We start from the raw sequence: 54,542 nt of genomic DNA on the forward strand, positions 1-54,542 counted from the left end.
AGTACGTAGAGGGCGATCATCGCGACGATGCCGGTCATCAGCACGTAATACACCGTCGGCCAGAAGGTCTTGCGCAGGATCGCGCCTTCGCGCCCCAGCAGGCCGACGGTGGCCGATGCCGCCACGACGTTGTGGATCGCGACCATGTTGCCCGCTGCCGCGCCAATGGCCTGGACCGCCACGATCAGTGCGCCGGAGATGCCGAGTGTGCTCGCCACACCGAACTGGAACTGGCTCAGCATCATGTTGCTGACCGTGTTCGAGCCGGCAATGAAGGCACCCAACGCGCCGACCGAGGGCGCCAGCAGCGGATAGACGGTACCGACGCTGTCGGCCACCCACTGCGCCATCGCGATCGGCATGCTCGGCAGGCCGGCGGCATTGACGCCCGAGTTGATCAGGATGCGCACCATCGGCACGGTAAACAGCAGCACGAAGCCGGCCCCCAGCAGCACACGCGAGGACTCGCCCACCGCCTTGACCAGCGAGCGCGCGTGCATGCGGTGCAGGAACACGGTGATGAGCACCACCGCAACCAGGATGCCGCCCGGCAGGTAGAGCGGCTGGAAGTTCGCGCTCACCCCCTTCTCGCCCAGCATGTTCGGGAAGTTGACGACGACCGCCTTCAGCGCGTTGCCGACCTCGGGGAACACACGGCTCATCACCAGCAGCGCACCGACCAGCACGTAGGGCAACCATGCGCGCAGCACGCCGATCGGCTGGTGGTGCGGCAACTGGTCGAGCTTCATCTCGACGCTGCCCATCCATTCGCTCGGCCAGTCCTTCGGCTCGGCAAAGTCCCAGCGCTTCTTCGGCACCAGAAAGCCGACCCGCGCCGCCGAGGTGACGATCGCCAGGCCAACCAGGCCACCCAGCAGCGAAGGGAACTCGGGGCCGAGGAAGACCCCGGTGAAGGCATAAGGCACGGTGAAAGCCAGGCCGGCGAACAACGCGAAGGGCAGCACCTCCAGCCCCGCCTTCCAGCTCTTCTCACGACCGAAGAATCGGGTCAGCATCATCGCCATGATCAAGGGCATCACCGTGCCGACGAGCGCATGGATGATCGCGACGTTGCCGGTGATCTGCTGCAGGAAGAGCTCCCAGCTCGAACCACGCTCGACAAGCTGGGCGCCGATCGCGGCAGTATCCAGGCCGCTGTTGACGCCGATGATGATCGGCGTGCCCACCGCCCCGAAGGACACGGGCGTGCTCTGTACCAGCATGCCGAGCAGCACCGCGGCCAGCGCCGGAAAGCCGATCGCCACCAGGAGCGGCGCAGCAATCGCCGCCGGCGTGCCGAAGCCCGAGGCGCCCTCGATGAAGCAGCCGAACAGCCACGCGATGATGATGGCCTGGATGCGGCGGTCGGGGCTGATGGTGGCGAAGCCGGCGCGGATCGCCGTGATCCCGCCCGAGTATTTCAGCGTGTTCAGCAGCAGGATGGCGCCGAAGATGATCCACAGCACCCCGATCGTGATCACCAGACCCTGCAGGGTCGAGGCGAGTACGCGGTTGAAGCTCATCTCCCAGGCATAGAGGCCGATACCCGCCGTCAGCAGATAGACAACAGGCATCGCCCGCTTGGCCGGCCAGCGCAGGCCGACCAGCAGCACCGCGGCGAGCAGGATGGGAGAGAAGGCGAGCAGAGCGAGCGTTCCGGATTGCATCGAGTTTCGCCCTTTTCAGACACGCGTGGCGCGCGTAAAGAGATGCCCGCGCATCCCGTGAAGACCCAAGTTCATCGACCTACTCCCTCGAAGGTATCCGGTACAAATTTTCTGCAATTGGTCTTACCACTTGACCAGCAGTTGCGTTAGAGTAGGTGACGGAATTCAAGGAGTCAATCAAGGCAATCAGTAAATTGCATGCCAAGATAAGGTTGATTCCCGGCCAAGCCCCTTGGCACGGCCTTTTGCGGGAAGGCATTGCCGTGACAATGGTCCCGACGAACTACATGTCTGCCTCGCACACAGCCACCGAGAGCCGATCGCGCCGAACTGAAAGGAATACCCGAATGAACGCACCACCGGTGCAACAGCGCCGACTGTCGGACGACATCGTCGACCGCATCGAAACCCTGATCCTCGAAGGCGCGCTGAAGCCCGGCGAAAAACTGCCGGCCGAGCGCGCGCTGGCCGAGGAGTTCGGCGTGTCGCGCCCCTCGCTGCGGGAGGCCTTGCAGAAGCTGGCCGCGCGTGGACTGCTGGTGAGCCGTCAGGGCGGCGGCACTTTCATCAGCGCGGAGATAGGCTCATCCTTCCGTGACCCACTGCTCGCCCTGCTGGAGAACAATCCCGAAACCCAGCGCGACCTGCTGGAGTTCCGCCATACGCTGGAAGGCTCGTGCGCCTACTACGCCGCGCTGCGCGCGACCGCGCCCGATCGCGAGCGCCTCACAGCGGCCTTCGACCGCGTCGTGGACTGCCATGCACGTCCGCCGGGCAAGGTCACGCGCGCAGAGGAAGGCGCGGCCGACGCACACTTCCACCTCGCCATCGCCGAAGCCAGCCACAACGCCGTGCTGCTGCACACCATCCGCAGCCTGTTCCAGTTGCTCGAACGCAGCGTGGTGACAAACATCGGCGGCATGTATCCGCAAGGCAGCGACGTGCGCGACGCGCTGATGGACCAGCACCGGGAACTCTACCGGGCGATCATGGACGGCCGCGCCGACGATGCGCGCGCGCTGTCGAGCCGGCACCTGCTCTACGTGCAGGACGTGCTGGCCGAAGCACGGAACGCGGTTCGCCGGACGGAACGCGCCAGCCGCCGGCGGATGCAGGCCTGAACGCCAAGACGGCGGCAGTGCAGCGGAAACTCGACCCGCTTGCCTACCCGGGCCGAAACGCCCGGACAGAAGCAGGTACCAGCCCGGGGCAGTTCAGTCCCGGACTGCGGCGCGCAAGGCGGCGAGCGCCTTCTGCCCCGCGCGGCCATCTGGCTCGAGGCCTAGCTCGGCCTGCACGGCCTTGAGCGCCTCGCGCGTGCGGCTGCCGATCATGCCGTCCGCTTCGCCGATGTCGTGGCCGCGCGCAATCAGCAGCGTCTGCAGTTCGCGCCGCTCGGCGCGCGACAGGCCCGGGTCGTCCGTCGGCCAAGCGGTCGTGAAAGCCGCGCCGCCGCGCAGCCGGTCCGACAGATGGGCGATCGCCAGCGCGTAGCTTTCGGCCGCGTTGTAGGAATACAGCGCATCGAAGTTGCGCGTGACGAGGAAGGCCGGCCCATCCGCCCCCGCCGGCAGCAACAGGCCGGCCGGCGTCTGTCCCGGCGGCAGTGCGCCACCATCGATACGCTTCACGCCGCGCGCGGCCCACTGCTGCATCGGCTGCTTGTTGCGTCGGCCCGCCTCCGAAGTATCGAAACCCGCCGGCAAGGCGACCTCGAAGCCCCAGGGCAACGCGCTGTTCCAACCCGCGCGTTTCAGGAAATTCGCGGTGGAAGCCAGCGCGTCCGGCACGCTGTCGACCAGGTCGCGACGGCCATCGCCGTCGAAATCCACCGCCAGGCGCATGAAGGTCGAGGGCATGAACTGCGTATGGCCGAAGGCGCCGGCCCACGAGCCGGTGAGGCGCTCGGGGGCGACGTGACCTTCCTGGATGATCTTCAGCGTGGTGAAGAACTCGCCGCGGAAGAAGGGTTGGCGCCGCCCGAAGCAGGACAGCGTCGACAGCGAGGTCAGCAGCGGACGCGAGCCGAAGTTGCGCCCGAAGTTGCTCTCCACGCCCCACACCGCAACCACCGTCGCCGGGTCGACGTCGTATTCGGCTGCAACCTGCGCCAGCACGTCCTTCCATTGCGCCAGCATGGCCTGTCCGTCCGCGACACGCTCGGCGTCGACCAGGCCGGCCATGTAGTCCCAGATCGGGGTGACAAACTCGGGCTGGGCGTCGAGAAAACCGACGACCGCCATGTCGGGCGCCAGCGCGGTGGTGTGCTGATCGAAGGTCGCCATCGTAACGCCCTTCGACGCGGCTTCGGCGCGCAGGTCGCGCAGACAGCTGGCGAAAGCCACTTCGGAAGCCAGCGACGGCGAGGCGAAGACAGACAGGCCGGACAGCGCGCTTGCCAGCAGCACGGCCTGCGAGCGCTTGCGGATTGAGGTCGCCGCCACGGACGCGCGGACGGCGGCTTGCGAAGGGGAAGAATGTGGTGTCGTGTTCATGGGCTGAATTCTAATCGCGGCAGTCTCGGTGCTCGCGCTCCGGCACATTTCGAAACGACCTCCGCCGCGTGGCCACGCTGCCGCCGGCTGGCCGGCGTTATCGGAATCGCGCTTCAGTCGCGCAGAACCGGTACGGCCGTGCCCGGCGCATCCCACACGCCTCGTTCAACGACCCGCCCCGCTTCCGCCACCAGCCAGCTCTGCCCGCCGTAATGCGGTAGCGGGCGCTGGAGCGCAGCGAGTTCAGCGACGTCCCGCGCCGATACGACGGCCAGCGTCGTCCCCGCATCGGTACGCAACGTCCATACCTGCGCACCGCCGCGCAGACCAAGCGTCGGCGGACGCGGCGGCAGGCCGGCGCCGGCCAGCGTGGCATCGACGGCCGCATGCGTGCCGACGAGCAGCGTCCCGTCCGCGGGCGCCTTCAATGCGTCACGCCCGACGAGCCGCGCCGGACGCTCGAACAGTCGCGCGGCCAGCGTCTGGCCTGTATCGCGCACCGCCACGTCGGCGTCATTCGCAATCACCACCCGCGGCGTCGGCGCCAGCATCCACTGCCTGAGGATGGGCGGCAGCTGTGCCGCATCGGGCAGACGCCACACCCGCAGCTCGGGATCGAGCCGCAGCGCCTGCGGCACGCGCGCCACCGTCAGTTCGATGGTTTCCTGCGCACGGGATGAGCTGATCCAGCGCGTTTCGACGCCTTGCTCGGTCTCGAGCCGGACCGGCACGTTCAGCACGTGCTGCGGCCCGGACTGACGTACGCTGAGTTGCAGCTTTCCCTGTCCACCGTCCGCGACGAATCGCGCCTGCTCGATCGTCACCGCCGCGCCGCCGGGCACCGTCAGCCACTGGCGGAAGAAGTCGTCCAGCGCACGGCCCGAAGCCTTCTCGAACGCCGCCTGCAACTGCGCCCAGCCGGCGATGCGAAAGCGGTTCTGCGCCCAGAACAGGCGGATACCCTCGTCGAAGGCCTCGGCGCCGATCAGGTCGCGCAGCATCACGAACACCATCGACGCCTTGCCGTAACCCACGGCCGCGGCCGCGCCATGGGTGCGCGAGCGGAAGCTCGCCAGCGGCTGGTGCGCATCCGCCGGCAGCGCGGCAAAATCGCGCAGCCAGCCCAGCCGCATCTCGCGCGCCGCCGCGTCAGACTGCGCTTCCTTATAGGCGTAGTCGGCCATGAAGGTCGTCAGCCCCTCGGACCAGTTGCCGCGCGCGTAGTCGACCAGCACCCCGTTGCCCCACCAGTTGTGCAGCACCTCGTGGCCGAGCGAGGTGGCGCGGATGAAGGGCAGGCGTAGCACCTGCTCACCAAGGTAGGTCAGCGTGGGCATGCCGAAGCCCGTGGGCAGCGGGCTGGCGACCACCGAGAACTCGGTGAAGGGATAGGCGCCGATGCGCTCGCTGTAGTGCGCGATGTAGCGGGCACTGTCGCGCAGGTAGGCGTCCGCCAGGTCCGGCTCGGCGTCCAGCGCGGGCGGGAAATAGGTGCGCAGGCGCAGCGGCTCGGCGCCTTCGCGCGGCACGACCTGTTCCCGCACGACCCACGGCCCCGCCATCAGGTCGATACCGTCTGCGGCGTGGGCGAATTCGAAACGCGCGCGGTAGACGCCCTCGCCCTGTCCGTTCCCCGGCGGGAACGTCTCCTCGACCAAGCGGCCGGGCACGACAACGCGCTGTCCGCCGGGCACACGGACATCGATGCGGTAGGCGAAGGTCTCGGCCGGTCGCGGGTACCACGCGCCGCCCGCGGGCAGGTAGCTGCCCGCCTCCGCGGCCATCGGCGGCAGGCCCTGCAGCACCTCGCGATGGTCGAGCCGCGCATCCAGCGCCGGCAGGGTGCCGCCATAGCGCAGGCGCAGCGTGCCACCGGCCGGCAGCCGGATGCGCCACGCCTTCAGGGCATCGCGCGCACCAACGCCGGCCCGCTCGACGCGCATCGGCTTGCCGTCGACCTCGGCGGACACGATGCTCAGGCTCGAATGCAGCACGAAGTGGAAGTCGCGCTCGGTCGGGCGCAGTTCCGCATCGACCTGCAGGCTGCGCCGCGCCGGATCAAGGTCGACTTCGAGCGATATCGGCCATGTGTCGGCAAGCGCCGGGCGCAACACGCCCAGCAGAAGGACCGCGGCGATGAGGCCGCGGGAGAAGCCACGGAGGACGTCACGCACGACAGCGCCCTCTACTCACTTGCGCGCCGGAAAGCGCACGACGAAGTCCAGCGTCTCCTTTTCGCGCCTGAGCTTCAGCGGCAGCCAGGTACCCGGCGGTTGTTCCCGCACCAGCGCCGCGAGCGCACCCGAACGCTTGAGCGGCGCCCCGGCCGCGTCGACGATGATGTCGCCGGCACGCAGGCCGGTATGCGCGGCAAGGCTGCCGGCGGTGACCTCGACGATGCGCACGCCGTCGCGATGGTCCTCCATGCTGATGCCCAGCCTGGGCGGCGGGGCTGGCGAGCGCACCGGCTCCGGCACCGCGAACACCGCATCGGCCAGTCCGGCGACGACCTCCGCGCAAGGGGTCGATGCAGCCAGCGGCAGCAGCTGTCCGACCTCGGTCGTACCCAGCGCCTTGAGCTGATGCGCGACACCGTGGCCGAAGCGCACGTGACCGCTGCCCATGATGCCGACCGCCAGCGGCGCACGCCCCTCCCCGCCCGCTGCCTTGTCGCGTGCCGACACCAGCGCCTCCGCCATCGCACGGTCCCAGGCCAGTTGCGATTCGACGAAGTTGCGGAAGGCGGGCTCCTCGCGCGACGCCTCCTTGTCGCCACGGCCGCGCATGCGCGCATGCTCGCGGTGGATGCCGAACAGGAAATCGACGTAGGCCGGCGGCGGCTCGGCGGCCCGGCCCACGCCCTCGCGCTCGCCCTCTGGCACCGCGTCCCAGCCGCGGGTGGCGATGCTGCGTGTCAGGCCCTGCTCGACATTGAGCGCCACCATCGGCACGCGGTTGAGGCGCGCGAAGTGGAACAGCGGCAGGTACAGCTCGGCAGGCATGCTCCACACCTTGTCCCACTCGGCCTGTTCCAGGAACTGGCGCTCGGACAATTCGCCCGCCACCCAGCGGTCCAGCGCCGGCTGCACGCGGCGCGGGAACATCTCGAAGCCGATCACCATGTCAGGGCGTTGCGCGTGCAGCGCCGCAAGCATCTGCAACTGCCAGCGGTGATGGTCGGCGTCGTCGTGCTGTTCGCCGAGCAGCACGACCTCGCGCTGCGCCATCGACGCCACCAGCGGCGCAACTGCCGCACCGGCCCGCACGCCGTCGGCGTCGATCGCGGTCCAGGTGCCGGGCTGCAGGCAGGTCGCGCCGTCATCCGCCGCAAAGACCGTGGCCGCAGGCAGCGCCACGGCCACGAGCGCAGGAAACAGGAGGCGGGAAAGAAGCAAGCGGGCGGCGTTCATGACCAGCGTCTCGACGGGGCAATGAGTGCGTAGAGCACGGCCGCTGCGGCGAGTTCCGGCACGGGTCGCGCCGCAGCCGGCCGCGCGTCGCGTGCCAGCGCCGTCAGCGCGACGGATCGAAGTGGTCAACCCGGTCGGTGATCAGGCCTTGCACCCCGATCCCGAGCAGGCGCTCGGCCTCGGCATCGTCGTTGACCGTGTAGGTGAGGAGCGCAAGCCGCTCGGAGCGTAACCAAGCCTCGAAGCGCGTCGTAATGAGTCCGTGGTACGCGACGATGGCAACGCAGCCGAGTCCCAACGCAATGTCGACGCAATCGGGTTCGAGCCGCTCGATGAGCAGCGCCCGCGGCAGCGTTGGCGCGCCTTCACACGCTCCGCGCAAGGCTTCGGTGCGAAAGGAGCTCAACAGCGGTGGCAGTCGGCCCCGCCAGTCGCGCAGCAAGGTCCGGGCGACGACGCGGCCGGTCTCGAATTCGGTACCCGGCGTCGGCTTGAGTTCGACGTTCAGCGCGCAATCCTGCGTCTCGCAGAAAGACCGCACCGCTTCGAGGCTCGCCAGCGGCTCGCCGCGGAAAGCCGGCGAATGCCAGCTGCCGGCATCGAGCCGCGACAGCGTCGCCCAGTCCAGGCCGGTCACGAAGCCCTTGCCGTCCGTGGTCCGATCCAGCGCATCGTCGTGCAGCAGGAAGGGCACGCCATCGGCGCTCAGGCGGACATCGCATTCGAACATGCGATAGCCGTGGGCGTGACCGAGACGAAAAGCCGCCAGTGTATTCTCCGGCGCAAGCTGGCCCGCACCGCGGTGGGCGACCCAGCGCGGGTAAGGCCAATTGGCCGCGTCGATCGGCAATTGCGTCATTTCGGTTTCAAGACCGGAGGAAAGCCCTGCGCCCTCAATTGCCCTCGCCCGTTGCGTCCGCTGGCTTGCGGGTGCGCCGGCGGGCGGCAGGCTTGCGCGGTTTGGCCGCCTCCGCTTCGGCAGTCGGCGCCTCGGGGGCCGGGGCCGGCGGTTCGACCGGCACCGGCTCGACCGTAGCCTGGGCGGCAGCCTTGCCGCCACGCTGGCTGGCGCGCGCACGTCCGCTGGACGGCTTGCGCGCGCGGCTTGCCGGCTTGGCTTCGGTCGCCACCGGCTCGCTGACCGTCGGCTCCGACGCCTTCGACGCGACGGCCTCGATCTCGGCCGGCGCCGAAGCGGCACTGGGCTCCGGTGTCGTGGCCGGCTCGGTCACCGGCCGCAGTTCCTCAGCCACAGCCTCGGCCGCGCCCCTGCCCTTGCGCCCGCCTGCCGATCGTCCGCGCCCGGCCTTGCGCGCACCTGCGCCACGGCTCACGTCGGCCGGCTCGGCGGCCTGCCCCTCCGCCTCGGGCGCCACCGCTACCCTCGCTATGGCTTCGGCCGGCGCCTCGCTCAGCGCCAGCTCGGCCGAGGGCCGATAGACATAGGTGCCCGACTTCTCGTCGCGCCCCACGGTCAGCAGGCCGCGAGACTGCGCCTCGTCGAGCAGGTTGCCGAAGGCGCGGAAGCCGAAGTAGCTCTCGTTGAAATCCGGCTTGCGGCGCTTGATCGCCTCCTTGAGCATCGAGGCCCAGATCTTGCCGCTGTCGCCACGCTCGGCCATCAATGCATCGAAGGTCTCGACCGCAATCTCGATGGCCTTGCCGCGACGTGCCTCGAGCTCCTCCTTGCGTCGCTTCTCCTCTTCCGGCGAACGCTTCGTCGTGGGTTGCGCGTCACGCGTGTCGCGGCGGGCCGTGCGCTGGCTGTCGCGCACCAGGTCGTCATAGAAGATGAACTCGTCGCAGTTGGCGATGAGGAGGTCCGAGGTCGATTGCTTCACGCCGACGCCGATCACCTGCTTGGCGTTCTCGCGCAGCTTGGACACTAGCGGCGAGAAGTCGGAATCACCGCTGATGATGACGAAGGTGTCGACATGCGACTTCGTGTAGCAAAGGTCCAGCGCATCTACGACGAGGCGGATGTCGGCCGAATTCTTGCCCGACTGGCGCACGTGGGGAATCTCGATCAGCTCGAAGTTGGCCTCGTGCATGGACGCCTTGAAGCTCTTGTAGCGGTCCCAGTCGCAATACGCCTTCTTGACCACGATGCTGCCCTTGAGCAAGAGGCGCTCAAGCACGCGCTTGATGTCGAACTTCTCGTAGTTGGCGTCACGCACGCCGAGCGCCACGTTCTCGAAGTCGCAAAAGAGCGCCATGCTGATGCTGTCGGCGGAGGACGCCATGTTTTTCTCCCTGGATATTGGACGCGATGTTACGGCGTGTCGCCGACCCGCGCCACCCGCAGGCCGGGCACGCAACGCCGGCTTTACCTGCCCGGGATGCTGACTATCATCATATTTCCCCCCACAACAACGAGAGACCGACCATGAACCTGCCCCGCCTCCTTGCCACCTGTGCCCTGCTGACCCTGGCAACGGCCAGCCATGCGGCCGAACGCGCCACCGCCTCCATCATCGACCGCCAGGGCCAGACGGTTGGCACGGCGACCCTCGTCGAAGGCCCGCAGGGCGTGATGATCCACCTGACGGCGAAGGGCCTTCCGCCCGGGCCCAAGGCGATCCACATCCACAGCGTCGGCACCTGCGAGGACCCGGACAAGGGCTTCGTCGCCTCGAAGGGTCACCTCAACCCGGATGGCCGCAAGCACGGCCTGATGAACCCGGAAGGGCCGGATGCGGGCGATCTGCCCAACCTCTTCGTGCATGCGGACGGCAGCGTCGAGGCCGAGCTGTACACGCCGCTCGCCAGCCTCGACGGCCGCGGCGGACGCGCGAAGATTCTGGACGAGGATGGCGCGGCGCTGGTGATCCACGAGAACCGCGACGACCACGCCACGCAGCCGATCGGCGGCGCCGGCGCGCGCGTCTTCTGCGGCGTGATCAAGGGCGACTGAGGCGATGCTGGTCAGGCGCGTGTTGCTCTCACTGCTGCTGACGGCGCCGCTCACCGCGCTGCCGTCGGCGCAGCGCGCGCCGCTTCCGACCGGTCAGGGCCAGCCCGTGCAGCTAGCCCCCGACGGCATCGGTCCGGTGACGCTGGGGCGCGACGTGCATGAAGCGGCACGCATCGCGGCAACACTGGATCCTGCGGCGGCAGCCGTGGGGCCGGGCTGCGACGCGCGTATCCAGTTCGGCCTGCAGGTCGACCTGCCGCGCGACCTGGCCGGCGCACGGGTCGACGTGATGGCGATGGCCGGTGCCGATGGCCGCATCGAGGAGATCGTGCTCCAGCCCGTTCAGGGCAGGCTGCGCACGTCGAGCGGCGCAGCCTGCCGCGATGCCGCCGAAGCCTTCGCCGGGCAGTTGATCGGTACCCTCGCGGCGTTCAGCGCCGAACCGATGCGGGCGGGCCCGATGACCGACGAGCACTCACTGCGATTCGCGGGCGGCGCCCGCGTGTCCGCGCGCTGGTTCCGCGGCGGTGGCGACTGCGACGTCGCCCTGCATTTCGGCGCGCCGAACGGCTGAGGCGCGCTGCAGCAGACCGGTGTAGAGCTGCGCCATGCGTTGTGCCATCGCGGTGTCCGACCATTGCTGCGCGTATTTCCGCGCTTCGGCGCCCAGGGCGCGCAGGCGCGGCTCGTCCGCCACCAGGCTGGCCAGTTCGGCGCCGAACAGCCCAGGGTCGGCGGGCGGCGACACGCTACCGCGTCCGGGCTGGAGAATGTCGATGGTGCCCATCTCCGCCAGCGCCAGGACCGGCACGCCCGCCGCCATCGCCTCGAGCAGGACCAGCCCCTGGGTCTCGGTGCGGGACGCGAAGACGAAGACGTCGGCCGCCGCGTAGCACGACGGCAAGGCCTCACCACGGTCGAGATAGCCGATGAAACGCACCGCGGCGTCCAGCCCCTCGCGACGCACGCGGCGGCGCAGATCCTCCAGCGCCGGCCCCTCGCCCGCAATCAGCAACAGCAGATCGGGACGCGTGCACAAGGCGTGGCGCAGTGCATCGAGCAGGAAACCGATGTTCTTCTCGTGCGCGACGCGACCGACGAAGAGCGCCACCGGCTGATCCGCGGCGATGTCGTGCTCCATGCGAAAGCGCGCGCGATCGCCGCCGCCGAGCGCAGCCAGCGGAATCCCGGTGGGCAGCACGTGCATCGGGGCCTCGACGCCGTAGCCGGCGAGACGCTCGCGCATCGCCGTGGACGGCACCACCACCGCGTCGAGCGCATTGCACTGGCGCCGCGACCAGGCGCGTGCCTGGCCTCTGAGCCAGCCCGCAGGCAGGAACGGGGCGTAGTGCTGCAGGTATTCCTCGAACAGCGTGTGGTAGGTCGCCAGCACCGGGCGACCGAGCCTGCGCGCGGCCGCGAGCCCGGCGTAGTGGGCAACGAAGGGCGTCTGGACGTGGATGAGGTCGCAGTCGCGCGCTGCATCCAGCACCGCCGCATGCATCGCCCGCCAGCCTACCAGCCTGTCCTCGCGGTCGCCTGGCACCGGCCAGCCACGCACGCGGGTCACGCCGTCCTCCGCCGCGTCCTCGCCGTATCCCGGCACCACCAGACGCACTTCGACGCCGAACGCTGCCAGCGTGCGGCGAAAGGTTTCGATGGAAGTCGAGACCCCATTCACGCGGGGGAAATACACATCGGAAACCATCAGCACACGCATCGGCGCCACTCCTTGGTCGGTTGGGCGGCACGTCGTGCAAGGAAGACCGCTCGCCCGGCTGGCAGTCGCGGCCCACGCCGTGCCTGCCTGGACGGTACAGCCTAGGTGACGCACATGAAGCCCGCGTGACGACGTCCGGTGGCGCGCCACAACGCCTCCACCTGCGGTTTCACACAGCGATCACATTCGTGCAAACGAACGGCAACACGGGCCGTTCAGGATTCGAATGAAAACCGACTCCATTCGAATCCGCGATGACCCCACCCACCCTTGATGCCCGCGAACGTCAGATCCTCGAGCAGGTCCTGCGCTGCGGCTTCGCCGGCATCGACGATCTGGCGCAGCGCTTTGACGTCACCCCGCAGACGATCCGGCGCAGCGTCAACCGCCTGTGCGAACAGGGCCTGCTGCGGCGCGTCCATGGCGGCGTCGACTCGCCCCGCCATGGCAACCTGCCCTACCCGCGCCGCCAGATCCTCAACCTCGACGCCAAGCGCCGCATCGCTAATGCGGTGGCGGCCTTCATTCCCGATGGCGCCAGCGTATCGATCGGCATCGGTACCACGCCGGCCCAGGTCGCGGTGGCGCTGCGCGCCCACAGCCGGCTGCGGGTGATCACCAACAGCCTCAACGTCGCCACCGCGCTCGGTGGCAGCCCGGGCATCGAGGTGACGATCGCCGGCGGCCCCTTGCGCCCGACCGACCTCGACGTCGTCGGCAGCGGCGCGGTGAGCTGCTTCTCGGCCTTCAAGACCGACTTCGCGGTGTTCGGCGTCGGCGGCATCGACCGCGACGGCACACTGCTCGACTTCGATGTCGCCGAAGTCGCCACCCGCCAGGCCATGGCGGACAACTGCCGCACCAGCCTGCTAGTGGCCGACGCGAGCAAGTTCGGCCGCCCCGCGATTGCCCGCGGCGGCCGGCTCGGCGACGCCGACCACCTATTCATCGACGGACCGGTCCCGACCGACTACCTCGGCGCACTCGATGCCGACCGACCCCGCGTGCAGGTCGCAGCCAGTGCCGAAACACCCGCCCGTCAAACCGGAGAAACCTGCTCATGAGCGACGTTCATCTGAACGCGGTCGTCAAGAACTGGGGCACGACGCGCGCTGTCGATCGCGTCAGCCTGCACGTCAATTCGGGCGAACTCGTCGCCCTGCTCGGGCCTTCGGGCTGCGGCAAGTCGACGACGCTGCGCCTGATCGCCGGCCTCGAGGGCGCGGACGAAGGCGAGATCCACATCGGCGGACGCGACGTCACCCGCCTGCCGCCGGCCCAGCGCGGTGTCGCCATGGTGTTCCAGTCCTACGCGCTGTTCCCGCATCTCACGGTCGCCGAGAACATCGTGTTCGGGCTGCAGGTCCGGCGCGTGCCGGTGGCCGAGCGCAAGCGCCGGCTCGACGCCGCCGCCGAGCTGCTGGGCCTGGGCGCGCTGCTCGACCGCCGTCCGGCACAGCTGTCGGGCGGCCAGCGGCAGCGCGTGGCGCTCGGGCGCGCGATCGTCGCCGAGGCGGCGGTGTGCCTGATGGACGAGCCGCTGTCCAACCTCGACGCCCAGCTCCGCCAGCAGATGCGACAGGAGATCCGCGCGCTGCAGCAGCACCTGGGCATGACCCTGATCTACGTCACGCACGACCAGACCGAAGCCATGACCATGGCCGACAAGGTCGTGCTGATGCGCGCCGGCCGCATCGAGCAGCATGGCAGCCCGGCCGAACTCTACGAGCGCCCGGCCAGCACCTTCGTCGCCGGCTTCATCGGCTGCCCGGCGATGAACCTGCTGCCCGGCAGCGCCGCGCGCGCCGGCGATCCGGCGGACTCGATCCTGATCGGCGTGCGCCCCGAGCACATCGCCGTATGCGAACCCGGACGCGGACTGCCTGCGCAGCTCGAAACCATCGAATACCTCGGCGCCGAATCCATGCTGATCTGCCGCCACGACGACGCGCACCGCATCACCGTGCGCATGCCCGGCCGCGTCACCGCTGGCATCGGCGAACGCGTCGGCCTCGTCTGGCCGGCCGACGCCGAGCACCGCTTTGCCCGCGAACACGGGCACCGCGTGGCAAGCACATGAACGCGCGCGCACTTCCTCCCGACTTCCCCTCCCGTTCCATCCACCAGGAGCTTCCCCGCATGAGAAAGCTGTTCTCCGGACTCAACCAGATCGCTGCCGGCCTCGGCATCGCCCTCAGTGTCGCGGCCGCGCCGGCCATAGCGACCGATCTCACCTTCTTCTACCCGGTCGCTGTCGGCGGGCCGGTGACGAAGATCGTCGACGACATGGCTGCCGCGTTCGAGAAGGAGCACCCCGGCATCCGTATCAAGCCGGTGTATTCCGGCAGCTACCAGGACACCATCACCAAGGTGCTGACCGCCAACAAGGGCGGCGATGCACCCCATGTGTCGGTGCTGCTGTCGACCGACATGTACACCCTGATCGACGAAGACGCCATCGTGCCCTTCGACGAACTCGCCCGCAGCGACGAGGACCGCGCCTGGATGCAGGGCTTCTTCCCCGGCTTCATGAAGAACAGCCAGACCGGCGGCAAGACCTGGGGCATTCCCTTCCAGCGCTCCACCGTTGTGATGTACTGGAACAAGGACCTGTTCAAGGCCGCCGGCCTCGATCCGGAGCGTCCGCCCCAGAACTGGCAGGAACTCGTCGACTACGGCCGGAAGCTGACCCAGCGCGACGCCAGCGGCAAGGTCACCACCTGGGGCGTGCAGGTGCCGTCCTCCGGCTTCCCCTACTGGCTGTTCCAGACCTTCACCACGCAGGCCGGCGTCGAGCTGATGAACGCCGCGGGCACCCAGACCTACTTCGACAAGCCCGAGGTGATCGAAGCGCTGCAGTACTGGGTCGACCTGTCGCGCAAGCACGGCGTGCATCCGCAGGGCGTGGTCGAGTGGGGCACGACGCCGAAGGACTTCTTCGAGCGCAAGGCGGCAATCATCTACACCACCACCGGCAACCTCACCAACATCCGCAACAACGCCGGCTTCGACTTCGGCGTCGCGATGCTGCCCGCCGGCAAGCAGCGCGGCACGCCCACCGGCGGCGGCAACTTCCATATTTTCAAGCGCGCCACGGCCGAGGAACGCGAAGCCGCGATGAAGTTCGTCAAGTGGATGACCGCGCCGCAGCGCGCCGCCGAATGGGCGATTGCCACCGGCTACGTGGCGGTGTCGCCAGCGGCCTGGGAAACCGAGACGATGAAGAAGTACGTGGCGGACTTCCCCGCGCCCACCGTCGCGCGCGACCAGCTGCAGTACGCGGTGGCGGAGCTGTCGACGCACGAGAACCAGCGTGTGACGAAGGCGCTCAACGACGGCCTGCAGGCCGCGCTGACCGGCACCAAGACCCCGGCCCAGGCCATGCAGGACGCACAGCGCGAAGCCGAGCGCATCCTGCGCGCCTACCGCTGACGCGAACCCGCCCGCGGAGCCTGCAAGCATGACTGCACACCCCCTCGGCAACGGCGGTCGCCTGGCCGCGATACACGGCTGGCTGCTGCTGTTGCCGGCGGCGGTGCTGCTCGCCGCCTTCACCCACTACCCGGCCGTCGCCACCTTCTGGCACAGCCTGTTCACCACCCCGCGCGGCAACCGTCCGGCGCGCTTCATCGGCGCCGACCACTACCGCGACATGCTGGCCGATCCGATCTTCTGGACCGCGCTGCAGAACAACCTGGTGTTCGCCGCCGGCACCATCCTGCCCTCGATCGCGCTCGCCATGGCGATGGCGCTGTGGGTCAACGCCCGCATCGCCGGCCGCGGCCTGCTGCGCCTGGCCTATTTCACCCCCACGGTGCTGCCGATGATCGCCGTCGCCAACATCTGGCTGTTCTTCTACACCCCCGACTACGGTCTGTTCGATCAGGTGCGCGGCCTGTTCGGCCTGCCGGCGGTCAACTGGCTCGGCAGTGGCGACACCGCGCTGGGCGCGGTCATCGTGGTCACGGTGTGGAAGGAAGCCGGCTTCTTCATGATCTTCTACCTCGCCGCCTTGCAGCAGATCCCGCCCGAACTGGGCGAGGCCGCGCAGCTCGAAGGCGCCAGCCGCTGGCAGCGCTTCTGGCGCGTGACCTTTCCGCTGCTGATGCCGACCACGCTGTTCGTGCTGATCAACGCCACCATCAACGCCTTCCGCCTCGTCGACCATCTGTTCGTGATGACGCGCGGCGGCCCGGACAACGCCACGTCGCTGCTGCTCTATTACATCTACGAGGTCGGCTTCAAGTTCTGGGACCAGGGCTATGCCGCGGCGCTGACGATGGTGTTGCTGTCGCTGCTCGCGACGGTAGCGCTGCTCAAGTTCTTCTGGCTGGAACGCAAGGTGCACTACCAATGAGCGAATCCGTCCAACTCACCCGCGCCCTCGTGCGCCCCATCGCCTCGCCGGCCCCATCGGGCCTGCTTGCCGACGGCCGCATCGACCGCCTGCTGAACACCACCGGCGCCTGGGCACTGGGCATCCTGTGGCTGGCCCCCCTGCTGTACGCCGTGTGGACGGCCTTCCATCCCAGCGCCTACTCGACGCGCTTCGACCTCTTCGCGCCGCTGACGCTGGAGAACTTCCGCGCCGCCTGGGCAGCTGCGCCCTTTCCGCGCTACTTCCTCAACACCAGCATCCTGGTCGCCACCATCCTCGCCGGCCAGCTGGTGCTGGGCACGCTGGCCGCCTATGCCTTCGCCCGCTTCAGCTTCCCCGGGCGCGACATCGCCTTCGCCCTGGTGCTGATCCAGCTCATGATCATGCCCGACGTGCTGGTGGTGGAGAACTACCGCAGCATCCACGCGCTCGGCCTGGTCGACACGATCCCGGCGATGGCGCTGCCCTACATGGCCTCGGCCTTCGGCATCTTCCTGCTGCGCCAGACCTTCAAGACGATCCCGCGCGAACTGGAAGAAGCCGCGCGCATAGAGGGCTGCGGCACGCTCGGCATCCTGTGGCGGGTGTATGTGCCGCTGGCCAAACCCACCTACCTCGCCTACGCGCTGGTGTCGGTGAGCCATCACTGGAACAATTTCCTGTGGCCGCTGATCGTCACCAACACCGTCGAGACGCGCCCGCTCACGGTCGGCCTGGCTGTCTTCGCCGGCACCGACCAGGGCATCGACTGGGCGATCATCACCGCCGCCACGCTGCTGGCATCCGGCCCGCTGCTCATCGCCTTCCTGCTGTTCCAGCGCCAGTTCGTGCAGAGCTTCCTGCGCGCCGGCATCCGCTGACTCGCCGCACCCGACCAAGCCCTCCATGCCCAGCCCCGAAACCCCTTCCGCCTCGATCGCGCTCTTCGACCTCGACCACACCCTGCTCGCCGGCGACTCCAACGCGCTCTGGCTGGGCTTCCTCGCGGAACGCGGCCTGATCGACGGCGCCGCGGTCATGGCCCGCCAGGCGCACTACCTGGCCGACTACGCGGCAGGACGGCTCGACATCCTCACCTACCTCGAATTCCAGCTCGAGCCGCTCGCCGGCCGCACGCTCGAATCGCTGCACCCGCTGCGCGAGGCCTTCGCCGCCACCCAGCTCGCGCCGCGCATCGCACCGGGTGCCGCCCCCCTGATCGCGCACCACCGTGCGCAAGGGCAGCGCTGCGCCATCGTCTCGGCCACCCATCGCTTCCTCGCCGAACCGAGCGCCCGCCTGCTCGGCATCGACAACCTGATCTGTACCGAAGCCGAAGTGGTCGACGGCTGCTTCACCGGCCGGATCAGCGGCGAACCCTGCTTTCGCGAGCGCAAGATCGGACACGTGCACCGCTGGCTGGCGACACTCGGCCTCGATCCCGCAAACACGCTTTCGCACGCCGGGTTCTACTCCGACTCCGCCAACGACCTGCCCCTGCTCGAGGCCGTGGGCTGTCCGGTGGCGGTGGATGCCGATGCGAGACTGACCGATGTCGCACGCGAACGCGGCTGGCCGCAGCTCTCTCTCGGCGGCGAGGCGGCGTCAACCCCCTCCTCGTTCGCGGCGTCCGCCAACCGGGCCGGCGGCAGCGCCCCGCCTCGTAGGACGGCGCCGGCCATCAGCCGTTGATTGGATCAGGCCAGCGCCAGCATCCTGCGCAGGGAACCCAACAGCACATCCGCCTCCCGATGACCGTCGCGTGAGGCACGCATCGCCATATGCCACCGGGCACTCAGGAACAGGAGTTCGCCGCGGCTCTCGGCCGACTCGATCTCGCGCGCAAGGGTCTTCCCAAGCAGGCCGAGGTGGCGCATCGCGCTGTCGCACATCAGCGCGCGGGCATGCTGCAGCACCGACGGATCAACCACCGGCGCGGCGTCGGGCTTGCTGACCTGAGGTGGCGCCGAAGGGTTCATGATCAGGCCGGCGGCCTCGAGTTCGGCGAGTTGCGCGGCGACCGCATCCGCGCCAAGCAGGTTCGCGAGTTGCGCCGCATCGCGCTCGCCATCGATCAGGATCAGCAGGCGGCGCAGGTTCGCAGGCAGGCGCAGGCTGCGTGCGGCAACTTCACGCACGCCGGCCTCGGTCTTGACATAGGTAACCCGCAGCGCTGACATGCCCCGACTCCCAATGAATGCACAAACGGCGGGGAGCCTAGGCGGCCAAGGTTACGGGCGTTTTGCGCTGCAGTTGGCGGGGCGTGAGAGCCCCTCGGATTTCACGCATTCGGCGCGCATTCCGCCCCGAATACGGCTTCTGCGTCGCACAATTCTGTTCTTTGAACGGTTCCCGCCTCGTGCGGCCTCTCTCCATGAACATGGCAGCCCCTTCCTTCCTGCAGCGCATCGCGCGCGCAAGCCTCATCGCCCAGATCGCAGCGAGCCTGGTGCTCGGCATCCTTCTCGCCGTCGTCGCCCCGGCCGCCGCGGCCTCTGTCGGTCTGCTCGGCGACATTTTCGTCTCGGCGCTAAAGGCGGTCGCGCCGGTGCTCGTCTTCGTGCTCGTGATGTCGGCCATCGCCAGCCATCGCCACGGCCAGCCCACGCACATCCGCCCGGTACTGATGCTCTACCTGCTGGGCACGCTCGGCGCGGCGCTGGTGGCGGTGGTCGCCAGCTTCGCCTTTCCGACCACACTGATCCTCGATGCGCCGCAGGCCACGGGCACGCCGCCGGGTGGTATCGTCGGCGTACTCAGGAACCTGCTGCTGAGCGCAGTCGCCAATCCGGTCAAAGCGCTGATGGAGGCCAACTACATCGGCATCCTCGCCTGGGCCACCGCGCTTGGCATCGGTCTGCGCCACGCCACCGAGAGCACGCGGACGCTGCTCGTCGATGTCGCCGACGCGGTGTCCGGCATCGTGCGCATGGTCATCCGCCTGGCACCACTGGGCATCTTCGGCCTGGTTGCGAGCACGCTGGCCGACACCGGCCTGGGCGCCCTGCTTGACTACGGCCGCCTGCTGCTGCTGATCGTCGGCTGCATGCTGTTCGTGGCGCTGGTGCTGAACCCGCTGATCGTGTTCTGGAAAATCCGCCGCAATCCCTACCCGCTGGTGTTCACCTGCCTGCGCGAGAGCGCGACCACCGCCTTCTTCACCCGCAGCTCGGCCGCCAACATCCCGATCAACCTCGATCTGTGCCGTCGCCTCGACCTGCACGAGGACACCTACTCGATCTCGATCCCGCTCGGCGCCACCATCAACATGGCCGGCGCAGCCATCACGATCACGGTGATGACGCTCGCCGCCGCGCACACGCTGGGCATCCAGGTCGACCTGCCCACCGCCCTGCTGTTGAGCGTGGTGTCCTCGCTGGCGGCCTGCGGCGTGTCGGGCGTGGCGGGCGGTTCGCTGCTGCTGATCCCGATGGCCTGCGCGCTGTTCGGCATCAACGGCGACGTGGCGATGCAGGTCGTGGCGATTGGCTTCATCATCAGCGTGGTGCAGGATTCGGTCGAGACCGCGCTCAATTCCTCCACCGACGTGCTCTTCACTGCGGCCGCATGCACGGCGCCGGCGCTGAAGGGCGCGCCCGAAACCGCCTGAGACCTCAAGATGCAGCACTTCGCCAGTGACAACTACGCCGGCATCTGCCCCGAAGCGCTCGCCGCGCTGCAGGCGGCAAACGCCGGCCATGCTCCCGCCTATGGCGAGGACGAATGGACGCAGCGCGTGTCGGACCGGCTGCGCGACCTGTTCGAGACCGACTGCGACGTCTATTTCGTCTTCAACGGCACCGCAGCCAACTCGTTGGCGCTGGCATCGCTGTGCCAGAGCTACCAGAGCGTGATCTGCCACGAGATCGCCCACGTCGATACCGACGAGTGCGGCGCGCCCGAGTTCTTCTCAAACGGTTCGAAACTGCTGCCGGCACGCGGCGACAACGGCAAGCTCACGGTCGATGCGGTGCGCGAGCTGATCACGCGGCGCGACGACATCCACTATCCGCGCCCGCGCGCCCTCACGCTGACGCAGGCCACCGAAGTCGGCACGCTGTACCGCCCGGACGAGATCGCCGCGCTCGCCGACCTGGCACATCGCCACGGGCTGCACATGCACATGGACGGCGCACGCTTCGCCAACGCCACCGCATCCCTGGGCCTTGCGCCGGCGGAATTCACCTGGCGCGCCGGCGTCGACGTGCTGTGCTTCGGCGGCACCAAGATGGGCCTGCCGGTGGGTGAAGCCGTGGTGTTCTTCGACCGCAAGCTGTCGGAGGACTTCGCCTGGCGCTGCAAGCAGGCGGGCCAGCTCGCGTCCAAGATGCGCTTCCTGTCGGCGCCCTGGCTCGGCATGCTGGAGGACGGCGCCTGGCTGCGCCACGCTGCCCATGCCAACGCAATGGCGCAGCGCCTCGCTGCCGGCCTGCAAGGCATTTCCGGCATCCGCCTGCTGTTCGAGGTGCAGGCCAACGGCGTCTTCTGCAGCCTGCCGGCGCCGGTGATGACCGGCCTGCGCGAACGTGGCTGGCGCTTCTACACCTTCATCGGCACCGACGGCGCCCGCTTCATGTGCGGCTGGGACACCCTGCCCGAGAGCGTCGACGCCCTGCTCGCGGACATCCGGGCGCTGGCGCGCTGAGCCCGTACCCGGCTCCACGCAAGGGGGTACGCCCCTCCCCGCTGCGATGCGACCCGGCCTGCAGGGCGCGCCGTCCCGATTCGAGATGATCGAATGGCGGCTGACACCCGCGTCTCTGGCAGAATGCAGCCCTTATGCGAAGTGGATTGCACGTCGTCATCCCCGTGAGGTGAGTGTGGAGCAGTACATCGAACCCTATGTCCAGCCGATCGTCACGCCGGAGAACAGCACCTATGCCCTCGAAGCGCTGTTCCGGCTCAAGGGCTCGGACGAGTTGCCCGTCCGCCTCTTCCGCCAATGGAAGGACAGCGGCTATGTGAGGACGATCGACCTCGCCATGGTGACGGCGCTGAGATCCGCCCTGAGCGCCACACGCAAGCGGATGCGCGTCGCAATGAACGTATCCGCCCTCACGCTCGAAACCGCGCCGGATGAGTATCTCGCCGAACTGGGCGCACTGTCCGACGTCACCCGCCGGGTGATCGTGGAGATCACGGACATGGCCTCCACCGACAACCTCACCACCCTGGTGGGCTTCGCCCATCGCTGCTCGACGCGGGGGATCTACGTGGCGCTGGACGACGGCGGCCTTTGTCGCGACACGCTGCTTGCAGTCCGGCCGAACTTCGTGAAGATCGGGGCCGGCATCGTGGACGAGGCCTTCTCGGCAAACGATCCGGACGCCCTGCGGGACGCCGTCAAGGGGGCGCACAGCCTCGGGGCCGCGGTGATCGCGAAGAACGTGGACAGCGCGCAGAAGCTGGACTTCGTCAGAACGGCGGGCGTTGACCTGATCCAGGGCCATTGCATCAGCCACCCGATGCCGCTCACGAGCTGGCTGGACCCTGCCGTGCGCAAGACCTGACGCCCCGGCGCCGGACCCCGCTCAGTCGCGCCGCCCCGGATTCAGCCAGCCGCGCATCAGCCGCGTCAGCCGCGGCATCACCAGCCAGGTCATGGTCATGACGATGAGCGCCGTCAACAGCGCCGTGCGCAGCAGGAAAGGCAGACCTTGCAGCCAGGGGGCGACGAACCAGAGGAAGAAGGACACCGTCGGGAAGATACCGAGCCAGGTCACCAGCGCCATCCGCGCACGCGGCGGATGCATGCTGGCCGGTACGACGGCGGGCTCGAACCAGGCCTCGAGGCCGCTCAGCTTGCGGAACTCGGGCTCGCCCTCGGCGACCTCGCGCAGGCGTTCGAGGCAATGGGCGCGCGCGGGGCTGCGGTCCCATTCGTCGAGGTCGGCCTCTGAGGCGAAGCGGGTCACGATCTGATACTCGCCGTCGGGCGCTTCGGGCGGAATGATGTCACCGCCGAGGAAGCCCTTGTGGGCACGCATCTTCGCCAGCATCTCGCGCAGCCGCTCCTCGTATTCCTGCTCGCGTCCGGGCTGCGCGCGTCGGCGGGCGATACGGGTGACGCGGGCGGCGGAGGCTTCGACGGGCGTGCTCATGGGCGCCATCTCTCCTGGTCGGTCTTCACACAGGATCGGCGCATTAGCGCCCGAGGTCCTTCGCCGACACGCCGCCGATACCCCAGTTGCCTTTCGGCACCTCGCTGATCAGCACACGCACGGCCTGCGGCGGCGCATCGAGCGCCTCGACCAGCGCCTGGGTGACCTTTTCGATCACGGCGCGTTTCTGTTCTTCGGTACGGCCTTCGAGAATGTGAATCTGTGCGAACGGCATTGCCTTCTCCCGGACTGAGGCCGGGGCGCCAGTGGGCGCCCCGGAGGGTTCGATTTACTTGAAGCGGACGGACACCGAGCCGAGGTCCTGCACCCGCAGCGTGACATCGTCGCCCGGCTCCACGGCCACCGCCTCTGTGATGCCGCCCGACAGGATCAGCGTGCCGGCGGGGATCTCCTCACCGCGCTCGCCCAGCATGTTGGCCAGCATGGCGATGGCTGCCGCCGGGTGCCCCAGCACCGCGGCCCCGGCGCCGAAGGCCACCGGTTCGCCGTTCTTCTCCAGCACGATGCCGGTGGTGCGCAAGTTGAGGTCGGCCACGTTGCCCATCCGGCCACCGACGACGAAACGGCTCGACGAGCAGTTGTCGGCGACCACGCTCTTCAGGTCGAACTTGAAGTCGCGGTAGCGGCTGTCGATGACCTCGATGGCGGGAATCACGAAGTCAGTCGCTGCCAGAACGGCACCGATATGGCAGCCGGGTCCGCGCAGCGGCGCCTTGGTGACGAAGGCGATCTCGGGCTCGACCTTGGGATGGATCAGCTTCGTGGTGTCGATCTCGCCGCCCTCGGGCACGCTGAAGTAGTCCACCAGGAAGCCGAATACCGGCGTCTCGACGCCCATCTGCTTCATCTTGGCGTGCGAGGTCAGGCCGGCCTTGAGGCCGATGACCCGGTTGCCGCGGGCGACCTTGCGCCGCTTGATCTCGTCCTGGATCGCGTAGGCGTCGTCCCAGTCCATGTCGGGATGCGCGTCGGTGATCTTGGGCGTGTCCTTCGCCTCCAGCTCGCAGGTCTCGAGATGGATGGCGAGTTGTTCGATGACTTCGCGTGACAGTTTCATGCTGCAATCCCCTTCGCCCGCGCCAGATTCAGCGCCGTATCCTCGATCATGTCCTCCTGCCCGCCGACCATGCCGCGCCGGCCCATCTCGACCAGGATCTCGCGCGCGGGCACGCCGTACTTCTTCTCGGCGCGCTTGGCGAACAGCAGGAAGGAGCCATACACGCCGGCATAGCCCAGCGTGAGCGCATCGCGGTCGATGCGGATCGGGAAGTCCATGATCGGCACCACCAGGTCCTCGGCCACGTCCTGGATCCTGAACACATCCACGCCGGTCTCGATTCCCATCAGGTCGCACACCGCAATGAAGACTTCCATCGGGGTGTTGCCCGCACCGGCGCCCAGCCCGGCGGCGGCCGCGTCGATGCGGGTGGCACCGACTTCGAGCGCCGCGAGGCTGTTGGCCACGCCCATGGCGAGGTTGTGGTGGCCGTGAAAGCCGAGTTCCGTTTCCGGTTTCAGCGCGTCCCGCACGGCACTGAGGCGCGACTTGACCGTGTCGGGCAGCAGGTGCCCGGCCGAGTCGGTGACGTAAATGCAGTTGGCGCCGTAGCTCTCCATCAGCTTGGCTTGCTTGACCAGGCCCTCGGGGCTGTTCATGTGCGCCATCATCAGGAAGCCGACGGTGTCCATGCCGAGCTTGCGGGCCATGCCGATGTGTTGCTCGGAGACGTCGGCCTCGGTGCAGTGGGTGGCGACGCGAATCGTCGACACGCCGATCTCGTGCGCCATCTTCAGGTGATCCACCGTGCCGATGCCCGGCAGCAGCAGCGCCGAGACCTTGGCCTGCTTCATCAGCGGGATCACCGCGCCGAGGTATTCCTCGTCGCTGTGGGCGGGGAAACCGTAGTTCACCGAGCTGCCCCCGAGGCCGTCGCCGTGGGTGACCTCGATCAGCGGGATGCCCGCTTCGTCCAGGCCGACGGCGATGGTCTTCATCTGCTCGAGCGTCATCAGGTGACGCTTGGGGTGCATGCCGTCACGCAGGGTCATGTCGTGGACGGTGATCTTCTTGCCGCGAAGTTCCATGTTCTTCATCTCCTTCGTCTGGTCGCCGCTCAGGCCACCATCGTGGCGCGGTTGGATTCGAGTTTCAGGCGCCCGGCGAGGATCTCCTCGGCGAACATCTCGGCGGTGCGCGCACCGGCCGCGGTCATGATGTCGAGGTTGCCGGCGTACTTGGGCAGGTAGTCGCCCAGGCCTTCGACTTCCAGGAAGACCGAGACGCGGTTGCCGTCGAACACCGGGCCATTCACCAGGCGGTAACCGGGCACGTACTTCTGCACTTCGCGGATCATGGCGTGGATGGATTCGGTGATCGCGGCCTGGTCCGGTTCGGTCTCGGTGAGGCAATGCACCGTGTCGCGCATGATCAGCGGCGGTTCGGCCGGGTTGAGGATGATGATGGCCTTGCCTTTCTTGGCGCCGCCCACCTTCTCGACCGCACCGGCAGTGGTGCGGGTGAATTCGTCGATGTTCTTGCGCGTGCCCGGACCGGCACTCTTGGAGGACACCGTGGCGACGATCTCGCCGTAGGCCACCGGCTGCACGCGCGACACCGCCGCGACCATCGGGATCGTGGCCTGGCCGCCGCAGGTGACCATGTTCACGTTCATTTCGCCCTTGCCGACGTGCTCGACGAGATTGACCGGCGGCACGCAGAAGGGGCCGATGGCCGCGGGCGTGAGGTCGATCATCAGCACGCCGAGCTCATTGAGCTTGCGGCTGTTCTCGGCATGGACGTAGGCCGAGGTGGCATCGAAGGCGATCTGCACGCCGTCGGCCAGCACATGCGGCAGCAGGCCGTCGACGCCCTCGGCGGTGGTCTTGAGCCCCATCTCGCGCGCACGCGCCAGGCCCTCGGAAGTGGCGTCGATCCCCACCATCCACACCGGCTCCAGCACCGGGCTACGCTTCAACTTGTACAGCAGGTCGGTGCCGATGTTGCCCGGACCGATCAGGGCGCATTTGATCTTGTTCATGAGAGCTTCCTTGCAAGGAGTGGCGTGAGGACGCAGACCGCACGGCCCCCGGAGAAAGTGGGAGACGGGAGCCGTGCAGTTGCGAACCGGACACGCGCAATCAGACGAAACGCACCGAACAACTGCCGATGCCGCCGATCGTGACGCGCAGGTTGTCGCCCGCCTGTACCGGCACCATGATCGCGAGCGAACCCGAAAGCACGACCTCGCCCGCCTTAAGCGGGATGTCGAGCGCCCCCAGCGTATTCGCCAGCCAGGCCACGGCGTTGGCCGGCGCACCCAGCGCCGCTGCCCCCGAGCCGGTGGCGACGATCTCGCCGTTCTTCTCCAGCACCATGCCGCAGGTGTTCAGGTCGACCTTGCGCGGATCGACCAGGCTGTCGCCCAGCACGAACACGCCGCACGAGGCGTTGTCCGCGACGGTGTCCTGGATCTTGATCTTCCAGTCGCGGATGCGCGAATCGACGATCTCGAAGCAGGTCATGACGCCTTCGGTGGCGGCCAGCACGTCGGCCGCAGTCACGCCCGGCCCCTTGAGATCCTTCTTCAGCACGAAGGCGATCTCGCCTTCGGCCTTGGGCTGGATCAGAGTGTCGGCGGGGATGGCCTCGCCTTCGTTGTAGAGCATGCCGTCGGTGAGCATGCCGAAGTCGGGCTGGTACACGCCGAGCATGTTCATCACCGCCTTGCTGGTCACGCCGATCTTCTTGCCGACGATACGCTCGCCAGCCTCCAGGCGGCGCGCGATCATGCGCTGCTGGATGCGGTAGGCGTCCTCGATGGTGATGTCCGGATGACGCTCGGTGAGCGGCGCCAGCACCTCACGCTTCACCAGTGCGTGGTAGAGCTCGTCGCCGAGTTGTTCGATGGTGTTCTTGTCCATGGCAGCGGTCCTCACAGCTTGATGCAGACGTTCTTGAGCTCGGTGTAGAACTCGAGCGAATGCACGCCGCCTTCGCGGCCGATGCCCGATTGCTTGGAACCGCCGAAGGGGGTACGCAGGTCGCGCAGGAACCAGGAGTTCACCCACACCAGGCCGGCTTCGATCTGGCCGGCGACGCGGTGCGCACGCGCCAGGTCCTTGGTCCACACCGAGCAGGCGAGGCCGTACTCGGTGTCGTTGGCGCGACGGATGACCTCGTCCTCGGCATCGAACGGCTGGATCAGCGTGCAGGGGCCGAAGATCTCCTCGCGCGCGATCGGCGAGCTGTCGTCGAGGCCGGTCCAGATGGTGGGCTGCACCCAGGCGCCGTTGGCGAGCTCGCCCGGCATGTCGGGCACGCCGCCGCCGGTGACCACGGTGGCGCCCAGCGCCCTGGCCTTGTCGTAGTACGACAGCACCTTGCGCTTGTGCTCCTGCGAGATCAGCGGGCCGAGCCCGGTGGCCGCATCCTCGGGCCGGCCGAGCCGCAGGCCTTCCGCTCCCCTCTTCAGCGCCTCGACGAAGCGGTCGAAAATCGGGCGTTCGACATAGACCCGCTCCGTGCCCAAGCAGACCTGGCCGCAGTTGGCGAACACCGAGCGCATCGTGCCTTCGATGGCGGCATCGAAGTCGCAGTCGGCGAAGACGATGGCAGGGTTCTTGCCACCCATCTCCAGCGACACCGGGCGCGCACCGTCGGACGCCGCCTTCATGATCGCCGCCCCCGTGCGCGTCTCGCCGGTGAAGGTGATGGCATTGACGCCGGGGTGGGTGGTGACGAACTCGCCCGCCGAGCCGGGGCCGAAACCATGCACCACGTTGTACACGCCCTTGGGCATGCCGACCTCGTTCATGACTTCACCCAGCAGCGTCGCGGTCTGCGGGGTTTCCTCCGAGGGCTTCACCACCACGGTGTTGCCGCAAGCCAGCGCCGGACCGACCTTCCAGGTCATCAGCAGCAGCGGCAGGTTCCACGGGCAGATCACGCCGACCACGCCCACCGGGCGACGCACTGCGTAGTTCAGCGCACCGCGGCCGTCAGGGGTGGCCATCTCGAAGAACTCGGTCGGGACGCTCTTGATGACGTCGGCGAACACCTTGAAGTTGGCCGCACCGCGCGGGATGTCGATATGGCTGGCGAGGCTGCGCGGCTTGCCGGTGTCGGCGCATTCGGCCGCGAGGAAATCGTCGAAGCGCTTGTTGATGCCGTCGGCCACCGCATTGAGCAGGTCGACGCGCTCGGCCACGGTCATTCGGCCCCAGGGCCCGTTCAGCGCGGCGCGTGCCGCCGCGACGGCGGCATCGACCTCGGCCTTGCCCGCCTCATGCACCGTGGCGATCAACGCGTTGTCCAGCGGCGAGAACTTGTCGAAGGACTTGGCCGTGGCGACGAACTCGCCGTTGATGAAGTTGTGGATCTGTTTCATTGACTGCGCTCCCTCACGCTTCACTTGTGTCGGCACCGATTGCGCGCAGGCCGGCCTGCGCGCAGATGCCATCCTGTTCTTCCGAAGCACCGGACACACCGATGCCGCCAAGCAGTGCGCCGCCACTGCGGATGGGCAGGCCGCCGCCGAAGACGATGAGCCGCGGCTGGGCGGAGAAACCGAGCTTCATGCCCTCGTTGTCGCCCACAACCTTCATCCAGTCACCGGTCGGGAAGCCGAAACCACCCGCGGTGTAGGCCTTGTCGATGGCGATCGCGATCGACTGCGGGAAGGCGCCCGGCATGCGCAGGAAGGCCACCAGGTTGCCCGAGGCATCGGCGACGGCGACGTTGATGCGCACGCCCAGCCGCTGCGCTTCCTGCACGGCGGCTTCCACCGCCGCATGTGCGGCTTCCCAGCTGATCGTGTTCTGCGTGACGGCAAGCTTCATTCTCTCGACTCCCAATTCGCACTGCTGCGTCTGACCCATGTGAAGTTAGACCAGCTTATTCTCGACGTCAATATATTTTCTCGAGATTTTAGACAATCTGCCGTAAAGGCTGCCGTCAGCTAGAATGCAAGCGAAATTGCCCTTCGGACCCCGCACCACCATGAGCGAAAACGCCCTCACCCAAGCCCCGGAAGCCCTGGAACCCAAGACCCTGGTCGAAGGCGCCTACCAGCGTCTGCGCCGCGACATCATCGAGGGCGTGCATGCACCGGGCGAGAAGCTGCGCGTCGAGCACCTCAAGGACCGCTACGACGTCGGCGCCGGCACGCTGCGCGAGGCGCTCCTGCTGCTGGTGACCGACGCCCTGGTCGTCGCGCAGGGCCAGCGTGGCTTCCGTGTCGCACCGATCTCGATCGCCGACTTCGAGGACATCACCCGCACCCGCGTACTGCTCGAGACCGAAGCGCTCAGGCAATCGATCGCCTCGGGTGGCGAGGAATGGGAAGCCGCGATCGTCGCCGCCTTCCACCGCCTGTCGCGTGCCGAGCAGCGCCTGGCCGATCACGACGTCGGCACCACGCAGGAATGGGAGGTCCGCAACCGCGCCTTCCATGAAGCCCTCATCTCCGCCTCCGGCTCGCGCTGGATCCGTCATTTCCAGCGCATCCTCTACCAGCAGTCCGAGCGGTATCGCCGCATCAGCCTGTTCCGCCAGCCCATCGCCCGCGACATTCATGCCGAGCACCAGGCCTTGTTCGAGGCAACGCTGGCACGCGATGCGACCCGCGCCACCTCCATCCTGACCGAGCACATCCTGCGCACCCTGGATGCCGTCAGGCGCATGCCGGCAGACTTCTTCACCGGCAAGGGCAAGCACTGAGACCCGGCCACGGCAGCGACGCTGCCGTGGCCGCTGCCGCTTACGACACCACGGTCAGGAAGCGCTCGTTGAGCTTGCGGTCGTGGTAGAAGATGCCCGCACCGACCTCATCCCAGGTCCAGCGGATCGGCTTCCAGTCCGGGTAGCACTGATAACCGCCGCAGAAGGTTTCGAAGCGGTTGCCCGACGGATCGAAGGCGTAGATCGTGGTGCCGCGCGTAATGCCATGGCGGGTCGGACCGATGTCGATCGACACCCGGTTCATCGACATGATGTCGGCCGCCCGCAGCACCTTCTCCCAGCTTTCGAGCAGGAAGGAGACGTGGTGCAGCTTGCCCGGCTCGGGATGGCGGACGAAGGCGATGTCATGCGCCTTGATCGAGCACGACAGCCAGATCGCCAGATCGGTCTTGCCGTCTTCCATGATCACGTGCTCGACGAGGTAGAAGCCGAGCACGTTCACGAAGATGTCCTGCACCTTCTCGATGTCGGGACCGTAGAGCAGGCAATGGTCGAGGCGGATGGGGGCGATGCCGCGCTCGGCGTCGTCGGTCCAGGGCGGCGGGTTGGTGTAGGTGTCGTCGTTGCCGTAGTCGCTCTTTTCCCAGTACAGCTCGATCAGGTGGCCGGAGGGCACCTCGAAGCGCACGCGCTCGCCCGTCTCCAGCAGCTCGCCGGCCGGAATGCGCTCAGTCTTGACGCCGTAGGCCTGCAGGTCGCGGTCGAGCTTGTCGAGCGTGGCCTGGTCCGACACCTTGAAACCGAAGAAGTCGATGCCGGCGCTGTCGGCCTCGCGCAGGACGACGCTATGGTGGTCGCGCTCGTCCCAGGCCTTGAAGTACACGCGGCCCTGGCTGTCGCGGCCGGTCTCGATCAGGCCGAGCACCTTGCCGTAGTGTTTGACCCCTTCCTCGATGTTGAGCACGCGGATCTGGGCGTGGCCCGGACGCAGAACACCAGTCATTGCCATGATTGTCTCCTCTCCATATTGATTGCCGGGGTGGATTCCCGCGGCGGTTTGAAATCGTCACGACACAGGCCGGCAGCCGGGCAGGCGCCGCCGGCCAGAGAACACTAGATGCGCTTGAACAGGGGGCTGCGGACCTGCTGGACATCGGCTGCGGAGAAGAACTTCTCCATGAAGATGTCCCGCTCGAACAGGCGGCCCTGCATCAGCGCGGTGATGCACGCGTCGATCATCAGCGGCGGGCCGCACAGGTAGGCCTTGTGTCCGCGGAAGTCATTGTCGAAGTGCGCCGTCGCCGCCTCGTGGACATAGCCGCGGAAGCCGTCCCAGCCGGAGTCGGCCGGCTCGTCCGACAGGGCCGGGACGTAGCTGAAGTTCGGGTACTTCGCGGCGAGCGCGAGGAACGCGTCGTGGTAATACAGCTCGCCCCGGTTGCGCTGGCCGTACACCAAGGTCATCGGTCGCGTGTCGCCGGCTTCGAGCAGGTCGAGGATCATCGAGCGCGGGCTCGACAGCCCCGAGCCACCGGCCATGAACAGCAGCGCTTCGGGCGCCGACTTGCGCACGAAGAAGCGACCGTAGGGACCGGACAGGCGCACACGCTCGCCGACCTTGAGTTGCTCGTGGATCCACGTGGTGCCGCGGCCGCCCGGGACGACGCGGATGTTGAGTTCCACCTCGCGTCCGGTCGACGGCGGATTCGCCAGCGAAAAGGCCCGGCTGTACTCGCCGCCTTCGAGGAAGAAGTTGATGTACTGGCCGGCCTGGAAGTGCATCGGCTCGTCGGTCTCGATGAACACCGCCTTGATCGTGGGCGTGAGCGCCTCGATGCGGGTCACGGTGCCAGGGAAGTCGCGCACCGGGATCGACTCCGCGTCCGCCTCCTCCTCGATCTCGGCCTCGATCGTCACGTCCGACTCGAGGCGTGCACAGCACGCCAGCGTCTTGCCCTCGTCGCGCTCGAAATCCATCAGCGCGAAGCTCGACGCCTCGCCGTGGTCTACCTCGCCGTCAAGGACCTGCACCTTGCAGGTGGCGCACAGGCCGTGACAGCAGGCATGGGGCAGCCAGATTCCGGCGCGCAGGGCAGCGTCGAGGATGGTCTGGCCCTCCTCCACTTCGATCGTCTGGCCGATCGGTTCAATGGTCAGTTCGTAGCTCATGATGCGTTTCCGTTCTTTTCCCTTCTCCGCCGGGCGAAGTTGGCGACCCACCGCAGCGGGCCGCTGCCCGCACGCAGCTTCAGTTGCACGAACCCTTGATGCCGGTGAGACCGGGCGTGCGGAAGCGGATCACGTCCTTGTGCCTGAGGCCGTTGTCGGCGAGCGACTTGTCGAAGTCGGGCGCGAACGGCTTGCCGGACTTCAACCACTCGACCTTCGTCCAGTCGATCTGGGCGAAGTCCGGGTGGTAACCGAAGGCGGCTTTCATCGGCCCGGCAACCACGTCACCGAAGCGCATCGTCGGCGGAAAGGGGAAGCAGAACGGGGCGCAGAAAAGCAGATGGTCTTCCCAGCCGATGTAGAGCAGTTGCGCGCCGTGGAACTTGTCCTGGGTGTCGGCGGGCGCGAAGTCGTACTTGGAAATGGCGGCTACAGCCATGTCATGTCTCCTGGTGTCTTGTCGTCGGCCGCGGACCGAGGCAGGCCCGCGGCATCGAGGGCTCAGATGTTCTTCGTCGCCTGGCCGCGCCACTCGGCGAAGTTCTTCTTGTCTTCCGAGATGTCGAAGTCGAGGTTGTCGCGGCCATGCTCGAGGTTGTAGTACTTCAGCACCGCGCCAAGCGCGTCGAAGCCCTCGACCGTCGGGTCGGTGCCCTCGGGGAAGCAGTTGCCCTGGTAGATCTGGTGCACCGGCAGCCAGGCCTGGACATACTTCTCCGGCTCGTGCTCGAAGATCTCTTTGCAGTGATCCGAACAGAAGTGATACTTGTCGCCCTTGTAGTCGACCTCGCGGTAGCAGATCTTGGTCGGGTCGCCCGGCTCGGTGAACAGCATCGGGATCTGGCAGGTCTGGCACAGCATGGGCAGCGTCTTGTTGTAGAAGCGGTTGCCCTTGGCGGCCTGCTCGCGCCAGAACTCGTAGCGCGGGCGGTAGTGTTTGTCGAAGCTGTTCGGGTACTTCGCCGACAGCCACGCCATCTCGTCTTCGTCCGGCATCCAGGTGTGGAAGTTGGCGGCGGCGGCGTAGTTGTAGAAGGTGCTCCAGGCCTGGTGAGACAGGTGGTCCTTCTCGAGCGCGATCTGCTCGGCGCACTTCGGCATCTTGATGCCATAGCGGGCGAGGTCCTTGAACAGCGCGCCGCCGTTCTCTTCGAAGTACACCTCCCAGGCTTCCTTCCAGCTCATCGTGCGCTTGGGCAGCATGTAGTCCATCATCATTGCCACCAGGGTCAGCACGCGATAGCCGCGCCAGGTCCACTTGTCGATCCAGCGCTGCACGATGGGCACGTTGGCGGGGTCCTGCTCGAGGATGAACTTGATCACCTCCAGGCCCAGCGTCATGTGGCGTGCTTCGTCGGACTGCGCCGAGAAGCCGAAGGTCATCGTGCCCATGTCGCCGTTGTAGGCTGCGCCCGAGACGAAGGGCACGAACAGCAGGTTGGTCAGCACGTACTCGAACGAGAAGCCGATCGAGACCATGAACTCGAACGGGCCGGCGGTGATGGCATCGTCGAAGAAACTCTTCGGCACCGACAGGAACCACACGCGGTCGTGCATGTGATGGAAGTCGTGCATGCCGTTGTAGTACTTGTTGTAGTTCGAGATCGCGTGCACCTGCGTCTGCGCGTGGCGGATCTCGTCGAGCGACTGCATCAGGCAGGCGACGCGCGGACCAGGGCCGGGGAAAGCCCTGCCGGCATGGGCGAAGCCGCGGTGGGCGACGTACTCGAGCGGGCTGATGCCGCTGATAAAGAGCTTGACGGTATTGATGTAGCGCGCGTCAGTGACGTTGAGGTGGCCGTTGTTCTGGTTGAAGGCGTCGATGATCGCGTACAGCTTGCGTTCCTTCTCGGCCTGGTACTTCCAGTAGGCATCCATGGTCAGGCGGAAGGGGTCCTCCCACTTGTCCCAGTCGTGGATCTTGATCCCCTCGTAGGCGATGTAGGGGTAGATGTCTTCCATCTTCTGGTAGGACGGGGTCCAGTCGAGGCCCCGGGTCATCACCGAATAGCGCTCTTTCAGGCCGAGCTTCTTCTTGGCAACTTGCATGTCCATCGTCTTGTCTCCTCGGGGTCTCAGGATTTCCAGAACAGGGTGATCTCGTCGTCGGTCTGATCGAGGTTGCCCGACATGGTGATCATGTTGACCTGCAGCTCCTGCAGGTCGTACGCGCGGCCGGTGATCTCCTCGATCGTCTCGCGGCGCACGACGAGGCGGCCGTCGGCGTTGATCTTCACCATCGCGGGCTGCTCGTCCACGACTGCCGAAGGGTTGTCCTGCAGGATCGCCTCGATGATCGGGCGGGTGTCTTCGTTGGTCTGCAACGCAAGGAATACGGTCGACATTGGGTGCTCCGCTCAGAGGGTGACGCCGGCCTTGGCCATGCGTGCGTTGAATTGCTGGACGACTTCGGCGAGAACCTCGTCCGAGCGATTGCCGAGGGCGATGCGCGCCACCGGCAACAGTGCCGAGGCCGAACGATCGCGCCACTGACTCAGCCAGCGCGCCATGACCTCCTTGTTCTCGGGCGACTCGGCCGCCGCGATCTTCACCGTGGCATCGACCCATTTCCTGGTCTCGGCAAACCAGTCGGTCATGAACTGGGTGAGCATCGCCACCGCGGTACCGCCCTGGGACGAGAGCACGTCATCGACGATGGTTTCGTACACCAGCGGATACAGCAGGCCATCGAGCGCGACGTTCTGCGCCACGAAGAGCTCCACCGGGTCCTTGATCACGAAGGAGTCCTCGACGTAGCGGCGCAGGCCCTGCCAGGCGTCGTCCTCCATCCAGGCGCGCTTGGCTTCGTCCAGCGATTCGACATCGCCGAGCAGCAGCCCGACGCGGGTGAGGTACTGGGCGATGCCGAGCTGGTCCATCGCCTGGTAGATGTGCGGCTGCGAGAAACCGGTGCCATAGCTGTAGGCACAGACACTCGCGTTGTTCATGTTCGAGCCCCAGGCCACGTGGCGCAGTGGCAGCAGCAGCTTGAGTACGGTATCGCGCACCGACTCGGGCAGGGTCGCAGCGAGACCGCGGTTCTCGACGAAGTCGAAGTTGGCCTCCGCGGTGTCCTGCTGCTTGGCGCGCGCCATGGTGTAGGCGCCGTAGTAGAACTGGCGCGGATCCTTGAACGCGTACCAGTCGGCCATCCTGATCGCGGTGCGCGAGGCATCGTAGATGTCGTGCTCGGGGTCCCAGGTCGGCCGGTAATGGAAATTGGCCGTCTGCTGCATGTCCAGCGTGCCCTCCTGGTAACGCGACGCCGGCTTGTCGCCACCGATGCGCCGGGCGATGTTGTCGAACGTCTGTCGCAGCGGCTTGATGGTGACGGTACGCAAATCGATCTGCATGGGTTCTCCTCCTTGTGCTTGTGGGTCACGCTCAGCGGAACCGCTGGTGCGTGGCTTGATGCAGGTTCCAGTTCCAGTCCTCCGTTGCGCCCGTGCCGCCATCGTCACGGGGCTCGAGGAAGACCACGCCATTGACCTCGCAGAACGATGCGTAGGCCTCCGACGGGAGCAACATCTCGGCGTAGAGCTCGGGGTCGCCGATCGCGAACTCGAACTCCACGAAGCCGTCAGGCCTGCGCTCGATCAGGCGCACGAACTTCCGGCTGAGGTCGATTTCGGGCTCTGTACGCTTCATCCCTCACTCTCCTTCGGTTTGATCAACACGGGCTTGCCACGGGGAAGGCAGTAACAACTTCCGTGCCAATCTCATTCAATCGCCGCATTGACGCTATTTATCATTATTCTCGAGATTTCTTCGCCATCTCAAGCCGACGCAGCACTTAACCAAATGATCACTTAATGCATTTCATTGATTATTTGATTCACTCCCTTTATTGCCATGCACAACACGCCCCCCGATAACGGAACGGGCCGGGGACTCTCGTCCGCCGGCCCGTTCGGTGCCTTGCCAGTGATCGATGTGCGGGGTTCAGTCACGCCGGCCCGCACAGACCGACTTCGCCATCTTGCCCACCACCTTCAGGCTCAGGTCGCTGTCGGGGAAGAGCTTGCATGCCAGCACCACGCCGTCCGCCTCCTCTGCTTCGGACACGCAGGCGCGGCTCATCTTGCGCGTGTGGTAGGCGCCCCCGGTGACCCGCACCTTGCAAACGCCACAGCCGCCTCCGCGACAGCCCACCGGGATACCCTTTCGCCCGAGGGCCTCCATCGCACGCAGCACGCTGTCCTGCTCGGCGCACGCGACCCGTTCCCCGCTGTCCTCGATCGTCACCGCGAATCTCTGCCCCATCCCTACGGTCTCCTCTCTCGATGTGCCTGTCGTCGATGTGCGTAGCACCGCGCCCGTACACGATCAGCAATTGGTCGCTCATGACGGCGATACGGCACATCGATACAAGAATCGTGCCAATCATTTATTTTTCTCGAGATTTTCACTATGATCGCCGGACGGCCCCGCTCCCTGAACAGGCGCCGCCTCGGTTAAGCTTTGGTCTCGATCCGGGCAACGCCGAGGTGTCCGGGGAACGACCCGCCGCAGAGCGGAGCGACATGAACCTGGAGGAGACCCTTGGCCACTATCCATTACCCGGAGAGCGCGGACCTGCGCAGCCTGCTCCGGTTCGCGCCGGAAGACGGGCACATCTGGCTGGCGGAGAACCGTATGCTGCTCCTGCACGCCGGCGCCATGTCCGAGCTGCGCAAGGAGCTGATCTCGTCGGTGGGCCAGCAACAGGCACGCCGAATTCTCACGCGCATGGGCTTTGCCTCCGGCATGCGGGACGCCGAACTGGCGCGCAAGACACGCGGCACCAGCGGACCGGCCGATGCCTTCGTGGTCGGGCCGCAACTGCACATGCTCGAGGGCTGTGCGCGGGTCGAACCGGTACGGATCGAGTTCGGCGGACCGGACAACGGCTTCTACGGCGAATTCCTATGGCACAACGCCTGGGAGGCCGAGGTGCACGTGCAGGCCTTCGGCGAGGTGGACCACCCGGTGTGCTGGATGATGATCGGCTATGCCTCGGGCTATACCAGCGCCTTCATGGGGCGCTTCATCCTGTTCAAGGAAGTCGAGTGTGCCGCCACCGGCTGCGAGCACTGCCGCATCGTCGGCAAGCCCGCCGAGGAATGGCCCGACGCGGACGAACTACGGCCGTACTTCGAGGCCGACTCGATCGTCGGCCGCCTGCTCGAACTGCGCGACGAGATCGAGGCAATGCGCCACACGATCGCCTGTCCGCGCCGAACCGCCGATCTCATCGGTAACTCGTCGGCCTTCCTCCACGCCTACGACCTCGTCAGCCGCGCCGCCTCGACCAACGTCTCGGTACTGCTGCTCGGCGAAACCGGCGTCGGCAAGGAGCGCTTCGCCCGCACGCTGCACGAGATGAGCCCGCGCAAGGACGAGCCCTTCGTCGCGGTCAACTGCGCCGCCCTGCCCCACGAGCTGATCGAATCCGAATTGTTCGGGGTGGAGCGCGGCGCCTTCACGGGCGCCCACGCATCGCGCGCGGGCAAGTTCGAGCGCGCACATGGCGGCACCCTGTTCCTGGACGAGGTCGGCGAATTGCCGCTGCCCGCACAGGCCAAACTGCTGCGAGTACTGCAGGAAGGGGAAATCGAACGGCTGGGCGACGAACGCACGCGCAAGGTGAATGTCCGGCTGGTCGCCGCCACCAACGTCGACCTGCAAAAGGCCGTCCACGCCGGCACCTTCCGCCGCGACCTGTTCTACCGGCTCAACGTCTATCCGGTGACGATCCCGCCGCTGCGCGAACGGACCGGCGACATCCCTGCCCTGGTCGACGCCATGGTCCGCCGCTTCGAGACCCTGCACGGCAAACGCATCGCCGGCATCAGCGACAAGGCCATGCACGCACTCAAGCTCCATGCCTGGCCTGGCAACGTGCGCGAACTCGAGAACGTGCTCGAACGCGGCGTGATCCTCGCGCCGCAGAACGGGCTGATCGAGGTCGAGCATCTTTTCATCGGCAACTTTAGCGACACCGCCCAGCAACACTCGCTGAGCGCGCAGGGCGCGCTCGAAGTCACACGGCAGCCGGAGCAAGATCTCGTCGCAGCGGTACTCGACTCAGGGGTGTCGCTCGAGGCCTTCGAGCAAAGCCTCCTGCAACGCGCCGTCGAGCAGGCCAACGGCAACCTCGCAGCCGCCGCACGCCTCCTCGGCATGACCCGGCCGCAGCTCAACTACCGGATCAAGAAGCAGGCCGACTGAGGCTGGCGTCAGCGCCTCACCGCCTTTCGATCAGCCGCGTTCGGGCTCGACCGACGTGACCGCCTTGCGCACAAAGGCACCTTGTTGTCGTGCATAGTCCCACTGCTCGATAAGGCAGTCCTTTCCTGCATCGGCGCCGCGCCTACCCTGCTCACCGCGCGACTCGCCCCAGCGCAGGATATTTACGGAATTGGGCGCCTCGAGGCGTATGCGTGACGACACCGCGGTTCCCGCCTGCACGACCCAGAGTCGCCGCGCCAAACCATGCTGCGCCAGCGTGTAGGGCAGATGAATATGCCCACCCAGCACCAGGTCCGCCCCGGCCGCCGCCCAAGCCCGCAAAGCCGCATGGTGGCCGCGCAACTGGTCGGCACGATCCTCAGCCCTGATGACGGCCGCAGGCTGGTGCACCACTACCACGCGCAACTGCTGTGCTCTGGCGCCTGCCAGCCAGGTCGCCACGCGATCGATCTGCGCCGCGGACACTTCTCCGTTCTTGAACCGCCATGGGCGCGTGGTGTTGACGCCAATGACGAGGAGATCCTGCGAAGCGTGAACGGGCTCGAGATCGGATCCGAACGCCTTGGCGTAGCGCGCGTACGGGCGGGTGAAGCGCGCCCATAGATCGAACAGTGCGATGTCGTGGTTGCCCGGCACAGCCAGAACCCGAGCCCCCAGTCGATCGGCGAAGGCCTTTGCAGCGCGAAACTGGACGGGCCGCGCACGCTGCGTGATGTCGCCCGACAGCACCACCACATCCGGGCGCTGCTGGGCGGCCAGGGTGACCAGGGCCTCGACCACCCGCGGCTCTTCGGTACCGAAATGGGTGTCGGAAATGTGCAGCAGGACACTCATGCCGCAGCCTCGGGCGCACCTGCCCTGCCGTCTGCGCCCGATACCTGGAGCAGGTACAAAGGCTTGCCCAGCACACGAATGTCGATCGGCGCGCGCATGCGTGTCACTTCACCGTCAAACGCGACTACGAACACCTTGCGTCTCGTTGCCAGCCTGGGCCTCACCACCATGTGCCGGAACTCGAAGGTTTCCACGCCGGCGGCATCCCCCAGTCTGCCCATTGCCCCGCGCAGCATCAGTCCGAGCATCGACATCGTACCGATGGGCCGCAGCATCAGCGCGGCCATGCTGCCGTCGCCGGGCGTACCGTCCAGGGTGTCTTCAGGATCCACTCCGACCTGTTGCAACTGCAGCCGGTTGTTGCCGACGAAGAGCGTCAGGGTCTGCACATCGCGAACCGTGGTAGCCGTTTCGATGTGCAGCCGCAGTCGGCGTTGCGCACGCAGCAAGGTCGCACAAGCCGCCACGAACGCCACCCAGCGGCTGCGGCCAAAGCGCGCTTTCCAGGCCTCGCGGTCCTGCAACAGTTCGGGGTAAGCGCCCAGGCTGGCATTGACCAGGAAAATCCGGTCGTTGATGGCCCCCACCTGCACCGGCATCGGGCTCGCATTCATCAACTGGCGTGCCGCAGCGTCCGGCTCGGTCGCGATCCCGTGCGTCCGGGCAAAGTAATTGAAGGTGCCGTAAGGGATGACGCCCATTGGGCAACCGGCTGCGTGCGCAGCCTGCGCCACCGTGTTGAGGCTTCCATCGCCACCGACCGCCACCACGGACGTCCCGCGCGCCGCCGCCGCCGCAGCGGCCTCGGTGGCCACCCGTCCCAGATCGGCAGGTTCGCACGCCAACAATTCACCCTTTCGCCCATACTCGGCGAGCGCACGCCGGATCACGGTCTGCTTGGCCTCAAGGTCGAGCGCACCCGCACCGGCATTGATCACGAACAGCAGGGGCGCCGCGGGGTCGAGTCGCAGAGCCGACATCGCAGCGCGGTGCGCGCTGTCGCCCCCGATCCACTGGGACCGGAAATTCTCATCCATGCCACATCCGGACGGCGGTGAGGTTTCGGGTGCTGGGCATGGAATGTGTTCTCCGGAAGATGCTGCTGTAGAAAGCCTGCGGCGTGCGTCGTTGCGCAACCGGGGCGAAACCTCGGGGAACCGCAGAACCCGATCACGAGTCCGAACTGCCGAATAGTTCAAGCAGGGTCTATTGGTCATGAAGGACAAACGACGGGCTACCCTGGAACGGATTGCCGGGGCGCGACTGGCTTCGATGAACGGTACGATGGCCGACGCCGTGGGTCAAAGCAATCGGCAACGCATGGTCTGGTTGAGCCTGCTGGCAATGCCACTTCTTGTTCCGGTGGCGCTACCGGGGATGGCTTCGGTGGTGGGCGCTTTTTCCATTCTGATCGCGTTCGGGCTTCTCAGCGGCCAGCCCGTGCCCTTGCCCGCCTGGCTTGCCAGACGAGAGATGAACGATCGCGCCCGGATGCTGCTCGAGCGCATGACGAGCCGGGTCATCCAGGTCATCGCACGGTGGGGACGACCGCGCATGCTGCGCTTGAGCGACAAGCCCGCGCGCGTTGTTAACGGGTTGATGCTCTGCGCCGCGGGACTGTCGATGATGGTCCCCGTCCCCATCATCAGCTTTGACAACGTGCTGCCGGCTCTCGCCATCGTCTTGATCTCCTGGGGGCTGCGTCTACGTGACGGCCTGATGTTGGTGGCCGGTTATCTGGTGACGCTGGCCGCGGTCGCTTCGGTCGGGCTGCTGTGGTGGGGCGGCACGGTCGCCGCCACCGAACTGCTGTCACTGATGGGCCTGACTTTCAGCCAGTAACCTCAACCGCCTCAACCGCCTCAACCGCCTCAACCGCCTCAACCGCCTCAACCGCCTCAACTGCGGATGAGCAACGAAGATCGAATACTCACCGTTCCACGTCAATTCGAAGAATTACACCAACATGAAAACGATCATCTGGATCCTGTTTTTCGTGACTCTCGCCGCGTGGACGGGAATGACGGCGATCACTGTTCATGTCGTCGACTGGGTTGCACATAAGTCGGGCACTGCGCTTCAGAACGACCTCAGTACGGTTCTCGACGCAACAACGCTGCCGTCCTGGTTAGCACTGTGGATTGACCCCACCTGGCTCGAATCTATCCAGGCGGGTCTCGTCGCCACCAACGAAGGGGTCCGTCAGATCATGCCTTGGCTTGCCGCAGGCATGGAGTGGCTCAACCCGCTACTCTGGACGCTCTGGGCGCTGGGCTCCCTGAGCTTGCTGATCATCACGGTTATCGGACACCGACTGCTTGGTTCGTTCTTCCCGGCAAATCGCCCGAGTCCCCCCGGCATCAATGGCTGATCTCGTTGGGCGAACTTCTTGAGTACATCCCGCAAGGTCGACGGATGCGCCGGGCTGCAGCACGGATCGCAGCACAAGGAATCGCGAAGCCAAGGGGACGTCGAGAACGCTCCGCCGGCATCACACCGGCTGGGCAAAACTGCATGGCAGCACGGCAATGAGCACCGACCAATGTCGGCGCCCTGGGCACAAGATGGGCAACGCACCCAAGATGCAAAAAAGCCAACCACCTTTAAGTGATTGGCTTTAATGACTTTTTTGGTTGCGGGGGCCCGATTCACGACCAAGAGACGAACGCTGGTCTCGTAGCGCGATCGCAAATCCCAGAAGCCACAAGCCGCCTACCTTGGCGGCTTTTTTGTGTCCGCGCCGTGCTCCGCGAGCATGAATGGGGGCGCCATGCGTAGGCGTTTCTATAATTTGTGGGGGCTTCGGAAAAAGGTAACCAAGGTAACCAGCAGACAAAAACGGACCGAAAACCCGCGCCGATACAGGATTTAAGCGATTTGCAAGAAGGTAACTTATAGGTAATCAGAGAGTAATCAGGTTACCTCTACTTTCTGTCACCTCGCCATAAATCCCGCCCTTACAAATCAAGCACTTGCGGCTGATTACCTTTGACGTTACCTCTCGTGACCTCTCAAAGGTAATCAGCGGCGGCCATATATATCAAAGGCTTACAGATCGATTCAGCGACCGGTTACCGTGGTTACCTTTTTCAGCAGACCCACCCCGGAAAACTCGTATATCCGCCCTCCTCCTAGGCGATCGAAAACGCCTGCAGTCCGCGCCCCTTATGGCTTCTGCCCCGCTTGATACAGTTGAACGAACCGTTCCGAGGCCCGCACCATCACCCACCGACGCGCCAGACCGCCAGGCGGGGCGCCACATCACGCCGATTGAGGCGACGAACGATTTCTATTGCCCGAAGCGGGCAGGCGGGGCGGGGTGCCGACGGCGCGCGCTGGGGGTCTGGGGTGGGGTTTCTTGCGGCGCTGGGCAGGGGCGAAAAAAAGCCGCCCAGGGGGCGGCGGTGGCGCTCTGAGCGGCTTGGGCTGGGCTATGGCGTGGGGAGCATCAGCGTGTCGTTGCGGCCGCTGCTGGTCGGCGTGGTGCCGCTGGGAAGGCTGTAGGCATCGAAGGCGATCACCTCCTCGCCCAGCCACTCGTTGAGCTCGAGCATGCGAGCCTGCAGTGGGGCAATCTCGTTGCGGGCGAAGACCTCGGCGGCCTTGCTGGCGTCGCCGAAGCCGGCGGTGTTGTTCGGGATGATGCCCATGAGCTGGGGCGGCACGCGGTGGGCTGCGAGCATGTCGTCGCGGGTCACGCCCTTGATGTTGAAGAACTCGTCCTTAGCGGCGACCTCGGCCACAGGGATGATCTGGATGCCCTCCTTCTTGCCGTTCGGCGCATAGACGAAGAGGTTGCGGAAGTTGCCCGGCCCCTTCGAGGCCTTCAGCGCCTCGCGCAGCGCGTCGATGTCTTCAGGGTTCTGCGCGGCATCCGTCATGTACATGATGAAGCCGGCGTGGCTGCCGTTGAGGTAGTACTTGCGCCGGAAGAGCGTACTGCTCTCGTTGAGCCAGGCGGACTGCAGCGCGCTGAGGTACTCGGGCAGGCCATAGACCTCCTGATTGGGGTCGGGCTCGTACAGGTGGAACACGGCGCCCGGCTGAAACTCGTGCTCCTGCATGTAGCCGCGGACGAAAAAGTACTTGTCCAGGCGCTCCGACGATCGGCGGGCGAACTTGGCCGGCACCGGATCCAGCCGCAGCAGCCGGCCCGATCGCGCGCGCAGCCGCTCGAGGTAGGCGTTGCCGAAGATGAGGTAGTCCAGGGCGAAGCGAGAGAATGCCGCCCGCGACAGCGCAGGGTGCGGCCGGAAGGTGCTGGCGAGCACGTTGCGCTTAAAGTAGAGCGGCGAGCTGTGGTGCACCGCCGCCCGGAAGCTGCGGGCCAGCGCGTCGAAGCTCACGGGCGGCTCGTACCAGCGGCCCATGTTTGCCGCCTCGAGGTAATCGAGGATCTCGCGCCCATCGAGCACCGGCACCGGATCGCCGAAGGTGAAAGCCTGTGCGCCTGGTGCGGCAGCAACGACCGCGCCTTCGGCGGCCTGCGTTGTCTGGTCCATCTTAGGAAATCTCCATGAAGCCGCTGTTGGCAGCCGTTACGCCCTCGAGGGGCTCGTTGAGTAGCGCGTGCATCGTTGCCCACGCGATATCGGCATGGCTGGCGTCCTCGCTGCGGCTCGCCTGGTAGGTCGCCTGTCGGCCGCTGGCGGTCATCGCCTTGCGGATCGCCATGAAGCTCGCCGGGATGTCGGTGTAGCCGGCGTCCCACTCCAGGCGCCCCTTGCTGATCACGTCCTGCGCCTTGAGCACCATCCGCGTCTTGAGCTCGACGTTGTACGAGTAGCTCACCGCATCCGGCCTGAACTGGTTCACCAGCTGGAACACACCAATGCCCAAGCCCGACACATCGATGCCGATGAATGTCACGTTGAAGCGCGCGCAGGTCTTGCGGATGAACTCCGCCTGGTCGGCGAAGTCCGCGCCCTTGAACTGGTGGCGCTCGAGAATGCGGAACTTGCCATCCGGCACTGCAGGCGGCGCCAGCACCACCAGGGCAGCGCTATCGCCCGTGCTGCTCGGGTCATACCCCAGCCACACCGGGCGAGCACCGAACGGCCGCGGCATGAACGGCTTCCAGTCCGTCCAAAGCTCCCAGCTATCCACCCCACAGCGCTGCAGCACCGAAAGCGGGAACACGCTGTTGCCGTCATCCATGAACTGGCACATGAACAGCTGCGCGAACTCGTCGGGCGAGTACTCCCGCCTGAGCTGGTCGATATCGAACAGGTCGCACCCGCTCGCCTGCGCGTCCTCAATCGTCACGATCTGGCGCCACTGGCCGTCGGCGCAATGCACGCCACGGGCAAGCGCCTGGTGCGACACGTCGATGCTCACCCGCTCCGCCTTCGGTCGGCCGCGGTTGAACAACGCCCCCGTCCAGAACGGATACGCCTCGTGCGAGATCGCCGACGGCGTGCTGAAGTAGGTCTGCCGCCACCGCTTTTGCGACGCCATGCCCGACGCCACCTTGCGCAGCTCCTGGTAGCGCGGGATCCAGAAAACCTCATCCACGTACAGGTTGCCGTGGTAGCTCTGCGCGGTGCGCGAGTTCGTGCCGAGGAAGATCAGCTCGGCATCGTTGAACAGCTTGATGTTTTCGCCGCGCAGCTCGACGTCGACCTCCTTCGCAAAGTCCAGGATGTACGACCGGAACTGGAAGGCCTGCGACTTCGATGCGGAAAGGAAGATCTGATTACGCCCCGTCCTCAGCGCATCCACCAGCGCCTCACGCGCAAAGAAGAAGGTCGCCCCGATCTGGCGTGACTTCAGGATGTTGCGGATCCGCTCCGCCAGGCCCGCGTCGTACCAGGTGCGCTGATAGCCGAACATGCCGGCCTCGAGCTTGCGCACCAGCTCGTCAATCTCCTCCTCGCTGAAGAAGTTGCGCGACGGCTTCTTCTTCGGCCCCGCGTTGCGGTTGGCCACGGTGGGGTTCAGGTCCGCCTCGTTGCCGCCAGCCTCGTACCGTCGCACGCGCGCCATGCGCTCGATCTGGCGGCCCAGCAGGTCAAGCTCCTTGAAGTCCCGCCCCTCCTTCGCCTCCTTCGCCACTAGCACCGCCCAGCGCAGCTCCAGCGCGCTCTCCATCCGCACCATCGTGTCCGCATCGTCCCAGCGCATTCGCGCCTTCCAGTTGCGGACCGAGTGATACGGCACGTCCAGGTGCTCGGCGATCGCCGTCAGCGACCAGCCCTGCCAGTACAGCGCCCGCGCACGTCGGCGCGGGTCGATATCGTCAGCAGAGAAAGGGGGCGGCGCCAGCGCCGGCAGGCCTGGCGAATTGGCGGTACTCGCAGTCATGGCCGCAACACTGCCCGCCGCGCGCGCGCGAAAGTTGCCGCGCATGTTCTAGCGCACGCAGCTCAAAACCGGGCGTCATTGGGCGCCATGCCGCGCGCGTCGATCATGGCCGCAATCCCGTACCCGAGGCAACGCCAGCCATGGCAGCAAAGAGCAAATTCTTCCGAGTCGGCACCGAAGGCGACACCACCGACGGCCGCAAGATCGAGCGCAGCTGGATCCAGGACATGGCCGCGCACTTCAACCGCGACCTGTACGGCGCCCGCGTCTGGCTCGAACACCTGCGCGGCCTCTACCCCGACAGCACCTTCCGCGCCTACGGCGACGTCATCGCCCTCGAAGCCCGCGAAGTCGAAGACGGCAAGCTCGCCCTGTTCGCGCAAATCGACCCCACCGACGACCTGGTCGCCATGAACAAGGCCCGGCAGAAGCTCTACACGAGCATGGAAGTCGACCCCAACTTCGCCCGTCGCGGCCACGCCTACCTCATCGGCCTCGCAGTCACCGACACCCCCGCCAGCCTCGGCACCGAAATGCTCGCCTTCTCGGCCGCCAACCCCGACGCATCCCCCCTCAAGGCCCGCAAGGTCTCCCCGGACAACATCTTCACGGCCGCCATCCCCACCACCATCGAATTCGAGGACGAAATGGACCCGAAGAACCCGCAGAACAAGCCCGCCGCCACCACCACCCCGCCGGCCGAAGACAAGACCCTCCTCGCCCGCATCAAGGAACTCGTCGGCGTCAAGCCCGAGCCCCAGCCCGCCCCGGCAGCGCCCCAGTTCAGCGCCGACGACATCGCCGGCAGCTTCACCGCCCTGGCCGAAGCCCACGCCAAGCAAGTCGCCGCATTCAGCGCCGCACGCACCGAAGACGCCGCAACCATCAAGGCCCTGCAAGACCAGGTCACCGCCCTCACCGCCGGCCTGGAAGAAGTCTCCAAGGCCTTCGACGCCTTCCGCGCCCAGCTCGACGCCGAACCCGCCCCCAACAACCAGCGCCCGGCAGCAACCGGCGGCGACGGCAAGGTCGTCACCGACTGCTGACCGCCCACGGCCGCCACACCCAACACCAGAACCCGCCCCCGGAGCCCACCCATGCGCCTCGAAACCCGCCAGGCCTTCAACGCCTACCTGCAGCAGATTGCCCAGCTCAACGGCGTCCCGTCCGCCGCTGAAAAGTTCGCCGTCACCAACCCCGTCCAGCAGACGCTCGAAAGAAAGATGCAGGACACGTCCGACTTCCTGCAGCGCATCAACGTCGTGCCGGTCACCGAGCAAATCGGCCAGGTGCTCGGCCTGGGCGTCAGCGGCCCCATCGCCGGCCGCACCGACACTACCGGTGCAGACCGCTCAACCACCGACGTCAGCGCGCTCGATGGCATCGACTACGTCTGCAAGCAGACCAACTACGACACCCACATCCGCTACGCCACGCTCGACCTCTGGGCCAAGTTCCACGACTTCCAGACCCGCCTGCGCGACGCCATCCTGCGCCGCCAAGCGCTCGACCGCATCATGATCGGCTTCAACGGCACCAGCGCCGCCGCCACCACCAACAAGGGCACCAACCCCCTGCTGCAGGACGTGAACATCGGCTGGATCCAGAAGTGGACCGCCGACAAGCCCGCCAACGTCGTCACCGGCGGCGCCACGGCTGGCACGGTCAAGGTCGGCGCCACTGGCGACTACAAGAACATGGACGCCCTCGTCTACGACGTCGTCAATAGCCTCATCGACCCCTGGTACCGCATGGACCCGGGCCTCGTCGTCGTCATCAGCCGCGACCTGCTCGCCGACAAGTACTTCCCCATGCTCAACCAGTCGCTCGCCCCCAGCGAGCAACTGTCGGCCGACCTGGTCATCAGCCAGAAGCGCATGGGCGGCCTGCAGGCGGTCGCCGTGCCGTTCATGCCCACGAACGCGCTCATGGTCACCACCCTGGACAACCTCTCCATCTACTACCAGGAAGGCGCCCGCCGCCGCACGGTCATCGACAACGCCAAGCGCGACCGCATCGAGAACTACGAGTCCTCCAACGACGCCTACGTCGTCGAAGACTACGGCCGCGGCTGCGTCGTCAAGAACATCGCCCTGGTGTAACCACCGCCGCCGCCCCGCAACGCCCGGCCGCCACCGCCGGGCGTTGCCCCACCGGAGTCCGCCATGCGCCACAACCGCACCCCGTATGACGGCGAGCCCACCACCCAGGCCGCCATCACCCCCGCCCGCGCCCACCTGCAGGCCCACATCGCCGCCGCCCGTGCCGCCGCCGAATCCGGCGACCGCATCGACCCCGCGCTTGCCAACGGCTACGAGCTCATGCTCGCCCAGCTCGCCGAGCACCGCCGCCAGCTCAAGCAAATCCAGTCGGTCGAACGCAAGATCGAGCACAAGCGCAAGCTGCTGCCCGAATACGCCCCATACATCGCCGGCGCCCTCGAAGCCAACCGCGGTGGGCAGGATGACGTCCTCGTCACCCTCCTCGTCTGGCACATCGACTGCGGCCAGCTCGCCACCGCCGTCCCGCTCGCCGCCTACTGCATCGCGCACGGCCTCGTCATGCCCGACCACTACCAGCGCAGCGTCGCCACCCTGGTTGCCGAAGAAGCCGCCGAGCTCGCCCTGCGCCAGCTCGCCGCCGGCGAAGCCGCAGACGTTGGCGCGCTCGAAACCATCCAGGCCATGACCGCCAGCAGCGACATGCCCGACGAAGTCCGCGCCAAGCTCGAAAAGGCCATCGGCTACGCCCTGCGCGACACCCACCCCGGCGTCGCCCTCCTGCACCTCGAGCGCGCCCTGCAGCTCAACGCCAAGGTCGGCGTCAAGAAAGACATTGAGCGGCTCCAGCGCGAAATCAAGAAAGCCACCGAAGCCGAACCCGCGCAGGTCGGCGCCCTTGTGCAAGACCGCGCAGCCCCCGGCGGCGACTTCACCGTCGTGCAAAAGGGCGCCGACTTCGACGTCATCCCCAACACCGCCGGCAGCGCCCCCGCAGCCGGCTAACCGAGCGTACCCCGCAGCCTGGCGGCGGGCGTGGGCCAAGGGGTCCGACTCCTCCCCTGTAACCCACGCCCCCACCGCCACCTACCCCGCACCGGAGCCCCGCACACCATGAACATCGTCCGCCGCGCCCTCGTCGCCCTGCTCGTCACCGTCGCCGCACTCATCGGCAGCCTTGCGCCGACCGTCGCCACCGCCGCCGACCTCACCAACTACGGCGAAAACAAGACCCTCGACGCCCTCTTCCGCGGCCAAACCCTCAGCGCCCCCGCAAGCTGGCACCTCGGCCTGTACACCGACACCTGCACCGACGCCGGCCCTGGCACCGAAGTCTCCACCTCCGGCACCGCCTACGCCCGCCAAGCCGTCGCCGCCAGCCTCACCGCCTGGGCAGGCACCCAGTCGGCCGGCAGCACCACCGCATCCACCGGCACCACCGGCACCACCAGCAACAACGCGGTCATCAGCTGTCCCGAATCCACCGCAGCGTGGGGAACCATCCAGTCCGTCGGCTTCAACGACGCCAGCACCGCCGGCAACCGCTGGATCTGCATCAACCTCAGCGCCCCATTTGCCGTCAGTGGCGCCGGCATCACCGTCAAGTTCAACGCCGGCACCCTCACCTTCCAGATCGACAACTGATCGCGCAGGCCACGCCGCCATGACCCGCATCGCGCTTGCCGCCTACACCCCGCACCGGCCCCAGGACGCCCTCGGCCACCTCACCGCCTGGTGGACCGACCGCAACCCCGCGCGCCGCACCCCACCCGGGCGCCCGCCGGTCTCGCACGTCGAGGTCGTCATCGACGGCATGTGCCACAGCAGCAGCCTGCGCGACGGCGGCGTGCGCCGCAAACTCATCGACCTCGACCGCCCCCACTGGCGCGTCATCCCCATCACCTGGCGCAGCCCCGATGCCGCCCTCAAGGTCTTCGCCCGCCACAACGGCGAGCCCTACGCCTGGGGCGACCTCATCGCCCAGCACGTCCTGCGCCTGCCCATCGACTTCCGCGGCCCCACCTGCTCCGAGCTCTGCGCCCTCATGCTCGGCATCCCGCGCGCCGAGCGCATCGACCCGGCGTGGCTGACGGACTACTGCGAATCCCGAAGGACAACCCCATGACGCCCGCCCAACAAGCTGCGCTCGAAGCCCTCGTCGCCCGCCCGCTCACGGCGGGCGAAGTCGCGGCAATCGACCCGCTATTGCCCAACCGCAACGATGTAAAGATTGCAGCACTGCTCAGCACCGGACGCACCCGTCTGCGCTCACACATGATTGGCATCGGCACCATCCTTGCCGAGCTGGCACCAGCAGGCGGCGCCTTCCTCGACGCCCTCGAGCAGATCGGCGCCACCGACCCCAACGTCAAGTGGCTGCTCAAGCTCATCGAGCGCGGCGCTTTTGACGTCGGCCTCGCCGCCAGCCGCGCGCAAATGCAGGCCTACGCCACCGCCATGCCCGACATTGCCGGCGGCATCAACGCACTCCTGCAGCTCGGCACCGAACCCGACCCCATCGACTACAACTCCGTCAGCCGCGCACTCAACATCGCAGAAGGGAGGGCCGTGCTATGAGCGGCGAAACAACGGTCGTCTTCGGCACCACGAAAACGCTCGAAGCCAACGGTGCAGCGATCGCCAACGGCGCCGTCGTGCAGGCCGACGACGCCAGTTACGACCAGGTCGCAGACGGCGCCGGCTTCATCTACGCCGACTTCGTCCTGTCCTTCGCCTTCGCCACCGCGCCCACCGAAAACGCCGTCCTCGCGCTCTACGCCCGCCCGCTCGACATCGACGTCACCGCCGACGCCGAGGTACCCGAGGCCACACGCCCCACCATGTTCATCGGCTCGGTCCCGGTGAACAACGTCACCACCACGCAATACGCCACCCTCATCGAGCGCCAGGTGCCAGCAAAGGCCGAGTACTACCTGCACAACAGTGGCACTGGGCAAACCGTGTCCGCTGGCTGGACGCTCAAGGTCACCCCGCGGAGCTACAAGGCGGCTGCGTAAATGACCGCCATCATCATCCCGCGGCGCCATCATCGACAGCCGCTATCCGCACACCGCATTGACTGGGCTAACCCGCTCACGATGGGGCTGCACAGCGCCGTCGTTGCGGGAAACCTGCGGGATCTTGTCTCTGGTGAGCTGCTGACGACAGTCCGCCCGGAATTCATCGTCGACGTTCCTGATGCGGCCGGGGTGGCCACTGATGTCAGAGGCACAACAACCAGCGGAACTGTCTCGCTAACCGTCCCTGCGAGCGGACTGTCTACCCGCTCTTTCACGTTTGCGGCAGGAATCAACCGCGTCTCCGGCAACGGGGTGGGCGGCCGTGCGGGCTTGTCGAACATCCTGCTATGGCATGTGTCTGGTCAGTGGGATCTACGCCTGGGCGGCACGAACTACACGCAGGCAGGCATAGCGAACCCGGAAACGTGGTACGACATTGCGATAACTGGCAGCCCAAGCGCCGCTCGGCTGTACGTCGACGGTGAAGCCGTTATCGCCGGCGGGGCTCCGGCAGCAGGCACGATGTCAGATTTCGTCCTCGGCTCTGACCCCGGTGGCGGCGGAAGCTGGAATGCCGCATTCACCTGGCTCGCCTTCTGGCGGAGGGATCTTTCTGCGGAAGAACTCGCCGAGGTCCGTCGCAACCCGTGGCAGCTATTCCGCGCCGAGCCCCTGCGCATCTACAGCTTGCCCAGCACCGGCACCGAGCAAGCCATCGCCGCATCCGGCACCGCCACCGCATCCGCCACCGCCCAGCTCGCCGCCTCCATTGCGCTGGCCGGCGTCGGCGTCGCCCTGGCCAGCGGCAGCGGCACGCTCTCCGGCACCCAGTCCGCGCCCATCGCGGCAGACGGCGCAGCCACCGCATCCGGCACCGCCGCCCCGCGCATCGACATCACCCTGTCCGCTCTGGGCCTTGCCGTGGCCACCGGCACCGCCACGCCCGATGCAGCCACCGCCGGCAGCCTCGCCGCATCTGGCGCCGCCACAGCAACCGGCAGCGCCGGCCAGGTCGCCAGCGTCACCATCGCCGCCGAGGGCCTTGCACAGGCCGCCGCCACGGCCGGCCTGTCTGCAAACATCCTGCGCGCCGGCGCCGGTGCAGCTCAGGCCGCAGGCAATGCCGCACTCGCCGCCCAGCTCGCCGCGCTCGCCCAGGGCGCAGCGCAAGCCAGCGGCACGGCCAGCATCGCCGCCACGTCCGACGGCTCGCTGCTCGCCGCCGGTGGGGCCACCGCATCCGGCACCGCCGCCCTGGTGCTCGAGGTGCGCCTGCAGGCAGCCGGCAGCTCGGCGGCCAGCGGCAGCGCCGCGCCCACCACCGGCACGGCCGGCAGCCTCGACGCCCCCGGCGCCGGCTTGGCCACCGGCGCCGCACAGCTCTCCGCCATCGTCACCCTCACCGCCGCAGGCTTTGCCCACGCCATGGGCGCAGGCGCCGTCACCCTGCAAGTGCCGCTCGCCGCCTTCGGCTCGGCCGAAGCCAGCGGCACCGCCGTCATCTACCAGCCCCCCGCACTGCTGCGCCTGGCTGCCACTGCCCAGCGCATCGGCACGCTGCTGGCCGGCGTGCGCCCCGTCGCTACCCTCACCGCGAGCGTCCGCCATGTCTGACCCCTGCCGCCTGTCGCCCCCGCCGCCCTTCCTCCTGGGCGACGCCGCCCGCGTGTCCCTCGTCATCGCCGGCCCCGACGGCGCCCACGCCGACCCCATCAGCCTCACCCTGCGCACCCTCAACCCGCAGGGCGCCGCCACAACGCTGCGCTACCCCGACGACGCGGCCATCGTCCGCGACGCGCTGGGCCACTACCACGCCGACATCGTCCTCACCCAGCCCGGCACCTGGTACTGGCGCTGGCAGTCCGGCCACCCCAGCCTGGGCGTTGCCGAAGGTCGCATCACCGTCCAGCCGTCCCGCTTCGACCCGGAGTAACGCCCCATGTCCTTCGTCGCCACCACGCCCCCGCGCTTCGAGCACGAGCCACCCATCGCCAACGACGGCTTCTGGCCCGACATCGACCCCGCCGAAGCCCGCACACGCATGCGTATCGACGGCACCGTCACCGCGGCCCGCCTGCGCGCCGCGCTGGTCGAAGCCATCGCAGCCACCAACGCCCAGCTCACCGCCTGGCAAGCCATGCAAATCGCTGCCGGCCACGCCACCCTCGCTGCCGTGCCCGCGCCCAGCATCGACGGCACCAGCGCCCACGTCCACCGCTACCAGCGCGCCGTCGCCTGCACCGCCGCCGCAAATCTCATCGAGCGCCACCGCAGTTTCGACGCCACAAACGACGGCCACCAGTACGCCGACAAGCTCGAAAGCCCCATCGACGACCTGCGCCGCGACGCCCACTGGGCCATCGCCGACATCCTCGGCCGCGCCCGCACCACGGTGGAACTCATCTGATGGCAGCCGCCGCCACCCAAGTCCGCAGCGTGCAGGGCGACACCGTCGACCTCATATGCTGGCGCTACTACGGCCGCACCGCCGGCATCACCGAGCAAGTGCTCGAGGCCAACCCCGGCCTGGCAGATCTCGGCGCCGAGCTGCCCATCGGCACCCTCGTCACCCTGCCCGCACAACCCGCCACCCCCACCCAGGCCACCCGCCTGCAACTTTGGGACTGATCATGCTCAAACTGGGCAGCCACGGCGCCGCCGTCCGCACCCTGCAGGCCCTGCTCAAGGCCGACGGCGCACGCATCGCCGTCGACGGCTGGTTCGGCCCCGCCACGCTTGCCGCCGTGCGCGACGCCCAGCGCCGCTACGGCCTCGTCATCGACGGCATTGCCGGCCCCAAGACGCTCGCCGCCCTGCAGTCAGACCACCGCACCCCGCGCCACCTATCCGCGCTCGACCTCGAGCACGCCGCGCAAGACCTCGGCGTCCCGCTCGCCGCCGTCCGCGCCGTGAATGAGGTCGAATCCCGCGGCACCGGCTTCCTGCCCGACGACCGCCCCGTCATCCTCTACGAGCGCCACATCATGCACCGCCGCCTCAAGGCCCGCGGCGTGCAGCCCGACACCCTCGCCGCCCTCGTCGCCCGCCACCCCGACCTCATCAACCCCCAGCGCGGCGGCTACCTCGGCGGCACCGCAGAACACGCCCGCCTCACCGCCGCCAGCCGCATCCACCCCGACGCCGCCATCGAATCCTGCAGCTGGGGGCTGTTCCAGATCATGGGCTGGCACTGGCAGGCCCTCGGCTACGCGAGCCCCCAGCGCTGGGCCGAGCTCATGAGCACCACCGAGGGCTACCAGCTCCGCGCCTTCGTCGCCTTCGTCCAGGCCGACCCCGCACTGCACGCCGCCCTGCGCGAGCTGCGCTGGGCCACCTTCGCCCGCCTCTACAACGGCCCCGACTACCGCGCCAACCTCTACGACGTGCGCCTGGCGCGCGCCTACGCCCGCTACGCCCTCGAGGGCGACATGCCCATCGCCGCGCCCCCCTCGTCGACCACCCCCGCCACCGCCTGACCCAGGAGCCCCAATGTGCTGCCCGCCCACCTCGACATCGTCATGCCTGCCGCTGCTCGCCTCAAGATCCTTGCCCTTGGCCTGCTGGCTCTCGCTGCTGCTGCCGGCCTGGGCGCTGTCGCAGGCTACCGCCACGGCGTGGACGTTGAGCGCGGCCGCCATGCGATCGGCAAGGCCGCTACCCTCGAGCGCGCTGCTCAAGATGCACGTGCGCTCACTGCGGCTGAGTCCGACCGCCGGCAAGCGGCAGCCCTACACGATGCGCATGTCGCCGCTGCGGCTCGTGCCGCGCGCATAGAGGGCCAAGCCCATGCACTGCAAACCGCTCGCCCTGACGATCGCCACCTGTCTGCTGACCACCTCGTGCGCCTCGAGGCTGCCATCGGCATCGCCAACCACGGCACCGCTACCGCCGCCGGAAGCCTGCATGGCCCCGTGCCCAACGCTGCCCAGCCCGCCCGCCCCGGCAACCCAAGCCCATGACAAGCCCGGCCGCATCCCAGAATCCGCCCTTGTCGTCTGGCTGCACGACCTCATCGATGCCGCCGGAACCTGCCGTCGCCTGCACGACACCTGCCGCGCCAGCCACCCCGGCCTGCCAGGCGGCAGATAACCCGCCCGACGACGGCTGGCAGCGCATCGGACTCGGCCAGATCGGCCGCGGCCCCTACCGCATCAGCAAAGCCTTCGTCGATCGCCGTCACATCGGCATCAGCCCCATCTACCACCTCTTCCACCGCTTCGCCTTCCTCGGCGCGTTCCCAGAAATCGCCCAGGCCAAGCACTACGCCACCACCCACGAGGCCCGCCATGCTTAAGCCCGCCAGCCTGCGCGCCGCGCTCGAATGCGCCCTCCCCGAGCTCGCCGCCAACCCCGACCGCCTCATCATCTACATCGACGAAGGCCGCATCCACAGCCGCTACGGCGACAGCCTCAGCTTCGAATACCGCTACCGGCTCAACGTCGTCATGCTCGACTACGCCCACCACGCCAGCGCCGCCATCGTCCCGCTGCTCGCCTGGCTGCGCGTGCACCAGCCCGAGATCGGCCTCAACCCCGACTTGGCCGACCAGGCCGTCACGTTCGAGGCCGAGATCCTCAACCACAGCAGCATGGACTTCGCCGTCCGCCTGCAGCTCTCCGA

Annotated in this window: 59 protein-coding genes (2 of these 59 running past the window's edge); 31 read left to right on the top strand and 28 right to left on the bottom strand. The window is 67.3% G+C overall.

From position 1 onward, the window contains the following. Positions 1–1,667, bottom strand: partial view of an L-lactate permease gene (locus tag CGK74_RS13400; RefSeq protein WP_094268951.1) — the 5' portion only. 31 nt of this gene lie to the left of the window's left edge; only the first 1,667 of its 1,698 coding nucleotides appear in the window; its start codon is at positions 1,665–1,667; the stop codon falls past the left edge of the window. Between the two features lie 347 nt (positions 1,668–2,014). On the opposite strand from CGK74_RS13400, the gene CGK74_RS13405 reads away from it, so the two are divergent. Beyond that, complete coding sequence (locus CGK74_RS13405; RefSeq protein WP_094268952.1) at positions 2,015–2,788, top strand: GntR family transcriptional regulator; 774 nt, start codon at positions 2,015–2,017, stop codon at positions 2,786–2,788. Positions 2,789–2,881: 93 nt separating this feature from the next. On the opposite strand, the gene CGK74_RS13410 is transcribed toward CGK74_RS13405, so the two are convergent. From CGK74_RS13410 to CGK74_RS13430, 5 genes are all read right to left on the bottom strand, one after another. After that, the gene (locus CGK74_RS13410; RefSeq protein ID WP_094268953.1) at positions 2,882–4,162 is read right to left on the bottom strand and encodes a lytic murein transglycosylase; all 1,281 of its coding nucleotides are present in this window, start codon (positions 4,160–4,162) and stop codon (positions 2,882–2,884) included. A gap of 113 nt (positions 4,163–4,275) precedes the next feature. Beyond that, positions 4,276–6,336, bottom strand: a complete 2,061-nt coding sequence (locus tag CGK74_RS13415; RefSeq protein ID WP_094268954.1) for a M1 family metallopeptidase — start codon at positions 6,334–6,336, stop codon at positions 4,276–4,278. Between the two features lie 15 nt (positions 6,337–6,351). After that, positions 6,352–7,572, bottom strand: coding sequence for a ChaN family lipoprotein (locus tag CGK74_RS13420; RefSeq protein WP_094268955.1), 1,221 nt, complete (start codon positions 7,570–7,572; stop codon positions 6,352–6,354). Between the two features lie 103 nt (positions 7,573–7,675). Further along, positions 7,676–8,431, bottom strand: a complete 756-nt coding sequence (ugpQ, locus tag CGK74_RS13425) for a glycerophosphodiester phosphodiesterase (RefSeq protein WP_094268956.1) — start codon at positions 8,429–8,431, stop codon at positions 7,676–7,678. 34 nt (positions 8,432–8,465) lie between these two features. Next, positions 8,466–9,815, bottom strand: coding sequence for an NYN domain-containing protein (locus tag CGK74_RS13430; RefSeq protein WP_094268957.1), 1,350 nt, complete (start codon positions 9,813–9,815; stop codon positions 8,466–8,468). Between the two features lie 143 nt (positions 9,816–9,958). Here CGK74_RS13430 and CGK74_RS13435 point away from each other — a divergent pair, with 143 nt between their 5' ends. Together CGK74_RS13435 and CGK74_RS13440 are read left to right on the top strand one after the other, a co-directional pair. After that, complete coding sequence (locus CGK74_RS13435) at positions 9,959–10,486, top strand: superoxide dismutase family protein (protein WP_094268958.1); 528 nt, start codon at positions 9,959–9,961, stop codon at positions 10,484–10,486. 19 nt (positions 10,487–10,505) lie between these two features. After that, the gene (locus CGK74_RS13440; RefSeq protein ID WP_133091859.1) at positions 10,506–11,060 is read left to right on the top strand and encodes a hypothetical protein; all 555 of its coding nucleotides are present in this window, start codon (positions 10,506–10,508) and stop codon (positions 11,058–11,060) included. On the opposite strand, the gene CGK74_RS13445 is transcribed toward CGK74_RS13440, so the two are convergent. Continuing rightward, positions 10,962–12,206 (bottom strand): glycosyltransferase, encoded by a 1,245-nt coding sequence (locus tag CGK74_RS13445; RefSeq protein WP_094269133.1) that lies wholly within the window; start codon positions 12,204–12,206, stop codon positions 10,962–10,964. The two genes, CGK74_RS13440 and CGK74_RS13445, sit on opposite strands and share 99 nt — an antisense overlap. Before the next feature lie 254 nt (positions 12,207–12,460). Here CGK74_RS13445 and CGK74_RS13450 point away from each other — a divergent pair, with 254 nt between their 5' ends. Genes CGK74_RS13450 through CGK74_RS13475 form a run of 6 tightly spaced genes read left to right on the top strand, consistent with a single transcriptional unit; the run spans position 12,461 to position 18,255 of the window. Beyond that, the gene (locus tag CGK74_RS13450; protein WP_094268960.1) at positions 12,461–13,270 is read left to right on the top strand and encodes a DeoR/GlpR family DNA-binding transcription regulator; all 810 of its coding nucleotides are present in this window, start codon (positions 12,461–12,463) and stop codon (positions 13,268–13,270) included. Continuing rightward, positions 13,267–14,286 (top strand): ABC transporter ATP-binding protein, encoded by a 1,020-nt coding sequence (locus CGK74_RS13455; RefSeq protein WP_094268961.1) that lies wholly within the window; start codon positions 13,267–13,269, stop codon positions 14,284–14,286. Before CGK74_RS13450 ends, CGK74_RS13455 begins: the two co-directional genes overlap by 4 nt. Before the next feature lie 59 nt (positions 14,287–14,345). Beyond that, positions 14,346–15,638, top strand: a complete 1,293-nt coding sequence (locus CGK74_RS13460; RefSeq protein ID WP_094268962.1) for an ABC transporter substrate-binding protein — start codon at positions 14,346–14,348, stop codon at positions 15,636–15,638. A gap of 28 nt (positions 15,639–15,666) precedes the next feature. Further along, positions 15,667–16,563: a carbohydrate ABC transporter permease gene (locus tag CGK74_RS13465; RefSeq protein ID WP_094268963.1), complete on the top strand. Its 897-nt coding sequence runs from the start codon at positions 15,667–15,669 to the stop codon at positions 16,561–16,563. After that, positions 16,560–17,444, top strand: a complete 885-nt coding sequence (locus tag CGK74_RS13470) for a carbohydrate ABC transporter permease (RefSeq protein ID WP_206186251.1) — start codon at positions 16,560–16,562, stop codon at positions 17,442–17,444. The genes CGK74_RS13465 and CGK74_RS13470 overlap by 4 nt, the downstream gene beginning before the upstream one ends. A 25-nt stretch (positions 17,445–17,469) precedes the next feature. Continuing rightward, on the top strand, positions 17,470–18,255 hold the full coding sequence (locus tag CGK74_RS13475) for an HAD family hydrolase (protein WP_094268964.1): 786 nt from the start codon (positions 17,470–17,472) through the stop codon (positions 18,253–18,255). A 5-nt stretch (positions 18,256–18,260) separates the two neighbouring features. On the opposite strand, the gene CGK74_RS13480 is transcribed toward CGK74_RS13475, so the two are convergent. Then, the gene (locus CGK74_RS13480) at positions 18,261–18,743 is read right to left on the bottom strand and encodes a hypothetical protein (RefSeq protein WP_094268965.1); all 483 of its coding nucleotides are present in this window, start codon (positions 18,741–18,743) and stop codon (positions 18,261–18,263) included. A 194-nt stretch (positions 18,744–18,937) separates the two neighbouring features. On the opposite strand from CGK74_RS13480, the gene sstT reads away from it, so the two are divergent. The 3 genes from sstT (at position 18,938) to CGK74_RS13495 (ending at position 22,073) form a co-directional block, all read left to right on the top strand. Then, positions 18,938–20,173 (top strand): serine/threonine transporter SstT, encoded by a 1,236-nt coding sequence (sstT, locus tag CGK74_RS13485; protein WP_094268966.1) that lies wholly within the window; start codon positions 18,938–18,940, stop codon positions 20,171–20,173. 9 nt (positions 20,174–20,182) lie between these two features. Next, complete coding sequence (locus CGK74_RS13490) at positions 20,183–21,208, top strand: threonine aldolase family protein (protein WP_094268967.1); 1,026 nt, start codon at positions 20,183–20,185, stop codon at positions 21,206–21,208. 85 nt (positions 21,209–21,293) lie between these two features. After that, positions 21,294–22,073 carry an EAL domain-containing protein gene (locus CGK74_RS13495; RefSeq protein ID WP_165770084.1) on the top strand — a complete coding sequence of 260 codons (780 nt, stop codon included), beginning with the start codon at positions 21,294–21,296 and terminating at the stop codon, positions 22,071–22,073. A 21-nt stretch (positions 22,074–22,094) separates the two neighbouring features. Here CGK74_RS13495 and CGK74_RS13500 read toward each other — a convergent pair whose 3' ends face one another. The 8 genes from CGK74_RS13500 to CGK74_RS13535 all read right to left on the bottom strand — a co-directional run bounded on the left by CGK74_RS13500 (position 22,095) and on the right by CGK74_RS13535 (position 28,523). After that, positions 22,095–22,664, bottom strand: coding sequence for an antibiotic biosynthesis monooxygenase (locus CGK74_RS13500; RefSeq protein ID WP_094269135.1), 570 nt, complete (start codon positions 22,662–22,664; stop codon positions 22,095–22,097). 43 nt (positions 22,665–22,707) lie between these two features. Next, positions 22,708–22,899: a 2-hydroxymuconate tautomerase gene (locus tag CGK74_RS13505; protein WP_094268969.1), complete on the bottom strand. Its 192-nt coding sequence runs from the start codon at positions 22,897–22,899 to the stop codon at positions 22,708–22,710. A gap of 54 nt (positions 22,900–22,953) precedes the next feature. Further along, complete coding sequence (gene dmpH / locus CGK74_RS13510) at positions 22,954–23,742, bottom strand: 2-oxo-3-hexenedioate decarboxylase (RefSeq protein ID WP_094268970.1); 789 nt, start codon at positions 23,740–23,742, stop codon at positions 22,954–22,956. Next, positions 23,739–24,770 carry a 4-hydroxy-2-oxovalerate aldolase gene (dmpG, locus tag CGK74_RS13515; RefSeq protein ID WP_094269136.1) on the bottom strand — a complete coding sequence of 344 codons (1,032 nt, stop codon included), beginning with the start codon at positions 24,768–24,770 and terminating at the stop codon, positions 23,739–23,741. Before dmpG ends, dmpH begins: the two co-directional genes overlap by 4 nt. Before the next feature lie 29 nt (positions 24,771–24,799). Next, a complete protein-coding gene (locus CGK74_RS13520) occupies positions 24,800–25,723 on the bottom strand; it encodes an acetaldehyde dehydrogenase (acetylating) (RefSeq protein WP_094268971.1) in 924 nt (307 codons plus the stop codon). A 100-nt stretch (positions 25,724–25,823) separates the two neighbouring features. After that, positions 25,824–26,606: a 2-oxopent-4-enoate hydratase gene (gene dmpE / locus CGK74_RS13525; RefSeq protein WP_094268972.1), complete on the bottom strand. Its 783-nt coding sequence runs from the start codon at positions 26,604–26,606 to the stop codon at positions 25,824–25,826. 11 nt (positions 26,607–26,617) lie between these two features. Next, positions 26,618–28,072 (bottom strand): 2-hydroxymuconic semialdehyde dehydrogenase, encoded by a 1,455-nt coding sequence (locus tag CGK74_RS13530; RefSeq protein ID WP_094268973.1) that lies wholly within the window; start codon positions 28,070–28,072, stop codon positions 26,618–26,620. A gap of 13 nt (positions 28,073–28,085) precedes the next feature. Beyond that, on the bottom strand, positions 28,086–28,523 hold the full coding sequence (locus CGK74_RS13535) for a GlcG/HbpS family heme-binding protein (protein WP_094268974.1): 438 nt from the start codon (positions 28,521–28,523) through the stop codon (positions 28,086–28,088). A 160-nt stretch (positions 28,524–28,683) separates the two neighbouring features. On the opposite strand from CGK74_RS13535, the gene CGK74_RS13540 reads away from it, so the two are divergent. Beyond that, complete coding sequence (locus CGK74_RS13540; protein WP_094268975.1) at positions 28,684–29,403, top strand: FCD domain-containing protein; 720 nt, start codon at positions 28,684–28,686, stop codon at positions 29,401–29,403. A gap of 40 nt (positions 29,404–29,443) precedes the next feature. Here CGK74_RS13540 and CGK74_RS13545 read toward each other — a convergent pair whose 3' ends face one another. From CGK74_RS13545 to CGK74_RS13580, 8 genes are all read right to left on the bottom strand, one after another. Continuing rightward, positions 29,444–30,373, bottom strand: a complete 930-nt coding sequence (locus CGK74_RS13545) for a catechol 2,3-dioxygenase (protein ID WP_094268976.1) — start codon at positions 30,371–30,373, stop codon at positions 29,444–29,446. Positions 30,374–30,477: 104 nt separating this feature from the next. Continuing rightward, complete coding sequence (locus CGK74_RS13550; protein ID WP_094268977.1) at positions 30,478–31,533, bottom strand: NADH:ubiquinone reductase (Na(+)-transporting) subunit F; 1,056 nt, start codon at positions 31,531–31,533, stop codon at positions 30,478–30,480. A 79-nt stretch (positions 31,534–31,612) separates the two neighbouring features. Next, positions 31,613–31,972 carry a phenol hydroxylase subunit P4 gene (locus CGK74_RS13555; RefSeq protein WP_094268978.1) on the bottom strand — a complete coding sequence of 120 codons (360 nt, stop codon included), beginning with the start codon at positions 31,970–31,972 and terminating at the stop codon, positions 31,613–31,615. Positions 31,973–32,034: 62 nt separating this feature from the next. Beyond that, positions 32,035–33,588, bottom strand: coding sequence for an aromatic/alkene/methane monooxygenase hydroxylase/oxygenase subunit alpha (locus CGK74_RS13560; protein WP_094268979.1), 1,554 nt, complete (start codon positions 33,586–33,588; stop codon positions 32,035–32,037). 20 nt (positions 33,589–33,608) lie between these two features. After that, entirely contained in the window at positions 33,609–33,878 is a 270-nt protein-coding gene (locus CGK74_RS13565; RefSeq protein ID WP_004252836.1) for an MmoB/DmpM family protein, read from the bottom strand. Positions 33,879–33,890: 12 nt separating this feature from the next. Next, positions 33,891–34,886: an aromatic/alkene monooxygenase hydroxylase subunit beta gene (locus CGK74_RS13570; RefSeq protein ID WP_094268980.1), complete on the bottom strand. Its 996-nt coding sequence runs from the start codon at positions 34,884–34,886 to the stop codon at positions 33,891–33,893. A 31-nt stretch (positions 34,887–34,917) separates the two neighbouring features. After that, positions 34,918–35,181 (bottom strand): phenol hydroxylase subunit, encoded by a 264-nt coding sequence (locus CGK74_RS13575; RefSeq protein WP_094268981.1) that lies wholly within the window; start codon positions 35,179–35,181, stop codon positions 34,918–34,920. Between the two features lie 294 nt (positions 35,182–35,475). Beyond that, on the bottom strand, positions 35,476–35,796 hold the full coding sequence (locus CGK74_RS13580) for a 2Fe-2S iron-sulfur cluster binding domain-containing protein (protein ID WP_094268982.1): 321 nt from the start codon (positions 35,794–35,796) through the stop codon (positions 35,476–35,478). Between the two features lie 279 nt (positions 35,797–36,075). Between CGK74_RS13580 and CGK74_RS13585 the strand changes: the two genes are divergently transcribed. After that, the gene (locus CGK74_RS13585; protein WP_094268983.1) at positions 36,076–37,743 is read left to right on the top strand and encodes a sigma-54-dependent Fis family transcriptional regulator; all 1,668 of its coding nucleotides are present in this window, start codon (positions 36,076–36,078) and stop codon (positions 37,741–37,743) included. A 30-nt stretch (positions 37,744–37,773) separates the two neighbouring features. Here the strand turns inward: CGK74_RS13585 and CGK74_RS13590 are convergent, their stop codons facing one another. Further along, on the bottom strand, positions 37,774–38,598 hold the full coding sequence (locus CGK74_RS13590) for a metallophosphoesterase family protein (protein WP_094268984.1): 825 nt from the start codon (positions 38,596–38,598) through the stop codon (positions 37,774–37,776). Then, complete coding sequence (locus CGK74_RS13595) at positions 38,595–39,536, bottom strand: diacylglycerol/lipid kinase family protein (RefSeq protein ID WP_240498723.1); 942 nt, start codon at positions 39,534–39,536, stop codon at positions 38,595–38,597. Before CGK74_RS13595 ends, CGK74_RS13590 begins: the two co-directional genes overlap by 4 nt. 277 nt (positions 39,537–39,813) lie before the next feature. Between CGK74_RS13595 and CGK74_RS13600 the strand changes: the two genes are divergently transcribed. Next, on the top strand, positions 39,814–40,440 hold the full coding sequence (locus CGK74_RS13600; RefSeq protein WP_240498724.1) for an exopolysaccharide biosynthesis protein: 627 nt from the start codon (positions 39,814–39,816) through the stop codon (positions 40,438–40,440). A gap of 124 nt (positions 40,441–40,564) precedes the next feature. Next, positions 40,565–40,969, top strand: coding sequence for a hypothetical protein (locus CGK74_RS13605; RefSeq protein WP_094268986.1), 405 nt, complete (start codon positions 40,565–40,567; stop codon positions 40,967–40,969). Between the two features lie 1,060 nt (positions 40,970–42,029). On the opposite strand, the gene CGK74_RS13610 is transcribed toward CGK74_RS13605, so the two are convergent. Together CGK74_RS13610 and CGK74_RS13615 are read right to left on the bottom strand one after the other, a co-directional pair. Further along, entirely contained in the window at positions 42,030–43,100 is a 1,071-nt protein-coding gene (locus CGK74_RS13610) for a phage portal protein (RefSeq protein WP_094268987.1), read from the bottom strand. 1 nt (position 43,101) lies between these two features. After that, complete coding sequence (locus CGK74_RS13615) at positions 43,102–44,901, bottom strand: terminase ATPase subunit family protein (protein ID WP_094269138.1); 1,800 nt, start codon at positions 44,899–44,901, stop codon at positions 43,102–43,104. A 140-nt stretch (positions 44,902–45,041) separates the two neighbouring features. Between CGK74_RS13615 and CGK74_RS13620 the strand changes: the two genes are divergently transcribed. The 15 genes from CGK74_RS13620 to CGK74_RS13690 all read left to right on the top strand — a co-directional run. After that, the gene (locus tag CGK74_RS13620; protein WP_094268988.1) at positions 45,042–45,947 is read left to right on the top strand and encodes a GPO family capsid scaffolding protein; all 906 of its coding nucleotides are present in this window, start codon (positions 45,042–45,044) and stop codon (positions 45,945–45,947) included. Positions 45,948–45,998: 51 nt separating this feature from the next. Further along, entirely contained in the window at positions 45,999–47,003 is a 1,005-nt protein-coding gene (locus CGK74_RS13625) for a phage major capsid protein, P2 family (RefSeq protein ID WP_094268989.1), read from the top strand. 63 nt (positions 47,004–47,066) lie between these two features. Beyond that, positions 47,067–47,906: a phage terminase small subunit gene (gpM, locus tag CGK74_RS13630; protein ID WP_094268990.1), complete on the top strand. Its 840-nt coding sequence runs from the start codon at positions 47,067–47,069 to the stop codon at positions 47,904–47,906. Between the two features lie 108 nt (positions 47,907–48,014). Then, positions 48,015–48,545 carry a phage tail fiber protein gene (locus CGK74_RS13635; RefSeq protein WP_094268991.1) on the top strand — a complete coding sequence of 177 codons (531 nt, stop codon included), beginning with the start codon at positions 48,015–48,017 and terminating at the stop codon, positions 48,543–48,545. 19 nt (positions 48,546–48,564) lie between these two features. Further along, the gene (locus tag CGK74_RS13640) at positions 48,565–49,026 is read left to right on the top strand and encodes a hypothetical protein (protein WP_094268992.1); all 462 of its coding nucleotides are present in this window, start codon (positions 48,565–48,567) and stop codon (positions 49,024–49,026) included. Then, the gene (locus CGK74_RS13645; protein WP_094268993.1) at positions 49,023–49,478 is read left to right on the top strand and encodes a hypothetical protein; all 456 of its coding nucleotides are present in this window, start codon (positions 49,023–49,025) and stop codon (positions 49,476–49,478) included. Before CGK74_RS13640 ends, CGK74_RS13645 begins: the two co-directional genes overlap by 4 nt. Beyond that, positions 49,475–49,918, top strand: a complete 444-nt coding sequence (locus CGK74_RS13650) for a hypothetical protein (protein WP_094268994.1) — start codon at positions 49,475–49,477, stop codon at positions 49,916–49,918. The genes CGK74_RS13645 and CGK74_RS13650 overlap by 4 nt, the downstream gene beginning before the upstream one ends. 81 nt (positions 49,919–49,999) lie before the next feature. Next, a complete protein-coding gene (locus CGK74_RS13655; RefSeq protein WP_240498737.1) occupies positions 50,000–51,535 on the top strand; it encodes a LamG domain-containing protein in 1,536 nt (511 codons plus the stop codon). Next, complete coding sequence (locus CGK74_RS13660; RefSeq protein ID WP_094268996.1) at positions 51,528–51,854, top strand: hypothetical protein; 327 nt, start codon at positions 51,528–51,530, stop codon at positions 51,852–51,854. The genes CGK74_RS13655 and CGK74_RS13660 overlap by 8 nt, the downstream gene beginning before the upstream one ends. Positions 51,855–51,860: 6 nt before the next feature. Then, on the top strand, positions 51,861–52,328 hold the full coding sequence (locus CGK74_RS13665; RefSeq protein WP_094268997.1) for a head completion/stabilization protein: 468 nt from the start codon (positions 51,861–51,863) through the stop codon (positions 52,326–52,328). Beyond that, on the top strand, positions 52,328–52,549 hold the full coding sequence (locus CGK74_RS13670) for a tail protein X (protein ID WP_094268998.1): 222 nt from the start codon (positions 52,328–52,330) through the stop codon (positions 52,547–52,549). The genes CGK74_RS13665 and CGK74_RS13670 overlap by 1 nt, the downstream gene beginning before the upstream one ends. Positions 52,550–52,551: 2 nt before the next feature. Then, positions 52,552–53,397, top strand: a complete 846-nt coding sequence (locus tag CGK74_RS13675; protein ID WP_094268999.1) for an N-acetylmuramidase domain-containing protein — start codon at positions 52,552–52,554, stop codon at positions 53,395–53,397. Positions 53,398–53,412: 15 nt separating this feature from the next. Next, positions 53,413–53,880 carry a hypothetical protein gene (locus CGK74_RS18800; protein ID WP_133091861.1) on the top strand — a complete coding sequence of 156 codons (468 nt, stop codon included), beginning with the start codon at positions 53,413–53,415 and terminating at the stop codon, positions 53,878–53,880. A gap of 56 nt (positions 53,881–53,936) precedes the next feature. Beyond that, entirely contained in the window at positions 53,937–54,215 is a 279-nt protein-coding gene (locus CGK74_RS13685; RefSeq protein WP_094269001.1) for a hypothetical protein, read from the top strand. Continuing rightward, on the top strand, positions 54,208–54,542 hold the 5' portion of the coding sequence (locus CGK74_RS13690) for a phage tail protein (RefSeq protein ID WP_094269002.1). It continues 172 nt past the right edge of the window; only the first 335 of its 507 coding nucleotides appear in the window; it begins with the start codon at positions 54,208–54,210; its stop codon lies off the right edge, out of view. Before CGK74_RS13685 ends, CGK74_RS13690 begins: the two co-directional genes overlap by 8 nt.

It is taken from the genome of Thauera propionica (assembly GCF_002245655.1).
Taxonomy (GTDB): domain Bacteria; phylum Pseudomonadota; class Gammaproteobacteria; order Burkholderiales; family Rhodocyclaceae; genus Thauera; species Thauera propionica.

Bases quoted from the DNA above. Each gene is read 5' to 3' on its own strand.
- CGK74_RS13405 (WP_094268952.1), top strand. From the start codon at position 2,015: ATGAACGCACCACCGGTGCAACAGCGCCGACTGTCGGACGACATCGTC.
- CGK74_RS13410 (WP_094268953.1), bottom strand. From the start codon at position 4,162: ATGAACACGACACCACATTCTTCCCCTTCGCAAGCCGCCGTCCGCGCG.
- CGK74_RS13420 (WP_094268955.1), bottom strand. From the start codon at position 7,572: ATGAACGCCGCCCGCTTGCTTCTTTCCCGCCTCCTGTTTCCTGCGCTC.
- ugpQ (WP_094268956.1), bottom strand. From the start codon at position 8,431: ATGACGCAATTGCCGATCGACGCGGCCAATTGGCCTTACCCGCGCTGG.
- CGK74_RS13430 (WP_094268957.1), bottom strand. From the start codon at position 9,815: ATGGCGTCCTCCGCCGACAGCATCAGCATGGCGCTCTTTTGCGACTTC.
- CGK74_RS13435 (WP_094268958.1), top strand. From the start codon at position 9,959: ATGAACCTGCCCCGCCTCCTTGCCACCTGTGCCCTGCTGACCCTGGCA.
- CGK74_RS13445 (WP_094269133.1), bottom strand. From the start codon at position 12,206: ATGCGTGTGCTGATGGTTTCCGATGTGTATTTCCCCCGCGTGAATGGG.
- CGK74_RS13450 (WP_094268960.1), top strand. From the start codon at position 12,461: ATGACCCCACCCACCCTTGATGCCCGCGAACGTCAGATCCTCGAGCAG.
- CGK74_RS13455 (WP_094268961.1), top strand. From the start codon at position 13,267: ATGAGCGACGTTCATCTGAACGCGGTCGTCAAGAACTGGGGCACGACG.
- CGK74_RS13460 (WP_094268962.1), top strand. From the start codon at position 14,346: ATGAGAAAGCTGTTCTCCGGACTCAACCAGATCGCTGCCGGCCTCGGC.
- CGK74_RS13465 (WP_094268963.1), top strand. From the start codon at position 15,667: ATGACTGCACACCCCCTCGGCAACGGCGGTCGCCTGGCCGCGATACAC.
- CGK74_RS13470 (WP_206186251.1), top strand. From the start codon at position 16,560: ATGAGCGAATCCGTCCAACTCACCCGCGCCCTCGTGCGCCCCATCGCC.
- CGK74_RS13475 (WP_094268964.1), top strand. From the start codon at position 17,470: ATGCCCAGCCCCGAAACCCCTTCCGCCTCGATCGCGCTCTTCGACCTC.
- CGK74_RS13480 (WP_094268965.1), bottom strand. From the start codon at position 18,743: ATGTCAGCGCTGCGGGTTACCTATGTCAAGACCGAGGCCGGCGTGCGT.
- sstT (WP_094268966.1), top strand. From the start codon at position 18,938: ATGAACATGGCAGCCCCTTCCTTCCTGCAGCGCATCGCGCGCGCAAGC.
- CGK74_RS13490 (WP_094268967.1), top strand. From the start codon at position 20,183: ATGCAGCACTTCGCCAGTGACAACTACGCCGGCATCTGCCCCGAAGCG.
- CGK74_RS13495 (WP_165770084.1), top strand. From the start codon at position 21,294: ATGATCGAATGGCGGCTGACACCCGCGTCTCTGGCAGAATGCAGCCCT.
- CGK74_RS13500 (WP_094269135.1), bottom strand. From the start codon at position 22,664: ATGAGCACGCCCGTCGAAGCCTCCGCCGCCCGCGTCACCCGTATCGCC.
- CGK74_RS13505 (WP_094268969.1), bottom strand. From the start codon at position 22,899: ATGCCGTTCGCACAGATTCACATTCTCGAAGGCCGTACCGAAGAACAG.
- dmpH (WP_094268970.1), bottom strand. From the start codon at position 23,742: ATGAAACTGTCACGCGAAGTCATCGAACAACTCGCCATCCATCTCGAG.
- dmpG (WP_094269136.1), bottom strand. From the start codon at position 24,770: ATGGAACTTCGCGGCAAGAAGATCACCGTCCACGACATGACCCTGCGT.
- CGK74_RS13520 (WP_094268971.1), bottom strand. From the start codon at position 25,723: ATGAACAAGATCAAATGCGCCCTGATCGGTCCGGGCAACATCGGCACC.
- dmpE (WP_094268972.1), bottom strand. From the start codon at position 26,606: ATGGACAAGAACACCATCGAACAACTCGGCGACGAGCTCTACCACGCA.
- CGK74_RS13530 (WP_094268973.1), bottom strand. From the start codon at position 28,072: ATGAAACAGATCCACAACTTCATCAACGGCGAGTTCGTCGCCACGGCC.
- CGK74_RS13535 (WP_094268974.1), bottom strand. From the start codon at position 28,523: ATGAAGCTTGCCGTCACGCAGAACACGATCAGCTGGGAAGCCGCACAT.
- CGK74_RS13540 (WP_094268975.1), top strand. From the start codon at position 28,684: ATGAGCGAAAACGCCCTCACCCAAGCCCCGGAAGCCCTGGAACCCAAG.
- CGK74_RS13545 (WP_094268976.1), bottom strand. From the start codon at position 30,373: ATGGCAATGACTGGTGTTCTGCGTCCGGGCCACGCCCAGATCCGCGTG.
- CGK74_RS13550 (WP_094268977.1), bottom strand. From the start codon at position 31,533: ATGAGCTACGAACTGACCATTGAACCGATCGGCCAGACGATCGAAGTG.
- CGK74_RS13555 (WP_094268978.1), bottom strand. From the start codon at position 31,972: ATGGCTGTAGCCGCCATTTCCAAGTACGACTTCGCGCCCGCCGACACC.
- CGK74_RS13560 (WP_094268979.1), bottom strand. From the start codon at position 33,588: ATGGACATGCAAGTTGCCAAGAAGAAGCTCGGCCTGAAAGAGCGCTAT.
- CGK74_RS13565 (WP_004252836.1), bottom strand. From the start codon at position 33,878: ATGTCGACCGTATTCCTTGCGTTGCAGACCAACGAAGACACCCGCCCG.
- CGK74_RS13570 (WP_094268980.1), bottom strand. From the start codon at position 34,886: ATGCAGATCGATTTGCGTACCGTCACCATCAAGCCGCTGCGACAGACG.
- CGK74_RS13575 (WP_094268981.1), bottom strand. From the start codon at position 35,181: ATGAAGCGTACAGAGCCCGAAATCGACCTCAGCCGGAAGTTCGTGCGC.
- CGK74_RS13580 (WP_094268982.1), bottom strand. From the start codon at position 35,796: ATGGGGCAGAGATTCGCGGTGACGATCGAGGACAGCGGGGAACGGGTC.
- CGK74_RS13590 (WP_094268984.1), bottom strand. From the start codon at position 38,598: ATGAGTGTCCTGCTGCACATTTCCGACACCCATTTCGGTACCGAAGAG.
- CGK74_RS13600 (WP_240498724.1), top strand. From the start codon at position 39,814: ATGAAGGACAAACGACGGGCTACCCTGGAACGGATTGCCGGGGCGCGA.
- CGK74_RS13605 (WP_094268986.1), top strand. From the start codon at position 40,565: ATGAAAACGATCATCTGGATCCTGTTTTTCGTGACTCTCGCCGCGTGG.
- CGK74_RS13610 (WP_094268987.1), bottom strand. From the start codon at position 43,100: ATGGACCAGACAACGCAGGCCGCCGAAGGCGCGGTCGTTGCTGCCGCA.
- CGK74_RS13615 (WP_094269138.1), bottom strand. From the start codon at position 44,901: ATGACTGCGAGTACCGCCAATTCGCCAGGCCTGCCGGCGCTGGCGCCG.
- CGK74_RS13620 (WP_094268988.1), top strand. From the start codon at position 45,042: ATGGCAGCAAAGAGCAAATTCTTCCGAGTCGGCACCGAAGGCGACACC.
- CGK74_RS13625 (WP_094268989.1), top strand. From the start codon at position 45,999: ATGCGCCTCGAAACCCGCCAGGCCTTCAACGCCTACCTGCAGCAGATT.
- gpM (WP_094268990.1), top strand. From the start codon at position 47,067: ATGCGCCACAACCGCACCCCGTATGACGGCGAGCCCACCACCCAGGCC.
- CGK74_RS13635 (WP_094268991.1), top strand. From the start codon at position 48,015: ATGAACATCGTCCGCCGCGCCCTCGTCGCCCTGCTCGTCACCGTCGCC.
- CGK74_RS13640 (WP_094268992.1), top strand. From the start codon at position 48,565: ATGACCCGCATCGCGCTTGCCGCCTACACCCCGCACCGGCCCCAGGAC.
- CGK74_RS13645 (WP_094268993.1), top strand. From the start codon at position 49,023: ATGACGCCCGCCCAACAAGCTGCGCTCGAAGCCCTCGTCGCCCGCCCG.
- CGK74_RS13650 (WP_094268994.1), top strand. From the start codon at position 49,475: ATGAGCGGCGAAACAACGGTCGTCTTCGGCACCACGAAAACGCTCGAA.
- CGK74_RS13655 (WP_240498737.1), top strand. From the start codon at position 50,000: ATGGGGCTGCACAGCGCCGTCGTTGCGGGAAACCTGCGGGATCTTGTC.
- CGK74_RS13660 (WP_094268996.1), top strand. From the start codon at position 51,528: ATGTCTGACCCCTGCCGCCTGTCGCCCCCGCCGCCCTTCCTCCTGGGC.
- CGK74_RS13665 (WP_094268997.1), top strand. From the start codon at position 51,861: ATGTCCTTCGTCGCCACCACGCCCCCGCGCTTCGAGCACGAGCCACCC.
- CGK74_RS13670 (WP_094268998.1), top strand. From the start codon at position 52,328: ATGGCAGCCGCCGCCACCCAAGTCCGCAGCGTGCAGGGCGACACCGTC.
- CGK74_RS13675 (WP_094268999.1), top strand. From the start codon at position 52,552: ATGCTCAAACTGGGCAGCCACGGCGCCGCCGTCCGCACCCTGCAGGCC.
- CGK74_RS13685 (WP_094269001.1), top strand. From the start codon at position 53,937: ATGCCGCCGGAACCTGCCGTCGCCTGCACGACACCTGCCGCGCCAGCC.